Genomic DNA, 55,969 nt, shown 5'->3' on the forward strand with positions numbered 1-55,969 from the left:
GGTAGGCGAGCCCGGGGCTCGCCATGTCCACGCCCTCCAGCGAGTCCACGAAGCCGAAGATCTGCGGCCGCCTGGCGCCGAAGTGCTCGCCCATCTCCTTCACGAACGTGAGCACGCCGGGGCCCACCATGACGTGGTACAGCACCTCGGTGTCGGCCGGCACCCGCGGAAAGTACTTCGTGAACGAGGTCTCGGTGGGTGGGATCGGCACCAGCGCGCGGATGGTGCCGCCCTGCGCCGTCGCCACCTTGCTGAAGAAGTCGCGGTGGTCGTGGCCGAAGGCGTAATCGGGGAAGATCAGCGTCACCTTCTTCCCGAGGTTCTTGAGGATCCACGGCGCGACAGCGGTGACCTGGGCCCGGACATCGGTGATGCCCGGCTGGAAGACGTAGCGGTTGAGCTTGCCCGAGGCCACGTGATACCCCTCGCTCACCACGAGGTAGGGGATCCTGAGCTCCCCCGCCCGCGGTGCCGAGGCGATGACGACGTGGGAGAAGAGGGTGCCGAAGATCATGTCCACCTTGTGATGGGTGGCGAGCTTCTCGACCACCTCCGCCCCGCGCTTCGGGTCCGTCCCGTCATCCTCGGCGACGATCTCGATCTGGCGGCCGCCGATGCCGCCCTTCTCGTTGATGAGCTTCACCGCGGCGGTGGTCGCGCGCTCGTACCACCGGCCGTACACGGCGCCGATCCCGGTCCGGTGCACCTGGAAGCCGAGCCGCAGGGGGCCCTGCCCCGCCTGGGCCGCCGCGCGGCGCACGAGGGGCCCCGCCAGCGTCGCGCCCGCCGCCGCGGCTCCCGCGCCCTTCAGGACACTCCGCCTCGAGACGCTCCCCGCTCCGCCGATGGCTTCAATCATGGTCCGTCCCTCCGCTCCTCAAGGGTGTGCGCTGGCTCCCACGCCGGCCGGCCAGTCCGCATCATGCATGCACCCGCGGCCCCCATCCGGAAAGTCGGCAAGTCCTGTCGCGCCAGCCTCACTCACCCGGCCCATTCGTGACACGGCGGCGCCCCGGGGCGGGCCGCCGCGGCCTGACGCGGTCGGGAGCCGCGGGGTGCCCGCCCCCGAAGGCGTTGCGGCTTGACCCCGGGCGAAGGGCTGGCGCCGGACCCGTGGGGTGGCGGCGCGGTGCGCTCCGCGCCGTCTGGGGGCCCCGCCCGCCGCGTCATCCGGCGACTCGCCCGTCCGCGCATGAATCATCGCACTAATAGCATGGGCGGCCGTCCGGACTCAACCCGGGGGCCTATCCGGCCGTCGGCGCTGACAGGAGCCAGAGGCCGAGCATGGTTCCATGGATTCAGGACGACCCAGAGGTTGCCCAGCGCCGCATGCAGAAAGGTCAAACCTATCCACCAGACTGTCCAGACGAAGAGCGGGAGCGGGTTCTCCAGCGGGTCGCGGCTTCCCACGCGCCCCGCCGCGAGCAGCGCGATGACGACTCCGAGCGACAGGAGGCTCGCCGCGGCGGCGAGCGCACCGCCGCCGGGGAGGCGCCTGACCCCGACACGGATCCCGGTGGCCTCCAGGCGCGCGAAGAGCCGGGCGGGCACCAGCGCCACGAGCACGAAGGAGGCCACGACGACGAGGGCGCCGCCGACCACGTAGAGACGAGTCGGCAGCAGGAGGATCAGGGCCCCGGCGCCCACATGCGCGCCCGCGGCAATGGGCACCGCCGCGACGGCCATCCCAGCCACCGCGGGGTCAGGTCTTGCATTACGACATCGGAGCGGTTCCGGTGCTGCATGGCGAGAAGCGTCAGGCCCCTGGACATCGAGCTCCGCCGGGAGCCCAGCTGTGCCGGAGCCGGGGCGACGTGTTGGATTTCAAGACCTGACCCCAAGGCCCTTGTAGAGGTAGGTGAAGGGGCGCGGGCCCCGATTGTATCCCCGCTCGATCTCGGTGATGCGGAATCCGCCCGAGGCGATCAGGGTGTCCATGGGGCGGTTGAGATGGCATCCGCCTGCCAGTCGCTGCCAGACGGGGTCGAGGCGGTTCTGCCAGGCCAGCACTCCCGGGTCGGGCGACCGCCCGTGCTCGATGAAGATGAAGTGCCCCCCGGGCCTGAGGACCCGCCTCAGCTCCGCCAGCACCCGCGCGGGATCCGGGACCGAGCACAGCGTCCAGGTGCTCACTGCCGTGTCCACGCTCCCATCCGGGAGCGGGATGGCCTCCGCGGAGCCAGTGATGAGGTCCACGGGGAAGCGGACGTGCCGCAGTCTCCGGCGCGCCATCCGCGCGAGCTCCGGCGAGGGGTCGAGGCCGTAGAGCCGCGCGACGGCAGGCCCGTAGAGGGCGAAGTTGAGCCCGGAGCCCACGCCCACCTCGAGCACGGTGCCTTCGGCGCCGGGCACGAGCTTCTCGCGCTCCGCCATGACGTCTCGGCTTCGCATCGCGAGGTCGATGAGCCGGGGCAGCACGTGGCGCGCGTAGAGACCCACGGGCCCATGATACCCGCGCCCGGCCCTCGTGCTAGCATGAGTCTCCATGACGACACTATTCAGGCGACAGGGAGAGACCCAGCCGTGAGTACTCCACGCATCAACGTCGGCGTGCTTCTTCCGACTCGGGAGGCCGTCATGTCGGGGCGCCCGGAGGCCGCCCCGCTCCTCGAGATGGCCGAGCGGGCCGAGGCCGCCGGCTACGACTCCGTGTGGGTGGGCGACTCGCTCCTGGCGCGGCCGCGCTTCGAGCCGCTGACGCTCCTCGCAGCCACGGCAGCCCGCACGCGTCGCGTGACGCTCGGCACGGCCGTGCTCCTGCCCGCGCTGCGCCACCCGCTGCTGCTCGCCCATGCCGTCGCCTCGGTGGATCGCATCGCCGAGGGCCGGCTCGTTCTGGGCGTCGGCATCGCGCCGGACACCCCCGGGGTCCGCAAGGAGTTCGAGGCGGCGGGCGTACCGTTCAGGGAGCGCGTGGGACGGCTGGTCGAGACCATGGCGCTCTGCCGCCGGCTCTGGGCGCCGGAGGCCGCGGGGGGACCCGTGTCCTTCGAGGGCCGTTACTGGAAGCTCGCCGGCGCGCAGATCCTGCCGGCGCCCGCGCGGGCCGGCGGGCCCCCGATCTGGATGGGCGGCGAGGTGGAGGGGGCGCTGCGCCGGGCCGGACGTAGCGCCGACGGCTGGTTCCCCAACAGCCGCGCGCCACAAGTGTACCGCGACGGCTGGGCCACGGTCCTGCGCGAGGCCGGCCAGAGCGGCCGGCCTGCCTCCGCCATCGCGTCCGCGCTGTACACCACCATCAACATCGGGCCCGACACGAAGGCGGCCGAGGCCGAGATGCGCAGCTTCATCGAGGGCTATTACGGCGCGCCCTACGAGGTCATCGCGGCGCGCTGGGGCCACTACGCCGGCAGCCCCGAGGGCTGCCTCGAGTGGCTGGGCGCGTTCAGAGAGGCTGGCGCACGCCACATCGTGCTGCGCTTCGCGAGCGCCGACCAGGCCGCCCAGATGGAGCGCGCGACCCGGTTCCTGCTGCCCCGGCTCAGGGGATGAAGGTCCTCGGCATCATCCCGGCCCGCCTCCACTCGACCCGGCTGCCGCGCAAGGTGCTGCGCGAGATCGCCGGGCTACCCATGGTCGTCCAGGTCCATCGGAGCGCGCGGCGCTCGTCGCTGCTCTCGGACCTGCTCGTGGCGACGGACTCGGAGGAGGTGGCGGACGCGTGCCGGGCTCACGGCGTCCCGGCCGTCATGACCTCGCCCGATCACCCCTCGGGCACCGACCGGCTCTGGGAGGTGTCGCGCGCCCGGGCGGCGGAGGTCTATGTCAACATCCAGGGCGACGAGCCGCTGGTCACGCCCGGACACATCGAGCGGCTGGTCACCCCCTTCCTCGACGACCCCGACGTCCAGGTCACGACGCTCAAGATCCGCGCCACTCCCGAGGAGGTCGCGAGCCGCACGGCCAACAAGGTCGTGACGAGCGCCCGGGGCGACGCTCTCTACTTCTCGCGGCTGCCCATCCCCTGCGACCGGGAGGGCCGGGGCGGCGTCACGTACTGGAAGCACGTGGGGCTCTACGCCTACCGGCGCGCCGCGCTCGAGACCTTCCACGCGCTGCCGCCCTCGTCCCTCGAGCAGGCCGAGAAGCTCGAGCAGCTGCGTCTCCTCGAGCACGGGATCCCGATCCGCGTGGTGGAGACCGACGAGGAGACGATCGGCGTGGACACCGAGGAGGACCTTCGCGCCGCCGAGGCCCGGCTGGCGGCCCGCGTCCGGTGACCAATCGCTGGGCGATCCTGGCGCTCATCACGGGCGCGCAGACCATGGCCAATGTCGGCCCCCTCGGCATCCCCGCGATCGCGCCGCTGATCCGCGACAGCCTGGGGCTCAGCATGACGCAGGCGGGCTCCTTCCTCTCGGCCTACTATGTCGGCGCGGCGCTCATGTCGCTGCCCGCCGGCTGGATGGGGGACCGCTGGGGCGTGCTCTTCACCATGGCCGGGGGACAGGCCCTGATCGCGCTGGGGCTCTTCGCCGTCTCCGGGTCCGGTTCCTTCCCCGTCCTCATCGCCCTCATGATCCTGGCCGGCGCCGGCTACGGCATGCTCAACCCCACCACCGCCAAGGCCGTCATGTCGTGGTTCCCGCGCCGGCAGCGCGCCACCGTGGTGGGGCTCAAGCAGGTCGGGCTGCCGTTCGGCGGCGCGGTGGGCGCCCTCCTGATGCCGCCGCTGGCGCTCGGCCTGGGCTGGCGGCCGGCCGTGGCGCTGTCGGCCTCGCTGGTCGCGCTCCTGGCGGGGCTCACGTGGCTCGGCTACCGGGACCCACCGAGGAGCGAGCTGGAGGCCCCCGTCCGTCAGGAGGGCTCGCTGCGCGCCGTCCTCCGGAACCGCGATCTCTGGCTGGTCGCCACCGCCACCCTCGTCTTCGCGGGCATGCAGACGGTGTGGATGGCCTTCCTCGTGCTCTACCTCCAGGAGAAGGTGCGCGTGCCGCTGGTGACGGCGGCGCGCTACCTCGTGATGGCGCAGGTGACCGGCATGGCGGGGCGCGTGGCCTTCGGCCTGCTCTCCGACCGGCTCCTCGGCGGCCGCCGCCGCATCGTGCTCGTCATCGCGGGGATCGGCTCCACTGTCTGCTCCTTCGTCATGGCGACGACAGGCCCGGACACCGGCGGGTGGCTGCTGGCGCCCCTGGCCCTCTGTTTCGGCTTCTTCGGCATCGGCTGGAACGGCGTGCAGCACACCCTCATGGCGGAGCTGGCCGGCCCCCGCGCGGCCGGCACGGCCGTGGGGCTCGGGCTGGCCATCTCCTCCCTCGGCGTCTCGGTGTGGCCGCCGCTCTTCGGTCTCCTCGTCGAGCGCGTCGGCGACTTCACCGTGCCGTGGACCGCGCTCGGGCTCAGCATGGCCTTCGCCCTCTGCTTGCTCGTTCCCGTGCGGGAGGGGAGAATGGGCCTCGCATGATGCCTGCCTCGTCCTACCGCTGGGTGATCCTCGGCGCCGCCTTCCTCATCATCGCCATGTCCATCGGCACGCTGTTCACGCTGGCAGTGTTCCTCGAGCCGATGGAGAGGAGCCTCGGCTGGAGCCGGGCGAGCATCGGCGCCATCGGCTTCTTCAACTGGATCGTGATGGGCGCCGGCGGCTTCGTCGCGGGCTACTTCTCCGACCGCTTCGGCACCCGCATCGTCGTGCTCATCGGCAGCGGGCTCCTGGGGGCGGGGCTCCTGCTCTCGAGCCAGGTCTCGGCCGTGTGGCAGTTCTACCTGACCTTCGGGCTCATGGTGGGGGGCGGCGTGAGCGCCTTCTACGTGCCGCTCACCGTCACCGCCGTGAAGTGGTTCGGCGGGAGCCGCGGGATGGCGGCCGCCGTGGTCTCGGCGGGCAACGGCCTCGGCATCCTCGCGCTGTCGCCGCTCTCGCGCTGGCTCATCAACGAGTTCGAGTGGCGCACCGCCTTCGTCGTCCTCGGCGACCTCGCCTGGCTCATCGTCATTCCCGCCGCCCTCCTCCTCCGCACCCCCCCCACCCCCGCCGAGGACGACCGCGGCTGGGGGAGTGCGGGGGCCATGTCTGGGCCCCCGCAGATGGTAGAGAGTCAGGCCCGACACCTCGTGCCAAGTGAAGGCATGGCGGGGGCCATGTCTGGGCCCCCGCAGATGGTAGAGAGTCAGGCCCGACACCTCGTGCGAGGTGAAGGCATGGCGGGGACCATGTCCGGGCGGAACCTCGCTGTCACGCCCGGCATGGCCGCGCTGGGGGTCTGGCGCTCGTGGCCCTTCTGGGCCATCGCCCTCACCCACTTCGCCTGCTGCGCGGCCCACTCGGGCCCCCTCTTCCACATGGTCTCCCACGCGATCGACCTGGGGATCGGCAAGATGGCTGCCGCCGGCATCCTCGGGGCCTCCGGCTTCTCCTCCATCTTCGGCCGCATCGGCACCGGCATGGTGGCCGACCGGGTCGGCGCCAAGCCCACGCTCCTGGCCGCGCTGGCGCTGCAGGCCGTGATGATCTCGTCGTTCCTGCTGACTTCCGACCTCGGCGCGATGTATGGGCTGGCGCTGGTCTTCGGCGTGGCCTATGGCGGGGCCATGCCGCTCTACGCGCTGGTCACGCGCGAGTACTTCGGCGAGCGCGTCATGGGCACGGCCTACGGCGCCGTGTTCTTCATCTCCTGCATCGGGATGGGGATCGGCTCCTATGCGGGCGGCGCCATCCACGACGCGCTCGGGTCGTACACCTGGCTCTTCCTCGGCTCCTTCGCCATCGGGAGCATGGCCGTGGCGCTGGGCGTGACGCTGCGCCCGCCGGCGAGGCAGCCGGCCGGCGCCATGGTCGCCGTTGACACGCACTAGGTTCTTTGCTACAGAATCGGCACGCGCTACCCAGCCGGCCGATCACCCCTCGAGCCTGGTGACGTCCCTCACGAGGCGCAATCCTCGCGGACGGAGGCTGCCCGCCGCGGGGATCGGTCAGGCGGGACGCGGCCGGGCGGAACGCTCGCCACCTCACGACGGTTCACTCAGCCAAGGAGGACCAGCGCCATGGAGACATCCAGGCCGGAGGACAAGAGCTCGAGCCAGCCGCAGATGGCCCGCCGGACCTTCATCAGGACCGCCGGGGTGGCGGCCGCCGCCGCGGTCGGCATCGAGGGGATCCTGGCGGCGCGGCGGGCGCCCGCCTTCGCCCAGGGGACGAAGCTGCACATCGTCCGCTGGAACGACTTCATCCCCGAGGCGGACGTGTGGCTCAAGAAGGAAGGGATGCCCGCGGCCTCCAAGGCCCTGGGCGCCGAGGTGACGATCGAGACCATCGGCTTCAACGACCTCCAGCCGCGCATCACGGCGGCCGTGCAGTCGGGGTCGGGGGCCGACATCTTCATGCTCTACTACAACTGGCCGCACCTCTACGCCAATGCGCTGGTGGACGTCAGCGACGTGGCCGGCGAGGTGGCCAAGGCCCAGGGCGGCTTCTACGGCGTGTTCGAGCCGTCCATGAGGGTCGGGGGCAAGTGGCTCGGCATGCCCCACTCCATCGTGGGCAACACCATCGCCTACCGGAAGTCCTGGTTCAAGGAGGTCGGGTTCAGCGAGTTCCCCAAGACCTGGGAGGAGCTGCGCAAGGCCGCGGCCGCGCTCAAGAAGAAGGGCAAGCCGTATGGCCAGACGCTCGGCCACACCTTCGGGGATGCCCCCACCTGGGCCTATCCGCTCATGTGGTCGTTCGGCGGGGCCGAGACGGACAAGAGCGGCAAGAAGGTGGCGGTGAACTCCAAGGGCACGCTCGACTCGGTCAAGTACATGACGGCGCTGTGGAAGGAGGGCTGCGACGAGGGGGGGCTGGCCTGGGACGACTCCAACAACAACCGGGCCTTCCACGCGGGCGAGATCTGCGCCAGCCTCAATGGCGCCTCCATCTACATCGTGGCCAAGCGGCAGAAGGACAAGCTCAAGGACGAGAAGGGGGAGCCGCTCTATCTCGACATCGACCACGGCCTCTTCCCGCTGGCCGGGGGGGCGGGGCAGTTCCCGCTCTACTTCTCCAACGGCCACGGCATCATGAAGTACTCGAAGAACCAGAAGCTCGCCAAGGACCTCCTGCGCTGGATCCACAAGAAGGAGAACTTCGAGAAGTGGTTCGAGGTCTGCGAGGGGTACAGCGTGGCCCCCACCACCGACTGGGAGAAGCACGCCATGTGGGGGAAGATCGACAAGCCGCTGCAGATGTTCCGGACGGCCGCCCGCAACACGCGGATCTTCGGCTACGCCGGGCCCGCCACGGCCAAGTCCACCGAGGTGTACTCGAAGTACATCATCGTGGACATGTACGCCAACGCCGCCTCCGGGAAGATGAAGCCGGAGCAGGCCGTCAAGTGGGCCGAGACCGAGCTCAAGAAGATCTACGAGGCCTGACGCCGGAGGCGTAGGCCGGGACCCACGTGAAGCGGCCGATCGCGGGGGGCGCCGCCGGAGTCGAGGTGGCGCTCCCCCACCCGCGGGCGGCCGGGCCGGGCCCGATGGCCCGTCTCCTCGAGAGCGAGCGGCTCCTCGCCACCCTCCTGCTGACGCCGACCGTCCTCCTCCTCGGCGTCTTCATCGCCTACCCCAGCGTCGGCAACGCCGGCCAGTTCGTCGGCCTCAAGAACTTCGCCAAGGCGTGGGACGACTCGATCTTCCAGACCGCGTTCGCGAACACGTTCTTCTACACGTTCTGGGCCACCATCTTCAAGCTGGCCCTGGGGATGTGGGTGGCGCTGCTCCTCAACCGCGTCTTCCGGGGCATGCGCCTCGTGCGGGCCGCCATGCTGCTCCCCTTCATCATCCCCACGGTGCTCAGCACCTTCGCCTGGCGCTGGATGTTCGACCCGAGCTTCAGCGTGCTCAACTGGACGCTCTACAAGAGCGGCCTCATCGTGACCAAGCTTCCCTTCCTCTCTGACGGGACGTGGGCCCTCTGGTGCGCCATCGTGATCAACACCTGGCGCGGCATGCCCTTCTTCGCCATCACGCTCCTGGCCGGGCTGCAGACCATCAACCCCGACCTCCACGAGGCCGCCGCCCTCGACGGCGCCAATGGCTGGAAGCGCTTCTGGCACGTCACCTGGCCGCTGCTCAAGCCCGTCACCATCGTCGTGGTGGTGTTCTCCATCATCCAGACCTTCGCCGACTTCCAGCTGATCTACGTGCTCACCGGCGGCGGGCCGGCCAACTCCACCCACCTCCTGGCCACCTACGCCTATCAGCTCGGCGTGGCGACGGGGCTCCTGGGGGAGGGGGCGGCGGTGTCGCTCTTCATGTTCCCGGTCCTCTTCGCCGTGGTGTGCGTCCAGCTCTGGTACGTGCGCCGCATGGAGGGCGCCTAGTGCCCACCGGGGGCTGGACGAACGCGCACGGGGGCCCTGCGGCACGCCAGCCGGTGGGGGGGTCTGGGGGAGGAGCGGCGGCCATCGCTCCCCCCCAGGAGGGATAAATGGTCATCGAGCGGCGCTGGAAGCGGTGGGTGTTCTTCCGCATCCCGCTGGCGGCCTTCGTCGTGGGCACGCTCTTCCCCTTCTACTGGATGCTCGTCACCGCGATCCGCCCGGACCACGAGCTCTACCGGTCGTGGCGGGCGGTCAACAACGCCCCGTTCTGGACGCTCCAGCCCACCCTGGCCCATGTCCAGGACCTCCTGGCGCGGACCACGTTCCTGCACTGGCTCTGGAATACCTTCTTCATCGCCTGCGCCTCCACGGGCATCTCGCTCTTCTGCGGGCTCCTGGCGGGCTACGCCCTGGCCCGGCTCCGCTTCCCCATGGCCGGGCCACTCGGCACCGGGATCTTCGTGACCTACCTGGTGCCGCCGACCCTCCTCTTCATCCCGCTGGCGGACATCATCCGCAACTTCCAGCTCGGCAACACGCCGTGGGCCCTCATCCTCACCTACCCGACCTTCCTCATCCCCTTCTGCACCTGGCTCCTCATGGGGTACTTCAAGACCATCCCGAGGGAGCTCGAGGAGTGCGCGCGGATCGACGGGGCCACGCGCTTCGGGGCGATGGTCCGCATCGTCTTTCCCATCGCCCTCCCGGGCATCCTATCGGCGGGGATCTTCGCCTTCACGCTCTCCTGGAACGAGTTCATCTACGCCCTCATCTTCATCTCCTCGCCGGAGCGCAAGACCGTCCCCGTGGGCGTGGTCTCGGAGCTGATCCGCGGGGACATCTACTTCTGGGGGCAGCTCATGGCCGGGGCCCTGCTGGGGTCGGTGCCGGTGGCGCTGGTCTACTCGTTCTTCGTGGAGCACTACGTCGCCGGCCTCACCGGCTCGGTGAAGGGGTAGCCGGCCGGCCGAAGTGCGCCCTTGACATGTGGTTCTCGCCTTCCTAGAATCCCGCCACACCCGGTTTCCAGCCGCAGGTCCCACCCAACCCGTCCCCAGGGAGGTGCCAACATGACCACACGGACATGGCGAGGCTTCGGAACCGCGGCCGCCCTGCTGGCGGCCGCCATCATGGTGGGGGGCGCGCTTGCCCCGCCCCCTGCCACGGCCCAGCAGCCCGTCACCCTCAAGATGCAGGCCAGCTGGCCGGCCGCCCTGACCCTCTACGACAACTTCAAGATGTTCGCCGAGCGGGTCGAGAAGCTCTCCGCCGGGAAGCTCAAGATCGAGGCGCTCCCCGCCGGCGCCATCGTGCCCGCCTTCGAGGTGCTGGACGCGACCAACAAGAAGGTGATCGACGGCGCCCACACCTGGGCCGCCTACTGGACAGGCAAGCACTAGGCGGCCGTCCTGTTCACGGGCGGGCCGGGCGGCACCTTCGGCATGGATTTCATCGACGCCATGGGCTGGATGTTCGAGGGCGGCGGGCTGGAGCTCTACCAGCAGTTCTACAAGGACATCCTCAAGCTCAACGTGGTGGTGATCCCGATCCTCCCCGCCGGCCCCCAGGCGTTCGGCTGGTTCAAGCGGCCCATCAAGAACCTGGCCGACTTCAAGGGCATGAAGTGCCGCCAGACCGGCATCGCCGCCGAGGTCTTCACCGCGATGGGGATGAGCGTGGTGAACATGCCCGGCGGCGAGATCATCCCGGCGGCGCAGCGAGGGGTGATCGACTGCGCCGAGTGGGTGGGCGGCGTCGAGGACCTCAAGCTCGGCTTCCACAACGTGTGGAAGTACCACTACACGCCGGGCATGCACGAGAACGTCACGATCGGCGAGCTGCTCGTCAACAAGGACGTCTGGGACAGCCTCGGGGCGCAGAACCAGGAGATCGTCAAGTCCGCGGCGATGGAGACGTTCTTCCGCTGGTGGATGCGCTGGCAGCGGCAGAACGCCGACGCCATCAAGGAGCTGCAGGAGAAGCACAAGGTCCAGATCCTGAAGACCCCCGACGACATCCTGTACGCCTTCCTCAAGGCCTGGGACAAGGTCGCGGCGCAGGAGGCCGAGAAGGACCCCTTCTTCAAGAAGACGCTGGAGTCCCAGCGGAAGTACGCGTCCATCGTCGTCCCGGCCAAGCGCTTCATGTTCCCGACCTACAACTTCGCGGCCGACTACTACTGGCCGGTGAAGAAGTAGGACGGCCGGGCCCAAGGGCACGGAGGGGCTAGCCGGTCGCTAGCCCCTCCCTCCGTCCTCGCCTCCCCGCATCGACCCAGGAGGATCCGCAGCGTATGCCACAGCCCCCGCCCGGCCTGCTGAAGATCATCCGCGGCATCGACAGCTTCACCGAGTACTCCGGGAAGGCCGTCGCCTTCCTGATCTTCCCGCTGGTCTTCGGGCTCACCTGGGAGGCCATCTCGCGCTACCTCCTGAACGCGCCGACCATCTGGGCTTTCGACCTCTCGTACATGCTCTACGCGGCGTTCTTCATGCTGGGCGCCCACTTCGCGCTCCTCCGGGGCGCCCACATCAGGACCGACATGCTGTGGGAGAAGTTCTCGGACCGGACCAAGGGGCTCATCGACGCCAGCGCCTACGTGTTCTTCGTCTTCCCCGGCATGATCCTCCTCTTCTACGCCAGCGTGGACGAGGCCTGGCACGCCTTCACAATCTGGGAGCGCTCGGAGCAGACCGCCTGGCGCCCGATCATCTGGCCCTTCAAGGGTCTGGTGCCGCTGACCGCGGTCCTCATCCTGATCCAGGCGGTCTCGGAGCTGCTCAAGAGCCTCTACGCCGCCCGGACGGGCACGATGCTCTCCAAGCGGGAAGGCGTCGAGATATGACCGGCGGCGAGCTGCTCGGCATCATCATGCTGACGATCATGATCGGGGTGATCTTCATCGGCTTCCCGATCGCCTTCACCCTCCTGCTCCTGGCGCTCGCGTTCGGCTATTTCGGCCTCGGGGCCATCACCTTCGACCTGGCCTACTTCCAGGCCATCGGCCTCATGAAGGAGCAGATCTTCGCCGCCGTCCCGCTCTTCATCTTCATGGGCTACGTCGTCGAGCAGGCCGGGCTGATGGAGCGCCTGTTCCGCGCCGTCCGGGACGCCCTCGCGCCGCTCAAGGGCGCCCTCTACATCGCGGTCATCCTGACGGCCACGATCTTCGCCATGGCCACCGGCATCGTCGGGGCCGCCGTCACCGTGCTCGGCATCATGGCGGCGCCCATCATGATCAAGTCCGGCTACAGCCCCCGCCTGTCGGCGGGCGCCATCGCGGCCGGCGGCACCCTCGGCATCCTGATCCCGCCGAGCGTCATGCTGATCGTGATGGGGCCCGTCATCAACGTGTCGGTGGCCCAGCTCTACGCCGCCTCCTTCGGCCCGGGGTTCCTGCTGGCGTGCATGTACATCGCCTACTGCCTCCTCCGCAGCTTCCTGAACCCCAGGCTGGGCCCGCCGGTGCCTCTCGACGAGCGGCCCACATCGGCCGGGAAGGTGCTCTGGGAGCTGGTCGTGGGCGTCCTGCCGCTGGGCGCCCTGATCGCCTCCACGCTCGGCACGATCATGGCGGGGCTCGTCACCCCCACCGAGGCGGCGGCCATGGGGGCCTCGGGGGCGATCCTCCTGACCATCCTCTACGGCCGCTTCACGCTCAAGGGGCTCAAGCAGGCGGCCTACCAGACCTGCACGACCGCCAGCATGGTGCTCTTCCTGGCCGTGGCCTCCAATGTCTTCGGCGCCGTGTTCTCGCGGCTCGGGTCGGCCACCGTGGTCACCAACGCCATGATCCAGCTCCCGCTCCCCCCATTCGGGATGCTGCTCCTGGTGCAGCTCCTGATCTTTCTCCTCGGGTGGCCGTTCGAGTGGCCAGCTATCATCCTGGTCTTCCTGCCGATCTTCTGGCCGGTGATCGAGGCCCTGAAGTTCGATCCGGTGTGGGTGGGGGTGCTGATCGCCGTCAACCTCCAGACGGCCTTCCTGTCGCCGCCCGTCGCGATGTCGGCCTACTACCTCAAGTCGGTGGTGCCCCAGTGGGACCTGCGCACGATCTATGGCGGCATGGCCGATTTCATGATCATCCAGGTCATCGGGCTCGTCCTCGTGATGCTCTTCCCGCAGATCGCCCTCTGGTTCCCGGGCTGGCTCTTCGGCTAGCGCGGCGGGGATGGACTACAATATCTCCGGCCTCACCGCCGGGAGCACCAAGGGCTGAGGCGGACCCCGGGGGCCACGGAAGAGGGACTCATGGCACAGGTCGTGCTCAAGGATCTCAACAAGAAGTTCGACGAGGTCCACGCCGTCAAGGACGTGAACCTCACCATCCGCGACAAGGAGTTCATGGTCTTCGTCGGGCCCTCGGGCTGCGGCAAGACCACGACGCTCCGGATGGTGGCGGGCCTCGAGGAGATCACCTCGGGGGAGATCCAGATCGGCGACCGCGTCGTCAACGACCTGCCCCCCAAGGACCGGGACATCGCCATGGTGTTCCAGAACTACGCGCTCTACCCGCACATGAGCGTCTACGACAACATGGCCTTCGGGCTCAAGATGCGGAAGTTCCCCAAGGCCGAGATCGCCAAGCGCGTGCAGGACGCGGCGGAGATCCTCGGGATCCAGGAGCTCTTGAAGCGCAAGCCGCGGCAGCTCTCCGGCGGCCAGCGGCAGCGCGTGGCCGTCGGGCGGGCCATCGTGCGCCACCCGCAGGTGTTCCTCTTCGACGAGCCGCTGTCCAACCTGGACGCCAAGCTCCGCGTCCAGATGCGCGTGGAGCTCAAGCGGCTGCACGAGCGGCTCGAGACGACCGCCATCTACGTGACCCACGATCAGGTGGAGGCCATGACGCTCGGCAGCCGGGTGGTCGTCATGAAGGACGGCTGGGTCCAGCAGGTGGGCGAGCCCATGGAGATCTACACCAGGCCGCAGAACCGGTTCGTGGCGGGCTTCATCGGCTCGCCCGCGATGAACTTCATCCCCACGAGGATCGCCGAGGCCGGCGGCACGCTCTACGCCGAGGCCTCCGGGATCAAGGTGAAGGTGCCGCCGCACGTGGCCGGGAAGCTCGGCGCCTACACGGGCCGCGCCGTCACCCTCGGCGTCAGGCCCGAGGACCTCCGCGTCGGGACGAGCACCGAATCGTCGGACTTCGCCTTCGACGCCGTCGTGGACGTGGTGGAGCCGCTGGGGGCCGAGATCCTGCTCGACACCACGGCGGCCGCGCAGTCGGTGGTGGCGCGCGTGGAGCCGATGGTCCGGACGCGGCCGCACGAGAAGATCCGGCTCGCTCTCGTGCCCGAGCGCATCCACTTCTTCGATCCGCAGACCGAAGACGTCATCCGCTAGCGCCGTGCTGCTCCGCGCCCTCCCCCTCGCGCTCGCGGCGTGCCTGGGCGCGGCGGGCGCGCTGCCGGTCCGGGCCGCCGAGCCCCTCGCCATCGGGGAGATCAACCCGCGCACCGGCGCCCTGGCGCTCCAGGGGACGAGCGTCCACCAGGGCATCGCGCTGGCCGTGGAGGAGCAGAACGCGCGCGGCGGCATCGGCGGCCGCCCGCTGGCGCTCCTCTCCCGCGACGACGAGGGTCGGCCGGAGCGGGCCCTGGCCGCCGCCGAGGAGCTCGCGGGACGCCACCGGGTCGTGGCGTTGATCGGCGGCTACGTGGACAGCCTGGTGGGGCCCGTGGGGGAGGTGGCGGACCGGTCCCGGATCCCCTACCTCGCCACGGCCTCCCTCGACGAGCGGCTGACCCGGCGCGGCAACCGCCACTTCTTCCGCGTGTCGGGCCTCGAGGCTTATGTCCGGGTGACGACGGGCGTGGTCCAGGACGTCTTCAAGGCCGAGCGGGTGGCCATCCTCTACTCGCAGACGCCCGGCGCCTCGCAGCTCGCGCGTCGCCAGAAGGAGCTCTTCGAGCGGGCCGGGATCCGGGTCCCCGTCTTCGAGCCGTTCAGCCCCGGCCTCTCCGACTTCACTCCACTCCTGGCCCGGGTCCGCGACCAGCGGGCCGACGTCCTGCTGTCCGACACCTTCTTCGCCGATCACCTGCTGCTCGTGCGCCAGATGACCCGGGCCGGGATCCGGATCCGGGCCTTCGTGGGGGCCTTCGGCATGGAGTTCCCCGGGGTGATCCGCGAGCTGGGCCCGGCCAGCGAGGGGCTCTACGGGACCAGCTCGTGGCAGCCGGGAGTCATGCTCGGCGGCCGCGAGGCGGAGTCGCGCGCCTTCATCGAGGCCTACTCCAGGCGGTTCGGCGCCGCGCCCGTCCCGCTCAGCATGCACGGCTATGCCGCGGCCCGCGCGCTCCTCACGGCCCTGGAGGCGCTGGCGCGCGCGGGCAAGCCGATCACGGGAGAGACCGCCCGCGACGCGCTGGCCGCGGTGGATCTCGATACCCCGCTGGGCCGGATCAAGTTCGACGAGCGGGGCGAGCCCCTCTTCTACGAGCGGGTGATCGTCCAGATCCAGGGCGGCCGGCACGTCGTCGTCTACCCGCGGGAACGGGCCACCGCCCCCCCGATCCTGCCGGGGCGCTGACTGCCCTACTCCGAGAGGCACGCGACGGCAGGGGTCTCGCAGCCCGTGGTGAGGACCGGCGTGGCGGAGGCGCAGCCGTCCCGGCTCACGAGGACGGTGCCCGAGATGGAGCAGGCCAGCACGAGACCCGGCGCGGCCGCCGCCGTGGCCACCGACCAGATCGTGCTGTCGGCGCCGGGCACGCCCCCCGAGGGGCGCCAGGAGCGGCCGCCGTCGGCGGAGACCGCGATGCCTCCGCGCGTGCCCGGCAGGCCGTCGCCGAAGCCGCAGTAGAGCGTGGAGGGATCGTCGGGGCGGGAGGCCAGCGCGCGGCAGTAGTGATCCGCACACCGGAACGCGCCCTCGATCCACTGCGCGCTCCTCCACAGGGCGACGCCGCTCGGGGTAGCGGCCAGCAGCATCCCGCCCGAGGACCAGGCCAGCGCGTGGACGTCCAGCGAGGGGAGCTGCTCGTTGGCCACGCTCCACGTCCCGCCGCCGTCAACGCTGGCGAAGACTCCGCCGGCCTCGGCGCCCGCCCACAGCTCGCCCGGGACCCAGGGGTTCGGCAGGAGCGCGCTGAGGCGCCTCACCTGCGACTGCGGCAGGTCGGAGAGCAGGGCGAACGGCAGGGGCTCCCATCGGCAGCCGCCGTCATCGGAGCGGAAGAGCCCGAGGGGCCGCGTGCCGGCCAGCATGACGCCGTCCATCGCGGCGAGCGCCCACACCTGCGTGTCAGGCGCCGGCAGGGCGAGCTCGCTCCACGCACGCTCGCAGTAGCGGTAGACGCGCCCGTCGCCCCCCACGAGGAGTTCGCCGGGGGCAGCGCAGAGGGAGTACAGGCGCGCCGAGGCAGGGAGACACGGCTCCCTGGTCCACCTCGCGCCGAGGTCGTCGCTCCTGAAGAGTCCCTGCCCCACGGTCGCCACAAAGAGCCTCGGCATGGAGTTCGCCTCGGAGCCTCCTTGACCTCTGGTTTTCCAGACGCTACTATCTGGGGGCTTCGTTCCCATTCTACGATAGCCGAGGAGCTCCCACCCTGTCGCTGGCCTCGCTGCTCCAGGCCCTGGCCTCCGGTGCTCTGCTGGGATGCTTCTACGCGCTCATGGCGCTGGGCTTCTCCCTGATCCTCGGGGTGAGCCGCTCGCTGAACCTGGCGCACGGCGACCTGGTGGTCCTGGGCGGCTACGTGGGCTACGCGGTCTGGGCCGCGACGGGGCTTCATCCCATCCTGCTCCTGCCCGTGGCCGCGGCAGCGCTCTGCCCGGTGGCGCTCCTCTGGCAATGGCTTCTGCGCCGCGCGGACGAGCCGAGAGAGCTCACCAGCCTGGTGCTCACCTTCGGGCTGTCGCTGCTGGTCCAGACAGTCATGCGCGCCGCCTGGCGCGGCGAATACCGGCTGATCCCGGAGGGCAGTCTGGGCCCGAGCCTCCCCGTGGGAGCGCTGCAGCTCGGCGGGGGCCGGGTCCTTGCCGCCGCGGCGGCGCTGGCGGCGGTGGGACTGCTCTGGGTCGGCCTCACGCGCACGCGCTGGGGTCAGGCCGTCCGCGCCACGAGCGTCGATCCCCAGGCCGCCGCCCTCGTCGGCATCGACGTGGACCAGGCCCGGCGCGGCGCCTTCGTGCTGGCGCTCGGGCTCTCGGGCGCCACGGGAGTGCTCTTCGCGACGCTGCACTACCTCCATCCGGCCGCGGGCGTGGACCTGACGCTCATGGCCATCGTCCTCACCATCTGGGCGGGGGTAGGGCGGCTCAGGAGCGTGCTCGGAGCGGGCATCCTTCTGGGCATCATCGAGTCGCTCACCGTCGCCTCGTCGGGGCCCGGATGGCGCGAGCCTGTCGTGGCCCTCATGCTGCTGGGCTCGCTGCTGGCCAGATCGGGCGGCCTGGCCCGCGGGCTGGCGCCCTGATGCGCGCCGGGCTCGGGACGCTCCTGGGCGTCGCGCTGCTCGCGGCCCTGCCCCCGGCGCTCGGCTTCCATCCGTACTATCTCTTCCTGCTCTCCACCGCCTTTCTCTTCGCCGCCATGGCCTCGGCGTGGAACCTGCTGGCCTACGCGGGGCCGACCTCGCTGGGCCACGCCGCCTTCTTCGGGCTGGGCGCCTACGGCGCGGCGCTCGCCTCCCTCGGCGGGCTGTCGCCCTGGGGCGCCATCGCGCTCGGCGGGCTGGCGGGCGCCGCGGGGGCCGCGGTCGCGGGGCTCCTGTCCATCCGGCTGCGCGGCGCCTATCTCGCGCTGGGCACACTGGCCTTTGCGGAGCTGCTGAGAGGGCTGGCGCTCCACTGGACCGACATCACGGGGGGCGGCGCGGGGCTGGTCGGGATCCCCGCGCTGCCCGTCCTGCGCGGGTGGCCGCGCGTGCTCACCGAAGGGCGGGCGGGGGCCTATTACCTGGCGCTGGCCCTGCTCGGCGCGACGCTCGGGCTCTTCGCGCTGGTCCGAGGGAGCCGCGTGGGGCTCGCCTTCGCGGCCGTGCGCGAGGAGGAGGAGCGGGCGAGCGTGCTGGGCCTGCGCCCCCTCCCCTGGACGCTGCTCGCGTTCGCCCTCTCGGGCCTGCTCACCGCGCTCTGCGGCGGGCTCTACGCCCACACGGTGCGCGTGGTGGAGCCCGATCTCGTCTTCAACCGGCACTACTCCTTCCTGCCGCTGGTCATGGCGACTGTCGGCGGGCTCCACACGCTGCTGGGCCCTGCCGCGGCCGCCATGGCGCTCTACCTCGTGAGCGAGCTCGTGCTGCACCCGCTGCTGCCCTCCCTGCATCAGGCAGGCTATGCGCTGGCACTGATCGCGGTCGTCCTCTATCTCCCCGGAGGCCTCGGGGGCCCACGGGCGGGCGGGCAGCGTGCCCATCCTTGAGGGGCGGGGCCTGAGTGTGGCCTTCGGGGGGCTCTCCGCCCTCCGTGGCGTGGACGTCACCCTGGAGGAACATGAGGTGGTCGGGCTGCTGGGCCCCAACGGGTCGGGGAAGTCCACGCTCTTCGACGTGCTCGGCGGGCTCCGGCGCCCCACCTCGGGGGAGGTGTGGTTCCGCGGCGAGCGGATCACGGGCGGACCGCCCTGGGTGGCCGGGCGGCTCGGCATCGGCCGGACATTCCAGATCCCGCGCCCCTTCGCCGGGCTCACCGCCCGCGACAGCGTCCTGGTGGGCGTGACATTCCGCAGCCGGCAGCGCTACCGCCGGGCGGTCGACCGCCGCGCCGAGGCCGAGCGGCTGCTGGCGCTGGTGGGGCTCGGCGACAAGGCCGGCGCGCGCGCCGCGGCGCTCTCGCTGGGCGAGATGAAGCGCCTCGAGCTGGCCGTGGCCCTCTCGAGCCGCCCTGCGCTGCTCCTGCTGGACGAGCTGGCCTCGGGGCTGTCGCCGAGAGGGCGGGAGGAGGTGCTGCTCTTCTACGCCCGCCTGCGCGAGCGTGGCGTGACCATCTTCGCCGTGGAGCACTCCTTCGGCATCCTCGCGCGGGTCGCGGACCGGATGCTCGTGCTGGACCAGGGCCAGATCGTCGCCGATGGTGCTCCTGCGGCCGTGCTCGCCTCCCCGCGGGTCGCCGCCGCCTACCTGGGCGAGGAGGAGCCGTAGCGTGCCGGCTCCGCTCCTGCTGAGCGTCAGGAACGTCCACGCCGGCTACGGCGATCTCACCGTGCTACGCGGCGTGTCGCTCGAGGTGCGCGCGGGCGAGTTCGTCGCCCTCGTGGGCCCCAACGGCGCCGGGAAGTCCACCCTCCTGAAGGCGCTGGCCGGACTCCTGCCTGTCGCCAGCGGGGAGATCGCGCTTGACGGGGAAAGGATCGACGGGCTGGCTCCTTACGCCATCGCCGCGCGAGGGCTCACTCTGATCCCGGAGGGGCGGCGCCTCTTCGGCCCGCTCTCCGTCCGGGAGAACCTCGAGCTCGGCGCCTTCCTCCCGTCGGCGCGCGCGCGCCGTGAGGAGACGCTGCGAACCATCCTTCGCCTCTTCCCGATCCTGCAGGACAAGGGCAGCGCGCCGGCGCGCATCCTCTCCGGAGGGGAGCAGCAGATGCTGGCGCTGGCGCGCGGCCTCATGGCCCGGCCGCGTCTCCTGTGCCTCGACGATCCTTTCCTCGGGCTGGCGCGAAGCGTGACGGACCGCTTCTGCCAGGCCGTGCACGCCATCACCTCGGAGGGAATCACCATCCTGGCGGCCGGACAGCACGTGCGCCGGCTCCTGCGGCTGGCGACGCGCGGCTACCTGCTGGAGGCCGGGCAGGTGGCGCTCAGCGCGCCCGGCCCCGCGCTCCTGGACGATCCACGGCTCCGGCAGACGCTCCTCGAGCTCGGGACGGCCACCTGATGAGGCAAAGGTGGATGCTCGTCATCGCAGCCCCGGCGCTGCTGCTCCTGGCCGGGAGCCTCGCGGCCTCGCTCTTCCTGCCGCATCCGATCCCCCGGACGGCGACGCCCGCCCAGCGGCTCTACCTCACCTACTGCGCGAGCTGCCACGGCGCCGACGGCCGGGGTTCCTGGCGGGCGACTCTCCTGCTGATCCAGCCGGGGAACCTCGCCGATCCGCGCATCATCGACAACCTGTCCGACGAGTACCTCCACGAGCTGATCAGGCGCGGCGGCGCGGAGATCGGGAAGCCGGGGATGCCGGCCTTCGGATTCCACCTGTCGGAGGAACAAGTGCAGGAGCTTGTCCGCCAGCTGCGCACGCTCGGGCGGGGCTGAGCGTGGCTTTCCCTGGACAGCGCCGGAGCCCTTCTGCTAGAAGGGAAGTCTGATGCACTTCCCACGCATGCCGCTCGGGACGCGAGGTGGCCGCGGGTGGAGGCTCTCCACCTGTCTCGTGCTGGCCCTGGCCGCCGCCGGCGTGGCGCTGGCGGCCGCACCCGCCCATGCCCAGCAGTCCGAGGCCGACGTCCTGGTGGCGCAGGCCATCCTCGCCTACGACGACAGGCGATACGACGAGGCGCTCGCGAGCCTGCGGGAGGCGCTGGCCCAGGACCCCGGGAACCTGGAAGGGCTCTACTACACAGGCCTCGTCCTCATGGCCCAGCAGAAGCCCGCGGCGGCCATCGCGCCCCTCGAGACGGCGCGCGCCAAGGCGCCCGACGACCTCGCCGTGCTGTACCAGCTCGGGGTCGCCTACTTCGCTGCGAGGCAGTACGACCGGGCGGAGGACCCGCTCACTCGCGTGTTCGCGGCGGAGCCGCGGACCGACGGCGTCGGCTACTACGTTGGGTTCATCCGTTACCGCAACGGCAACTACCAGGGGGCGTTGGAGGCCCTGCGGGCCGGGGCCTCGGCCGATGCAGGGATCCAGCAACTCACGCGCTTCTATGCGGGGCTCGCGCTCGCCGGCCTCGGGCGCAGCGCCGAGGCCGCCACCGAGGTGGAGGCCGCGGTCAAGGTGCTGCCCGCCTCGCCGCTTACCGGGCCCGCCGAGCGCTTCCGCGACACCGTGCTGGCGGCCCGGGAGCGTGATCGGCGCTTCCGGGCCGAGCTGCGCGCCGGCTTCACCTACGACAGCAACGCGCCTGTGCAGCCGGAGCCGAGCCATGATCCGGACGCGGAGGCGGCGCGACGCCACCGGCGCGACACGGTCGGGGAGCTCTTCGGGCTGAGGCTCGAGTACGCCTGGCTCCGGAACGGACCCTGGGAGGCCACGGTTTCCTACTCCTTCTTCCAGACTGTGTACAACGACCTGCCGGGCTTCAACGTGCAGGACCACCTGGGCTCTCTCGCCGGCGTCTACCGGGCGGCGGTCGGGCCAATGCCCTACCAGCTGGGGCTTCAGTACGCCTACGACTACCTGACCCTCGACGACGACGAGTTCCTCCAGCGGCACACCGCGACCGCGAGCGCGTTGCTGGTGGAGGACGCCACCCACCTGAGCGCGCTGCAGCTACGCCTGCAGACCAAGGAGTTCTCCAACGACTCCAACGTCCTGCCGGAAGAGGTCCGCGACGCGAAGAACTGGATGGCCGGCGTGCTGCACGTCCTGCGCTTCGCGGGGGACCGGCACCTGGTCCGGCTCGGCTACCAGTTCGACGTGGAGGACGCCGACGGGCGGAACTTCAAGTACCAGGGGCACCGGCTCCTCGCTGGCGCCCAGTACACGCTGCCGTGGGGCCGGACGCGGCTCAGGTACGATGTCGACGTGCACTACCGGAACTACGCCCACGCGCACAGCATCCTGCCCCGCGTCAACCCGGCGACGCGCGAGCGGGTGGACACCGAGCAGGCCCACGTGGCCCGCGTGGAGCAACCGCTGCCGGCCGGCTTCACCCTGGCCGTCGAGTATCAGGGCATCGTGAGCCGCTCGAACCTGCCGCTCTTCTCCTTCAACCGGAACATCTTCTCGCTGATCGTCTCCTGGCAGTACTGAGGCCCGCCCCCCGCGGCGCGCTGGCCGGCCGGATCAGCAGTAGGGCCCCGAGCAGGAAGGGCCGCGCGGCTGCACCTGCGGGATGAGCGGGACCTGCTTCTGAAGGCTCTCGCTGCCTCCCAGGATCTGTCGTTCACCCACCCGATCCCCCCGGAGCTCGACGACGCCGGCGTCCATCGTGGCCTGCCCCTGCTGCTGGCCCGTGAGAGCGCGGCGGGCCGGGTCGGGGGTGGCCGTGTGCTGGGGGCGCGGTCTCAGGTTCGTCATGAGCCGCGCCGCCGCGTCCGGCGTCAGGGGACGCACCTGACCGAAGGTGTTGCCGATGATGCTCAGCGTCTCCATGGCCCCCACGCGCACGGGCAGGGCGCCCGCGATCCCGCGGAGCAGCACGTCGACGAAGCCGGAGAGGACGGACAGGTCCGACTGGACCACCGCCAGCGCCGGCGCCGCCTGGCTCGAGCGACGGAAGACCTCGGCAACCACGACGGTGCCCCGGACGGCGGCCACGGCGTTCGGCGTCCGGATCTCGAAGGCCTCGCCGGGGCGCACCCGCTGGCGGACCAGGCCGAAGGCGAGCTTGCCGGAGTCGAGGTCCACGGTGGAGCGGCCGAGCTCCTCCGTCACCGTCAGCACGGAGAGCTCGCGAACGGTCACGAGCGCCTTGCCGCCCAGGAGCACGCGGAGGAGCGCGTTCTCGGCCGTGCTGATCCGGTCCCGCGTGAAGACGTCGTCCCTGAACTTGAGCGGGACGGGAGCGGGAAGGACGGGCCGCGCCACGGTGGCCTGCCCCGAGAGCGTCGTCACCACTCCCACCCCCTGGGCCCACGCGGGATGCAGGGGAACGCCGAGCAGCAGCGTCGCCAGCAACACCGCGCGACCAGCCGGCGAGGTCATGAGCGGGCCTCCTCCAGAGGAAATGCGCCCCGCAGGCCGGAGCCAGGGCGACGCCCCGATTATGCTGGGGGCGGCCGCCGGAAGGCAAGCATCAGCTGCGCCGCGGCCTCACTGACAGCCGTCGAGGTCGCAGACACGGACGACGCGCTGCTGCCGCAGGAGGACGAAGCGCTCCCGGAGGAGGTGGTTGTCCTCCAGGGAGTACACCGGCCGCCCCGAGAGCAGCTCCCGCTGCACTGTCACGAGGATCTCGTCCAGCGCCGCGTCCCGGGCCGCCTCGGCCGGGAGCCCCTGGGCGCGCAGCCGCGATTGCCGCCCCAGGCCGTACAGCCCCCAGTCGAAGAGCTGGACGTCCGGGCGCCGCCCCTCCACCACCTGCAGATACGCCAGCGGGGTGAGGTGGACCCAGCCGCCCACGACAAAGGCATCCGCCGCCACCTCGCCCAGCACGGCCTCGGCGTAGCGCCGGACATTATCGTTGCCGCGCAGGTCCACCCGGGGGTAGTTCGTGACCACCAGGGCGGCGACGACGCCGGCCGCGACCATCGCCACGACCCACCGCGGGCGCGGCGCCCCGGTGCGGCCGGCCCAGGCGAGGACCCGCTCGAACCCCACCGCCATCCACACGCTCACCACGAGCAGCGGCACCAGGAACATCGTCTCCTTGTCCGGCACGCGGTACGAGACGTAGAAGACGGCCGTGCCTCCGCCCATCAGGCCCAGCGCCGCGGCGGCGGTCCGGTCCCGCCCCCACTGCGTCATGAGGCCCAGCGCGGCCAGCGCGGGCCCCGCACCGAGGAAGGCGCGCCACAGGAGGGCGCCGAGGCGGAGCACCTCGCCGGGGAGCTCCACCAGCCGGTAGCCGAACATCAGGTGGGAGAACATGGCGCCGCGCACCATCCAGGCGACCCCGTCCGCGGTGCGGAGATCCACGCCCAGTGTCTCGGCGTAGTTGAGCGCCGGCCCCGCCGCGTAGCGGAGGGGCAGGTAGAGGTAGGTCAGCGGGCCGATCGCCGCGGCGCCGCAGCCGAGCGCCAGGGCGACGGGCGGGATCCGGTGGCGCCCGCGCTCGCGCCAGAGGACGAAGACCAGCCCGGGGGCCAGCAGCAGCGCGGACATGTGGTTGGCGAGCGAGAGCCCGAAGACGAGCGCGAGGCCGACGAGGTGTCGCGGCCGGCCGCCCGCGCGCCACGCGAGCAAGAGCCAGAGCATGCCGGCGACGAGGAGGATGTGCAGGGTGTAGACCTCGGCGACAACGGCCTGGGACCAGAAGGGGAACGAGGCCCCGAGGGCGGCCGCGGCGGCCAGCGCCGCGCCTGGCGAGCCGGTCAGCGCCACCATCACCCTGCGGAGCAGGACCAGCGACAGCGCGGCGCAGAGCGCCGAGAAGAGATTGGCGCGGTAGGCCATGTCGCCCCACGGCACCAGCAGCATGAACGCCTTGGCGAGCAGGAGGTAGAGCGGGTAGCCGGTGGCGTGCACGATCCCCAGCACGTAGGCGCCGGCCGCCAGCTCCGCGCTGTCGAAGGTGTAGACGGTGGGCGCGAGCGTCCCGAGGTAGAGAGCGAGGCTCCCCGCCAGGAGCGCCACGTCGGAGATGGCGCCCCGGTGCCCCAGGGCCCGGAGCCGGGCCGCGAGCCCCCCGCCCCGGTTATTCACCGGAGCTTCCGGATCTCCACCACGAGCAGCCGGTCTGGCAGCTGGCGCACGGTGAGACGGATGCGGTCCCCCGGGAGGACCCCGGCCCGATCGAGGAGCTCCCGCGACTCGGCCATGAAGGTCATCGAGGTCATCTCGTCCATCAGCCCCGGCACGGCGTCGTGCTTGACCAGGATCATGGCCTCGCCCGAGCGGGCCTCGAGCACGCCGGTCACCCGGTAGAGTCCCTGCCCCGGGAACACCGCGCGGTAGCTGCCCCAGATGCCGGCCGCGAAGCCGGCGAGCAGCAGCAGGAAGAGCGCCGGGGCGGCCCAGCGTGAGGCCCGGGGCACTACCCGCGCTTGTCCCGCAGGACGCGCCGCAGGAGCTTGCCGGTGCCGGGGCCCGCCGGGCCCGGGGCGCGCGGAAGCGCCGGAACGAACTCCACCGCGCGCGGCAGCTTGTAGACGGCCAGCCGGTCCCGGCAGAACTCGATCAGCTCCCCCGCGAGGAGCTCGCCGGGGGACGCCCCCGGCTTGAGGACCACATACGCGCATGTGTTCTGGCCGCGGACGGCGTCGGGCACGCCGATCACGGCGCAGTCAGCCACGGCCGGGTGGCGAGAGAGGGCTTCCTCGATCTCCTCGGGGCCGATGCGGTAGCCGGAGGACTTGATGAGGTCGTCCTCGCGCGAGAGGAACCGGATGTAGCCATCCTCGTCCATCGTGACGAAGTCCCCGGCGCGGCACCAGCCGTTCCAGACGGCCTGCTCCTGCTTCTCCTGGTCCCGCCAGTACACGGTGCCCGTCGGCCCGCGGGCCATGAGTCGCCCGGGCTCGCCGGGCCGGCAGTCCGCGCCTTCCTCGCTCACCACGCGCAACTCGTATCCCGGCACCGCGGGGCCGATGGCCCCGGGCTTCACGCGCCGGGTGACGGCCGAGGAGATGAACACGTACATCATCTCGGTGGTGCCGAGCCCCTCGTAGATCTCGTGGCCGAACGTCTCCTTCCAGGCGCGGTAGGTCTCCGCGCCCAGGGACTCCCCCCCGCCGGTGCAGACGCGCACGGACGAGAGGTCGTACTTCTGCCGCGCCTCCGGCACCTGGAGCATCTTCCGGTAGGCCGTGGGCAGGATGGAGACGATGGTGATCCGGTGCTTCTGGATCTGCTCGAACATGCCCTCGGGCGTGAAGCGCGGCAGGAGCGACGCCGCGGCGCCGAAGCGGAAGGGGATCACCGCCTGGGTCGAGTAGCCGGCGGCGAGCGACAGGGGCGCGGGCCCGCCGATCACGTCGTCGGCGGTCACCCCCCAGCCGTGGCGGCCGAAGCCGTCCGGCACGCTGAGGGCCTCCTCCATGAAGTGGACCGTCCCCTTGGGCAGCCCCGTGGTCCCCGAGGTGAAGAGCAGGACGGAGACGGCCATGCGGTCGCGGCGCACGGGCTCGAGGCGCTCCGGGCCGCGCGCCACCAGCTCGCCATACGGGACGTAGCCCCTGGCCTTGAGGTCGGCCGCGTCCCCGCCGATCACGATGACGTGCTTCACCGTCTTGAGCTCGGCTCGCGCCGCCTCCACTTCGTCCAGGAGCGGAGCGGCAACGACCAGGGCCACGGCCTCCGTGAGCCCCGCCACGTGCGCGATCTCGGTCCGGGAGAACAGCGGCGACGTCGGCACGACCACGGCGCCGAGCTTGAGCACGGCGAAGTTTGCCACCAGCGCGGGCGGGATGGAGGGCGAGCGCAGCAGCACCCGGTCCTCCTCCTCGATTCCCAGGGCCCGGAGCGCGCCGCCGACCCTGTTGACGGAGGCCGCCAGCGCCCGGTACGTCATCGTCTGACCCTCGTAGAGGATCGCCGCGCGGTCGCCCCGCCCCTCCGCCACGTGGCGGTCCACCAGCTCCTCGGTCGAGTTGAGGAGCCGGGGGTACGTGGCGTGCTCGGGCAGCGTGTAGATGCGCTGCGGCCACAGCTCGCGGGGCGGCAGATACGACGCGGGGATCCGGCCCATGGCGCCCCTAGCGCGCCTCCAGCGAGTTCCGCCCGCTCCCCGCGGGCGCGAGGCGTGCTTGGATGTACGTTGAGCGCCCGCGCCGACCGAGAACGTGGTTCGGCGAGCCGCAGCCGGAGGCGAGACGAGCGGATATGGAGATCAGGCGAGCGTGAGCGAGCCAGGGCGAAGTCAGTTGGCCCGGCACTAGTCGAGGTCGCCCTTGCGCTGGATCTTCCCGCTGACATGCTCCCCCGTGATGACCCAGTCGCCGCCGCAGCCTTCCTCGAAGACGTCGGCCGCGCGGCGGTACGCGCTGCCGAAGGTGAGCACCAGGAGCCCGATGGTGCCGGCGGTGCCGAGGGTGCAGATGATCGCCTTGCCCGGCACGTAAAACACGTTCATCAGGGCGGCCCCCGTCTTCTGGGCGTCGCTGGGCTCGGCGCCGGCCGGCGCCTGCTGAGCCAGCGCGGGCCACGAGGCAAACGGCCCGGCCAGGAGAATGACGAAGGCCAGCCCGGCGGCCATCCAGCGGAGCGTCCTCGCATAGCGCCAAGTGTGCATGGTCGTGCCTCCTGTCTCCAGTGGCGTCATCGCCTAGATCGCGCCAGCGGCGCGCAGGGTCTGCAGGTCGCCCTTGCCCAGGCCCAGGTACTTGAGGTAGATGAGCTCGTTGTCCGCGCCCACCGGCCGGCAGGCCCACTTGATACGGGGCGGCGTCCGCGACAGCTTCCACGGCGGCGCCTGCAGGAGCAGCTCCCCGTAGTCGGGATCCTCCACCGTCCGGAGCACGCCGCGCTCTCTCCAGTGAGCCTCCCCGAGCACGTCCTGCGGCCGGTTGAGCCGCGCCGTGGCCACGGTCCCCGGGCCGCGCTTGTGGGTCATGTAGTCCTGGAAGCGGGTCAGGATCTCGTCCGCCGTCAGGTCGGCGGACCAGCGCTCCAGCTCCTGGTGGAGCTCCCGGGCCTTCAGGATCCGGTCGCGGGTGGTGGCGAAGCGCTCCTTCAGGTCGGGGCGCTCCATGATGTTGGTGAGGCCCGCGAAGTTGATGTCGGAGAAGCCCGCCACGAAGGCGTAGGAGTCGCGGGTCTTGACGAGCGTGTACGGGAAGACCTGGATGTGCAGGTCTCCCACTCGCTCGTGGATGCGCTGGTAGGCGTGGTACCAGAGCACGCCCACGTCGGAGAGGCGCATCTCGGCCTCCCCGGGGGCGAGGTCGATGAGCTGCCCCCGACCGCTCGCGACGCGCCAGTGCAGGGCCGCCAGCGCCGCCAGCACCCCGAAGGCCCCTCCCACGTACCAGGCCGCCCAGTTGCCCTGCCGGGTGGGTACCGAGGACTCGGCGGGCCCCGAGCCCTCGGCTTCCCCGGTCACGTAGGGCACGCCCGACATCGCCTGGTCGGTGATGTCGTAGTCCGGCATCGCCCGGGCCGCGCGCGGGCCGAACTGGCCGTGGGTGGAGACGGCGAGGTAGATCAGCCGGGGGTTCAGGACCGAGAGCTGGCGGTAGCCGACCCCCCAGGTGTCCATCTGGCCGGGCAGCTCGCTCTCGATCACGATGTCCATGTGGCGCGCCAGGCGGGCCAGCAGGAGCCGCCCCTGCTCGCTGCGGAGATCGAGCGTGATGTGCCGCTTGTTCCGCGCCTCCACGAGGTAGGCGAGCCCCGTGCCGCGGTGCTGCACCCCGCCCGGAGAGAAGAGGCGCGCCACGTCGCCCGCCGGCGGCTCCACGCGGATGACCTCGGCGCCGAACTCGGCCAGGATGGACGAGGCGAAGAGGGCGGCGAAGTTGCCGCTGGAGCAATCGAGGACACGGAGATCGTCGAGGGCCTCAGGCTTCTCGTGGGCGCGGGCGGGATCCGTGATCTCCCTGGCGAACTGGGGCCACGTCGTGGCGCGGGCGGCGTCGGTCATATCCGGGGCCCTCCCGTCCACTCGGCGGGCGGCCGGGCGCCGTTCCGGTCGGCCCACTGTCCGATGACCTTCCGTTCCTGGAGCGCCGCGATGGCTGACGGCGATAGCCCCAGCAGGCGGGTCAGCACGTCCTGATTGTGCCAGCCCACCGGCTTGGCCGCCCACTTGATCCGCGCCGGGGTCTCCGAGAGCTTGGCCGCCGGCCCCTGCTCCACCAGCTTGCCGTACAGCGGGTCCTCGTACTCCCAGACCGAGCCCCGGGCACGCAGGTGGTCATCCTCGAACTTGTCCCGGGCAGTGGCGACACGGACGGCGGCGAAGCCGTGCCGGGCCCCGGCGGCCTCCACCTCGGCGCGGGCGAGCTTGCCCGCCCAGCCGCGGATGCGGTCGAGCAGCGCCGTCATGTGCTCGGGCTTCTGCCGCTCGGGCAGCGTGGCGTAGCGCGGGTCGGCCGCCAGGCCGGGCTCGCCCATGGCCTGGCACAGTCCCTTGAACTCCGCATCACGCGCCGCCGCCACCGCCACGTACCCGTCGCGGGTGGAGAAGATGTCGGCCGGCACCAGCGCCTCGTCGCGGTTGCCCGCCGGCCCCCGATCCTGCCCGGTGAGACCGTGTCGCACCCAGGTCCAGTCCAGCGTCCGGATGAGCCCCTCGCTCTGCGCGAAGTCGACGAACTGCCCCTCGCCCGTCCGGTCCCGGTGATGGAGGGCGGCCAGCGCCGCCGTGGCGCCCATGAGCCCCCCGAACCAGTCGCCGATGAACATGCCGCAGAGGATGGGGGGGCGCCCGGGGAAGCCCGTGATGCCGATCATGCCGGAGACGGTCTGGGCCACGGCGTCGTAGGAGGCGCGCCCCTGGGAGAACGGGCCCCACTGGCCGAAGCCCGAATCGGCGACGTAGATGAGCCGCGGGTCGATCTCGCGCATCTGCCGGTAGCCCACCCCCCACTTGTCCAGCGTCCCCGCGCGGAAGTTCTCCACCAGGATGTCCGACTTGGCGGCGAGCTGCCTGAAGAGCGCCTTGCCCTCCTCCGCGTGCAGGTCGATGCCGATGTGGTACTTGGAGTGGTTCTCGGGGAAGAAGCCGATGGAGGCGTTCTGCCAGTACATGGCCTCCGGGGTCACGTAGCGCATGGTGTCGCCGCCAGGCGGCAGCTCCACCTTGACGACCTCCGCGCCCAGCTCGCCCAGGAAGTCGGCAGTGGTGGGGCCCAGGACCAGCGTCGTCAGCTCGAGCACCCGGATCCCGCGCAGGGCCTCGGGCTTGTCGAAGATCCTGGCGCGGTCGAAGAGGGCCGCCGTCCACTGGAAGTAATCCTGGGCCTGCCGTTCCGTCATCGGTGCTCCTCCCCTCGGCGTCCGGGATCTCTCGGTGGGTCGGGTCATGTCGGGCCCGACAGGCACGCGCAGGAGCCACTATAGCAGGGGAAATGCCGCGCTTTCAACGGTTTCGGGCCAGCCAAGATGCCCGGTTGCCGCTGCGGACCTTTTGGACTATGATCCCGCCACCACCGGGCCGGGACCCGAGCCCCCCGCGACGGCCCCGTGGGCCCGACCGGCAGCGCATGCTCGCACCGACAGGGAGGTGCCCCAATGACGCATCCCCGTAGACACCTGGTGTCCATCCTCGTGCTCGCGGCCTTCGCCTCCGCTCTCGCGTGGTTCCCCGCCGCCCCGGCCCTGGGGCAGGAGCGCACCGTCAAGATCGCCGGCCTGGGCGCCATGAGCGGCGTCATCCGCGGCTTCGGCATCAACTCCAAGGCCGTGTTCGACATGACCGTGGACGAGCTCAACAAGGCCGGAGGCATCAAGCTCGCCGACGGCAGCAAGGCCCGGATCGTCACCACGTTCGTCGACGAGCGGTGCAACGCCGAGGAGGGCATCTCGGTGGTCCGCAAGCTCGCCAGCGAGGACTGGCTGGTGGTCATCGGTCCGACCTGCTCCAACGTGGCGGAGCCACTCTTCGGGATCCTCCAGCAGAAGGTCGGGGCGGCGGGAGACTCGGGGCTGCAGTTCCCGATCTTCACGGACACCGCGATCAAGCCCGGCCTGGCCAAGATCTCGGAGTGGGCCTTCCGCAACGTGCCCCACGAGCCCACCATGTACAACCACCTCTTCAAGTGGCTCAAGGAGAAGCACCCCGACGTCAGGACCATGGCGGGGGGCGTGGAGAGCGACTTCGCCCACTCCAACTCCAACGCGGGCACCATGGAGGCCGCCGCCAAGGCCGCGGGCCTCGAGCTGCTGGGCTGGGAGAAGTGGCTCCTCACCGACACCGAGTTCTCGACCCAGGTGGGCAAGTGGCGGCGATCGAAGCCCGACCTGATCGCCATCTCCTCGCACCCCTTCACCCTCTGCGGCACGCTGCGCGAGATGAAGCGCCAGGGGGTCAAGCCGAAGGTGCTCGTGGGCCTCACCTCCTCGGCGACGCTGGAGACCATGGTGGGCTGCGGCCCCGAGGCCGAGGGGCTCATCATCCCCACGGGCTTCGCGCCTGTCACGCCGGAGGCGAAGCGGGTCGCCAAGGTCGTCACCGAGCGATACAAGGGCAACGTGGACATCCACTCGGCCGCGGTGTTCGAGAACCTGCAGGTCCTCAAGCGGGTCATCGAGACCTCCGGCGTCGAGGCCAAGCCCGGCACGGTGGCCCAGGACCGCCGCCGCATCCGCGATGGCCTCGCCAAGATCAAGGAGTTCGACGGGCTGCTCGGAAAGGTGAAGCGGCTGGATGACCGGGAGTCCCAGAAACCGTACGTCTTCGCCGTCGCGAAGACCTCGGACTGGGCCGTCCTCCACGACCCCAGGTAGGCAGCGAGACCCCGGCCGGCGGCGCACGCGCCCCTCCCCGCGCGGGTGAGGGGCGCGGCGCCGCCCCCCGCCGCCCCTCCATGACCGACCTCGCCCTGGACATCGTCCAGCAGATCCTCAACGGCTTCCTCTTCGGCTCGTCCTACGCGCTGGTCGGGATCGGCTTCACCATGATCTTCGGCGTCATGGACAAGCTCAACCTGGCCTTCGGCGTCACCGCGCTGGGGGGCGCCTACGTGGCGCTGGGCGTGTTCCACCTCAGCCGGGGCCCGTTCGTCCTCGTCTTCCTCACGGCCGTCGTCGCCAGCGGGCTCATCGGCCTCGTGGTGGAGGTGACGTGCTTCCGCTGGATGCCCCGCGACTATCCGCTCGCCCCGCTCATGGCGACGATGGGCATGCTCTTCTTCATCGACGAGGTGGTCTCCCACGCCACCCACGGCCGCCCCATGGCCTTTCCGGCGCCCATGGGGACCGCGATGCTGGAGGTGGGGCCATGGCTCCTGCGCGGCGATCTGGGCTTCATGTTCCTGGTGGCGCTGGCGGTCATGGGGCTCCTCTGGCTGCTCGTGTACCGGACGCGGCTGGGATTGGCCACGCGCGCGGTATCCCAGCAGCCGGTGGCGGCCCAGCTCTGCGGCATCGCGCTCCGGCGCGTGAACGCCTCGGTGTTCGTCCTGACCGGCATGATCGGGGGCGTGGCCGGGGCGCTCATCGGCTCGGCGGTGGGAAACCTCTCGCCGCTGCTCTCGCTCCCCCTCACCGTCAAGGGGCTCGTCACCGCGGTGCTCGGGGGGCTCGGCTCCATCCCCGGCGCCATCGTCGGGGGGCTCCTCCTCGGCGTCGTCGAGTACCAGGCGCTCTACTTCTTCGGCATCGGCTACCGGGACATGATCACCTACTTGATGCTCTTCGCCTTCCTGGTCTTCCGGCCGGGGGGCCTCCTCGGCCAGCGCGCGGGAGGCTGAGGGCGCCGTGGAGTTCTACCAGAGCCTGCTCACGCTCTTCGGCTTCCGCATCCTGCTGGGGCTCAGCGCCTACGTCGTGATCCTGACCGGCCAGATCTCCATGGCCCAGGCCGGCTTCTACGCCGCGGGGGCCTACGCGGCGGGCGCGGCCTCGGCCATGTGGGGGTGGCCGCTCCTGCCGTCCATCCTGCTCGGGGGGCTGGTGGGGGGCGTGCTCGGCTTCCTGGTGGGGTTCCCGGCGCTGCGGGTGCGAGGGCTCTTCCTCGTCATCGCCACCCTGGCCTTCACCGAGATCGTCCGCATGGCGTTCCTCAACCTCAAGTACACGATCCGGGTGGGGGAGCGCACCATCGGGCCGGCGGGCGCCGAGGGGTTCCGGGGTATCACCTACTACTACCAGCACGGCTGGGCCCCGTGGCACATCCTGCTCTTCACCTGGGCCTTCGTCCTCGCCGCGCTGCTGGCGTTCTGGGCCATTGACCGCTCGCGCGCGGGCGCCGTCCTGCGCGCCGTGGGCGAGGACGAGCTGGCCGCGGCCAGCGTCGGGATCAACCTCACCGGAGCGAAGGTCGCCGCCATGACCGCCGGCGGACTCGTGGCCGGCCTGGCAGGCGGGCTCTACGCCCACTACGCCACGTATGTCTCGCAGGAGGACTTCGGCGCCCTGCTGGCCGCCTTCGCCATCGCCTACCCGCTGGTGGGCGGGACCGGGAGCGTCCTGGGCCCCGTGGCGGGCGTGCTCTTCTTCTCCCTCCTCATCGACGGCCTGCGCTTCCTCGGCGACTGGCGCAACCTCCTCTTCGGCGCGCTGATCATCCTCATGATGAACCTGCGCCCCCACGGCATCGTCGACGTCGGCCTCGTCCGCCGGGCTGCCCGGCTCCTGCGTGCCCCGCGGCGCCCCGCCCATGCTGGCCCTTGAGCGGCTGAGCAAGAACTTCGGCGGCGTCCGCGCGGTCCAGGCCGTGGACCTTCGGGTGGAGCCACAGCAGATCCTCGGGCTCATCGGGCCCAACGGTTCGGGCAAGAGCACGGTGGTCAACCTGGTCACGGGCGTCTTCGCGCCCACCGAGGGGCGGATCCGGTTGCGGGACCGGGACATCGCCGGGTGGCCACCACATCGCGTGGTCGCCGCGGGCATCGCCCGGACCTTCCAGAACATCCGCCTCTTCGGCAACCTGACCGTGTGGCAGAACCTGTGGGTGGCTCAGAACGCCCACGCGCAGCGCGCCGGCGGGCTCCTCCGCCGCTGGCTGGGCGTGGATCGCTCCCGCATGAGGCAGATCGAGGCCACGCTGGACTTCTGCCGGCTCGGCGACAGGCGCGACGAGCTGGCGCGCAACCTCGCCTTCGGCGAGCAGCGCCGGCTCGAGCTGGCGCGCGCCCTGGCGGCGGAGCCGGATCTCCTCCTGCTCGACGAGCCCGCCGCGGGGATGAACGCCGCCGAGATCGACGACCTGCGGGAGCGGATCCTGGGGCTGAGACGGCGCGGCACGACGGTGGTCCTCATCGAGCACCACATGGAGCTGGTCATGGCGGTGGCGGACCGCGTGGCGGTGCTCAACTTCGGCGAGAAGATCGCCGAGGGCACGCCGGCCGTGGTCCAGGACGACGGACGGGTGCGCGAGGCCTACCTCGGCACGGGACGGACGGGCTGAGCCGTGCTCCAGACCCGAGACGTCGTCACCTCCTACGGCATGATCCGGGCGCTCAAGGGCGTGAGCCTCAGGGTGGCGCCGGGCGAGATCACGTGCATCCTCGGTCCCAACGGCGCGGGCAAGACGACGCTGCTCTACACCATCGCCGGCATCCTCCGCCCCCGCAGTGGCTCCATCACTTTCGAGGGGCGCGAGCTCGCCGGGCTGTCGGCCGACCGCGTCGTGACCCGCGGGATCTCGCTGGTGCCCGAGAATCGCCTGGTCTTTCCGCACATGACCGTCCGCGACAACCTGGTCGCCGGCGCCTACGGCCGGCTCCGGCGCGAGCGTGCCGCGGTGGGGGTGGATGTCGAGAGCATGTTCGCCCGCTTCCCCATCCTCGCCGCGCGCGCCCAGCAGCCGGCCGGGACGCTGTCCGGCGGCGAGCAGCAGATGCTGGCGGTGGCCCGCGCGCTCATGGCGCGCCCGCGCCTGCTCATGATGGACGAGCCCTCGCTGGGGCTGGCGCCAATGATCGTCGAGCAGATCTTCGAGATCGTCGAACGGCTCAACCGGGAGGGCATCACGGTCCTCCTGGTGGAGCAGAACGCGCGCATGGCGCTCGGCATCGCCCACCGCGCCTACCTCCTCGAGCAGGGGCGCATCGCGCTGTCCGGGACCGCCGCCGAGGTGGCGGCCGACGCAGCGGTGAGCCGGGCCTACCTCGGCATCACGGGGAGATAGTCCGCCGGTGGTCGCGGGGCTCCTGACCGCGCTCCAGGCGCTGGTGGACGGGGTCATGCTGGGCGCGACCTACTCTCTCCTGGGCCTCGGCTTCACGCTCGTCTTCGGCGTGCTCCGCCGCGTCAACCTCGCCTTCGGCGCCATCATCCTCGTGGGGATCTACGCCGGCAGCCACTGGCACCTCGCCTCGGGCTCGCGCGCGGGCGTCCTGGCGCTGACGGTGACCGGCGCCATCGCGGCCGGCTTCTACGTCGAGCGCTGCGCGCTCCGGCCGCTGGCGGCCCAGCCGGCCGTCTCCTCGATGATCGCCACCTTTGCGGTGTGGATGCAGCTGCAGGAGGCGGTCTCGCTCCTCTCGGTGAGCCGGACCCTGCCCTATCCCGGGCCGGCGTGGCTGCCCACCGTCGAGGCGGGCCCCCTGCTCCTCCGGGCCGACGGCCTCGTCATGTGGAGCGGGGCCATGGCCATCATGCTGGCCCTGTTCGCCCTGCTCCGCCGCACCCGGCTGGGTCGTGCCATGCGCGCCGTGGCGGACTCGGCAGAGGGGGCGGCCCTCATGGGTGTCAACGTGCGGGCCGTCGGCACCGCGGCCTTCGTCGTGGCCTCCGCAGTGGGAGGCGCGGCGGGCGCGCTCATCGCGGGCAGCCAGCAGCAGGTCACGCCCTACTTCGGCCTCTGGGCCACCGTGAAGGGACTGACCGCGATGCTCCTCGGCGGGGCGGGCTCGCTCCCCGGCGCTGTGCTGGGAGGCCTCGTGCTGGGCGTCGCCGAGACGGAGACCCTGGCCCTCCTCGGCGGCCAGTGGCGCGATCTCGCCACCTCCGCGCTGCTCTTCCTCGTGGTGGCGTGGCGGAGCCGTGTCGCCCGGGTCCCGGTGGCCGGAAGGCCGGGCGTTCGATCCGTCGCGGAGGAGACCCTCTGAGCGACTACGCCGTCTCGCTCCTCGCGCGGATCGGGATCGAGGCCTTCGTCGCGCTCTCGGCGTACGTCCTCCTCCTGGTCGGCAGGATCTCCTTCGGCCAGCAGGCCTTCTTCGTGATCGGCGCGTATGCCGGCGGCCTCGCCACCGCCGTCTGCGGGATGCCGATGCCGGCCGGGGTGGCCATCGGTGCCGCGGCCGGGGCGCTGGGCGGCGCGCTCCTGGCCGCACCCATGGCAGGCGCACGGGGGCTCGGCTTCGCGGCGGGAAGCCTCGCCTGGGGCGAGCTGGTCCGCGTGGCCCTGCTGGGCCTCCGCTTCCAGGTCCCGCTGGGAGGCGACCTGGTGGGGCCCGCGGGCCCCGACGGCTTCCGCGGCATCCGGGCGCTCTTCCTGAGCGGGCTCTCCCTGGGAGCGTACACGGCCGCCATCTGGGGGCTCCTGGCCGCCACGGCGCTGGCGCTGGCCTGGGTGATTCGCTCCCGGTGGGGCGAGGCGCTCCGCATGATCGGCGAGGACGAGAGCGCCGCCGCGGTGGTGGGCGTCCCGGTGCGCCGGGGGATCGCCTGGACGCTGGCGGCGGCCGGAGCGCTGGCGGGCCTCGGCGGGGCGCTCTTTGCCCACTACGCCACCTACGTCGAGCCCGGCCATGCCGACGTGATGCTGGGAGTCCACAGCCTCGCCTACGGGCTCATCGGCGGCCTCGGCACCCCCCTGGGCCCCATCCTCGGCGTGGCCATGGACGTGGGCCTGCTCGAGTCCTTCCGCTTCCTCTCCGGCTACAGGATGATCATCTTCGGCGGGCTCCTCATGGGCTTCCTCGCGCTGAGACCGCGGGGCCTGCTCGACGAGGTCACCGTGCACCGGTTCGCGGGCTGGCTCCGGAGAAGGCGACGGTGACCCTCGCCGTGGAAGGCCTCAGCGTCCGCTTCGGCGCCACCGCCGCCCTGAGCGGCGTCGGGCTCTCGCTCGACGCCCCGGTCCTCCTCGGCCTCGTGGGGCCCAATGGCGCCGGCAAGACCACCCTCCTGGACGCCATCGGTGGACTCGTGCGGCCCGAGGCGGGGCGGATCCATCTCGACGGCGTCGAGCTCACGGCCCTCCCCCCCGATGCCGTGGCCCGGCTGGGCGTGGCCCGCACCTTCCAGTCCCCGCGCATCTTCACACGCATGACCGTGGAGGAGAACGTGCGGGCCGGGCGCAGCGTGGACCCGGGGCCCTGGCTCGCGGCCACGGGCCTCGACAGGCGGCGGCACGAGCTGGCCGCTGCGCTGGGCCCCGCCGAGGCGGGCCGGCTCGAGCTGGCACGCGCCCTGGCGGGCGAGCCCCATCTCCTCCTGCTCGACGAGCCCTGCGGCGGGCTCAATGCCACCGAGACCGAGGCGATGGTCACGCTCCTCCAGCGCGCTGCCGCGCCCGGCCGCGCCGTCATCCTCGTCGAGCACAAGCTCGGCGTCATCGGTCGGCTCTGCAAGCGGGTCGCCGTGCTCCACCTGGGCGAGAAGATCTTCGACGGCCCGTCGGGAGGCCTGCACACCGACCCGCGGGTGCTGGAGGCCTATCTCGGGGGGAGGCGGGCCCCGTGAGGGCAAGGCTCCTCGTCCTGGCAATGCTGGCAACTGGCTGCGCCCCGCCGCCGCCCCAGTCCGTGGCCGTCTCCGTCTCCTGCGCCCCGGAAGGGCACGCCCTGCGGCAGGTCTGCATGCTCAGGATCACGGACCGCGCCACCGGGGCGCCCGTCCCGGGCGCCGCCGTGACGCTCTCCGCCGACATGCCCAGCATGCCGCTGGCCCACAGCGTCCCCGGCGTCCGGGCCGCTCCGGTGGCGGAACCGGGGATGTACCGGGGCGCCCTCGAGCTCGAGATGAAGGGTCGCTGGGTCGTGGCCGTGCGCATCGAGGCCCCGGTGAGCGATCAGGTCACCCACACCCTCGACATCGAGTAGGAGGCCGCTGAAAAAGGCCCATCCGCGGCGCTGGCGCGGGGAAGCGCTTGACGCGGAGCCTCTTTGGGCAGATCCTCTGGCGGGTCGAGGAGCGCGCCGGGACCGACGGGGCGGTCCACGAGGAAGCGAGACGACGAGCGGGCGTGAGGCTCGGGGCCGAGCGCTTTCCATAAGGAGGAACGGGCATGGCGACCAACCTGACTCCCTGGCAGACGGATCGGTGGTTCGTGAGCCCCTGGAACTTCGACCACGAGGTGATGCAGGGGACGCAGTTCCCGAAGCGGGTGAAGTTCCACGACGTGTGCCTGCGGGACGGCGAGCAGCAGGCCGGCGTGGAGTTCACCCCGGCCGAGAAGGTCCGCCTCGCCACGATGCTCGCCGAGGCGGGGGTGCACCGGATCGAGGCCGGCATGCCGGCCGTCTCCCCGGCGGATGCGCGAGCCATCAAGGAGATGGTGAAGCGGAAGCTGCCCGCCGAGATCTTCGCCTTCTCCCGCTGCATGAAGGAGGACGTGAAGCGGTCGGTGGACACCGGCGTGAAGGGCATTGTGATGGAGGTCCCTTCCAGCGAGCACATCATCCAGTACGCCTACAAGTGGACACTCGATCACGCGATCGAGACCAGCATCGAGGCCACACAGTACGCCAAGTCGCAGGGCCTCTACGTGGTGTTCTTCCCGATCGACGCCTCCCGGGCCGAGATGAGCTGGTACCTGAAGATCATCGAGCAGGTGGCCACCCAGGGGCACATGGACGCCCTCGCCCTGGTGGACACCTTCGGCGTGCTGTCGCCGCACGCCGTCCGCTACTTCGTGCGCCACACCCGCGAGCGGATCAAGAAGCCCCTGGAGACCCACTTCCACATGGACTTCGGCATGGGCGTGGCCAACACGCTGATCGCAGTGGCGGAGGGCGCGGAGATGATCCACTCCACCATCTCCGGCATCGGGGAGCGCGCGGGGAATGCGCCCACCGAGGACACACTCCTGGCGCTGCTCACCATGTACGGGGTCGACACGGGCATCAAGACCGAGCGCCTCACCAAGCTGTCGCGGTACGTGCGCAAGATTGCCGGGCTCGCGATGCCCTCGAACCGGCAGATCGTGGGGGACATGCTCTTCGACATCGAGTCCGGGATCATCGCCAGCTGGTACAGGAACGCGGGCAAGGAGCACTTCCTGGAAGTGTTCCCGTTCCACCCGAAGCTGGTGGGACAGCGGATGCCGCGCGTGGTGCTGGGAAAGAACAGCGGCCTGGATTCCATCCGGATGCACCTGGAGCGGATCCGCGTCAAGGCCACCGAGGACCAGGTCAACGACATCCTCGCGCGGGTCAAGACCGCCTCCCTGCAGAAGAAGGGCCTCCTCGACGACAGGGAGTTCCGCCGGATCGTGAAGCAGGTCGTGCGCCCATGAAGCTCGTGCGCTTCTCCCAGAATGGTCGTGCCCCCCGCCTCGGGTGCTTCATGGGCCCGGAGCGCGTCGCGGACCTGGCCGCGAGCTGCGCCGCCTACCTCGCCGACAAGGGCGTGGTCCGCGCCGGGGCCATCGCCGCGGCGCTGTTCCCGCAGAGCACGCGCGGCTTCCTCGAGGGCGGCGTGGCCACCCAGGAGATGCTCGCGCAGATGATCGACGCGACGCAGGCGGGACGCTTCGACCCGGTGTCCCACCCGGCCGGCTCGGTCCGCCTCCATGCGCCCATCGCGGACCCCGGCAAGTTCATCTGCATCGGCCTCAACTACAGGGACCACGCCGCCGAGGGGGGCAACCCCCTGCCCAAGCAGCCGCCGATCTTCCCCAAGTGGGCCAACGCCATCCTCGACCCGGGTGAGCCCATCCTGAGGCCGCGCGGCGAGACCAGGCTCGACTGGGAGGTGGAGCTGGGCGTCGTCATCGGGCGCACCGCCCGACACGTGCCGCGGGCGCAGGCCCTCGAGCACGTCTACGGCTACACCATCGTCAACGACGCGAGCGCGCGCGACTTCCAGTTCCACACGAGCCAGTGGGCCTCGGGCAAGATCGCCGACACGCTGGCGCCGGTGGGCCCGTACATCGCGGACCGCGCCGAGATCCCCGACCCGAACGTGCTCGAGCTCAAGACCTGGGTCAACGGCACCCTCATGCAGGACGGGACCACGCGGAACTTCATCTTCGACGTCGGCTACCTCATCGAGTACCTGTCGAGCATCATGACGCTGGACCCGGGAGACCTCATCGCCACGGGCACTCCCGCCGGGGTCGGCTTCTCGCGCAAGCCGCCCATCGTGCTCGCGCCCGGCGACACGGTGCGGCTCGAGATCACCGGGCTCGGCGTCCTCGAGAACCCGGTGAAGGACGCCTGAGCCGGGGCGCGCCATGGACCTCGACCTGCTGCGAACGCTCGTGGTGGGTCACTCCACGAAGATCGTGCTGTGCTCGCTGGACGGCCTGGGCGGCCTGCCCCGCCCCGGGACCACCCAGAGCGAGCTGGCGTCCGCGCGCCTCCCGAACCTCCACGCGCTGGCGGCGCGCTCGGCCTGCGGGCTGATCCGCCACGTGGGCCCGGGCATCACGCCCGGCAGCGGGCCCGGGCACCTCGGGCTCTTCGGCTACGATCCGCTGCGCTATCCCGTGGGCCGCGGCGTGCTCGAGGCGCTCGGCATCGACTTCGCGCTGCGCCCGGGCGACGTCGCGGCGCGGGGAAACTTCTGCAGCGTCGATGGCGGGGGCCGCATCACCGACCGCCGCGCCGGACGGATCCAGACCGAGGTGTGCGCGCGCCTCGTGGAGCGGCTACGCCAGATCCGTCTGAAGGGCGTCGAGGTGCTGGTGGAGCCGGTCAAGGAACACCGCTTCGTCCTCGTGCTGCGGGGACCGGGCCTCTCCGGCCGGCTCTCCGAGACCGACCCGCAGGGGCTCGGCGTCCCGGCGCTCGAGGCCCGCGCGCTCGGGCCCGAGGCCGAGAAGACCGCCGCCCTCGTGAACCGCTTCGTGGCGGCCGCGCGCCCGCTCCTGGCGGACGCGGCTCCGGCGAACATGCTGCTGCTGCGGGGCTTCGACAGCCAGCCCGCGCTGCCCCGCTTCCCCGAGGTCTTCGGCCTCAGGGCGGCCGCCGTCGCCGCCTACCCCATGTACCGGGGACTGGCGCGCCTCGTGGGGATGGAGGTGCTCGCGACGGGGAGCACCCTCGCCGACGAGGTCGCCACGCTACGGGAGCACTGGAGCGCTCACGACTTCTTCTTCCTGCACTACAAGGACACGGACAAGGCCGGCGAGGACGGCGACTTCGACGCCAAGGTCGCGGCGCTGGAGCGCTTCGACGCGCGCCTGCCCGACATCCTCGCGCTCGGGCCCGACGTGCTCGTGGTCTCCGGGGATCACGCGACCCCTTCCATTCTCAAGGGGCACGGCTGGCAGCCGGTGCCGACGCTCATCTGGAGCGAGTACTGCGGCGCCGACCCTGTCAGGCACTTCACCGAACGGGCCTGTGCGGCCGGGACCCTGGGGCTCCTGCCCGCGCAGGATCTCATGCCGCTTGTGATGGCCAACGCCCTCCGGCTCACGAAGTTCGGAGCCTGAACGCCCGGCGGCACGCCCATGCTGCGCCAGAGATCGGGTTCCAGCCTCTGCTACGCCTGCGGCAAGCTCAACCGGGTCGACGCGGCCGTGTGCTTCTACTGCGGCAGGAGGAACCCCGGGCTCTGGGGATTCGGCCCCTGGCTCGGGCGGCTCGCCGGCCGGCTGGACTTCGCTCGCATCGTCACCGTGGTCTGCGTCGCGGCGTATGCCGCCGCGATCCTGCTGGATCCGGCCGCCGCCCTGCGTCCCCGGGGCCTCTTCGATCTCCTGTCGCCGAGCGGGGCGGCGCTCCTGGCGCTGGGCATGACGGGGGCCTACCCCTGGCAGCTGGGGCACTGGTGGACACTGCTCACGGCCGCGTACCTGCACGGCAGCCTGCTGCACATCGCCTTCAACCTGCTCTGGATCCACCAGCTAGCCCCGGCCGTCGAGGAAGTGTACGGGCGCTCCCGCCTCGTCCTGATCTTCACGGGGGGCGGGGTGCTCGGCTTCGTGCTCTCCAACTGGGCCGGCGTGGGCACGACCATCGGCGCCTCGGGAGCGGTGTTCGGGCTGCTCGGCGCCATGGCGGCCTACGGCCGGAGCCGCGGGGGCCTCTTCGGGATGGCGGTGTTCCGCCAGTACTGGCAGTGGGCCGTGATCCTCTTCATCATGGGCTTCCTCATGCCCGGGGTGAACAACTTCGCCCATGCGGGAGGCTTCGTCGGCGGCTACCTGGCGGCCCTCGCCCTCGGCCACGGCGACGGGCGCGTGGAGCGGGGAATGCACGCCCTCGCGGCCGCCGCGGTCGTGGCCCTCACGGCGCTGGCCTTCGCCCTCGCAATCTGGACATCCCTCGGGGCATGACCCCGGGGGCCCGGAGGTGCTCTCGATGACAGCTGCGTACTCCACCACACGGCCCCGGCGCGGGGCCCCCGGCGCTCCATGACAGCCGCGGCGCTGCCCCTCGCGTGGGTCCTGCCCTTCGCCGGCATGCTCCTGGCCATCGCCATCTGTCCGCTCTGGGTGCCCCACTGGTGGGAGCACAACCGGAACAAGTTCCTCCTGTCCTGTGCCCTCGGCGCCCCCGTGCTCGTCCTGTACCTGACGCGGGAGCCTCATGCGCTGGTGGCCACGGCCGAGGAGTACGTGTCCTTCCTGATGCTGCTCGCGAGCCTCTACGTGATCACGGGAGGCATGCTGCTGCGGGGAGACCTCGAGGCGACCCCGCTCACCAACACGGCCTTCCTCGCGACGGGGGCAGTGCTGGCGTCGTTCATCGGGACCACGGGCGCCTCGATGGTGCTGATCCGGCCCCTGCTCCAGACCAACCGGGAGCGGAAGCGGGTCAGGCACACCGTGATCTTCTTCATCTTCCTCGTCTCCAACATCGGCGGCCTGCTCACGCCCCTCGGCGATCCCCCGCTCTTCCTGGGCTACCTGCGCGGAGTCCCGTTCACGTGGACGTTCCGGCTCTGGCTTCCCTGGCTCATCGCTGTCGGAGCCCTGCTGCTGACCTACTTCATCTGGGACTCGATCCAGCACGCGCGCGAGTCGCTGCCCGCCCTGAAGCGGGACCGCGCCGAGATCCAGCCGCTGCGCGTCCGGGGCGGGCTCAACGCGCTGCCGCTGGCCGGCGTGGTGCTGTCGGTGGCCTTCCTCCACTCCCCGTGGCGCGAGGTCGCGATGGTGGCCCTCGCCGGCCTCTCGCTGTGGCGGACGCCGCGGGAGGTCCACCGCGCCAACGGCTTCACGAGCTACCCCATCGTGGAGGTGGCGGTCCTGTTCTTCGGGATCTTCCTCACCATGATCCCGGCGCTGGAGCTGCTCCGCCTGCGCGGGGGCGAGCTCGGGGTGCGGGAGCCCTGGCAGTTCTTCTGGGTCAGCGGCGCCCTCTCGTCGTTCCTGGACAACGCGCCGACCTATCTGACGTTCCTCTCGCTGGCCCAGGGGCTCCACCTCGCCGACGAGGTCGTGGGGGTCACCCATGCCGTCCTGGCCGCCATCAGCGTGGGATGCGTGTTCATGGGGGCCAACTCCTATATCGGCAATGCGCCCAACTTCATGGTCAAGTCCGTCGCCGAGGAGGCCAAGGTCCGGATGCCCTCGTTCTTCGGCTACATGGCGTACAGCCTGGGCGTCCTCGGCCCCCTCTCTCTCGTGGTGACATTCCTTTTCCTGTGACCCCGATGCGGTACGTGCTTCTCTGTCCCGACCACCTTCTCGAGCCCCTGGCGGGTCATGCCGCCCTGCCGGGCGACTCCGCGGTCTACCTGGTCGCCAGGCGCGCGCTTCGCGCCCAGCTCGCCCGGCGCGGAACGGCCGCCACGGTCGGAAACCTGGGCGACACCGCCTTCCTCCGGCGGGCCCTGAGGGGCAGCCGGGGCCCCGCCGTCGTGGGGGCCCCGCCCGGCCGTCTCCCCCAGGTGCTGAGGGCCCTGCGGGAAGCCCTCGGGGATGTCCCGGTCCTGGCAGTGACCGGCGAGGCCCGGCCGCTGCCCGGGGCTACCGCCGTGCCGCTGGCCGCCTTCGGGGAGCAGGTGATCCGGCCGGCGGTGGAGCGGGCTCTCAGCCGCACGCGGGTGGAGCGCATCCGGCGGCACTTCGAGGGCGCCGAGCGGGTCCTCATCCTGATGCAGGACGATCCGGACCCGGACGCCATCGCCTCGGCGCTGGCCCTCAAGACCCTCCTGGGCCGCACCCGCACCTCGGCGCACCTCTGCACCTTCGGCAGCATCACGCGTCCCGAGAACCTGACCATGTGCAAGATCCTCGACATCGCGGTGGAGGAGATCAGCGCCCAGGCGCTGGATCAGTTCGACCGCGTGGCGATGGTCGACGTGCAGCCCTCCTTCCTCGAGGAGCGCTTCCACGGTGTGGACCTCGTCATCGACCACCACCCGGTGGAGCGTCCGATCAAGGCGCGCATCCGCGACGTGCGCCCGTCCTACGGCGCCACCTCCACGATCCTGGTGGAGTACCTGCGGGCCGCCGACGTGAAGGTGACCCAGCGGCTGGCCACCGCGCTCCTGTACGGGATCAAGTCGGATACGCTGGGGCTCGAGCGCGGCGGCTCGCGGGCGGATCTCGAGGCCTTCGCGTACCTGTACCTCCTGGCGAATCACAGCGCGCTCCGACGGATCGAACGGCCCGAGCTGTCGGACGCGGCACTGGATGTGCTGGCGCACGGGCTGGCCCGCCGCCGCGTCCTGGGCGGGGTGTTCTTCTCCCATCTGGGCACCGTCACCATGGCCGAGCTGATCCCGCAGCTCGCGGACTTCGGGCTCCAGGCCGAAGGGGTGGAGTGGTCGGTGGTCTCCGGCGTCGTCGGGGACCAGGTCCACATCTCCATCCGCAACGTGGGCTACGTGAAGAGCGCGGGAGAGGTGGCGCGGGCGGCGTTCGGTGACCTCGGCCCGGCCGGCGGCCACCGGACCATGGCCAAGGCGGTGGCCCCTCTCGCCAGCCTGACCGGGGGCGAGGAGGCCGGCGCCGGGCAGGGCTGCCCGGAGCAGATCGTCCACCGGGTCCTCCGTACCCTCGGCCGGACGGGCAGGAGGTGAGCATGGTCATCGCCTATGTCCTCGTGGCGCTGGTCGGAGGGGGCATCGCCGCCTTCGCGCTGCAGAACCTGGATCCCGTCGTGGTCCGCTTCCTGGTCTGGCGCATCGAGGGCATCCCGTTGGCGATGGTCATCCTGCTCTCCCTCGTCACCGGGATGCTCCTCGTGGCGGTGGCGGGCGCAGTGCCGTACGTCAAGCTCAGGCTCAGGGTGCGCCACCTCGAGAGCCGGGCCGCCCAGCTCGCCGCGGCCGGTGGGCGCCCCGAGACCGGCCCGATGTCTCGGTAGGCATCGACCCGTGGAATCCACCGAGCGGCTGAGCGAGACCATCCGGGACCTCCTGGAGGCTGGCCGCCACGAGCGGCTGGCGCAGATCCTCAAGGAATCCCACGCCGCCGACGTCGCCGCGGCGCTCCGGGACCTCCCCGTCCCGGACCAGGTCACACTCTTCCGGCTGGTGAACCGCGAGCAGGCGGGCGGCGTGCTGGCCGAGCTGGACGATCAGCCGCTGCTGGAGCTGGTCCGGGCCCTCGATGAGCTGGAGATCTCGGGCATCCTCGACCGCATGCAGCCGGACGACGCCGCCCAGGTCCTGGATGAACTGCCCGAGGAGCAGGCGGAGAAGGTCCTGGACCTCATGAAGGAGGAGCAGTCGGAGGAGGTCCAGGAACTCCTCGAGCACGGCGAGAAGACCGCCGGCCGCATCATGTCCCCCGACGTCCTTGCCGTCCACGACGGCGACACGGTGGGACAGGCCATCGAGCACGTGCGGCAAGCGCCCACGGCGGAGTCGGCCCACTACCTCTACGTGGTCGACGACCACGAGCACCTGGTGGGCGCCCTGCCCCTCCGTCGCCTCATCACGACCGACCCGGCCACGCCAGTGGGGCTCCTCTGCCAGGGCGAGGTGCTGAGCGTCACGCCCGAGATGGACCAGGAGGAGGTCGCCCGGCTCGTGGCCAAGTACGACATCGTGGCCGTCCCCGTGGTGGACCGCGACCACCGGCTCCTCGGCGTGATCACCGTGGACGACGTCATCGACGTCATCCGCGAGGAGGCCACCGAGGACATCCAGCGGCTGGGGGGGGCGGCCGGCGACGAGACGGTCTTCGACCCCGTCCGGGCGGTATTCGGCAAGCGGCTGCTGTGGCGGTTCATCAACCTCGGCACGGCGATCCTGGCGGCCTCCGTCATCGGCCTCTTCGAGGGGTCCATCCAGTCGCTCGCCACGCTCGCGATCTTCATGCCCATCGTGGCCTCCATGGGGGGCATCGGCACCACCCAGACGGCCACGGTCGTCGTGCGGGGGCTCGCGCTGGGCGACATGACAGCCGCCCACCTGTGGCGGGTCCTCCGGAAGGAGCTCCTGCTGGGGCTTGCCACGGGGCTGGCGAACGCGGTGGTCATGGGGGTCATCGCCTACCTCTGGAAGGGGCAGGCGCTGCTGGCCCTCATCATCGGCGCGGCGCTGGTCATCAACATGCTCGTGGCGGCGGCGGTGGGCGTGACGATCCCGCTGGCCCTCAAGGTGTTCCGCATCGACCCGGCCATCGCCTCGAGCGTCATCATCACGACCTTCACGGACGTCTGCGGCTTCTTCTCGTTCCTGGGCCTGGCGACTCTCCTCATCCGGTTCCTCCTTTAGTCGCGCGGCGCAACAAAGCACTTGGCAACGCCACGGCCGATGTGCTAATTGTTCACCCGCCGGACCGCAGCCTCCCCGGACAGCGGTGAGAGCGGAAGCGAGGAGGGCGTCAGGCGTGGACGGCGCTCTGGAGAAGAGGCAGGTCAAGCGGGCGTACAAGCTGTATGCCCCCGCCTACGACTTCGTATTCGACTGGATCTTCCACCCGGGCCGCGAAGCCGCCATCCGGCTCCTCGACGTGCGCCCGGGCCAGCACGTGCTCGAGGTCGGCATCGGCACCGGGCTGAACCTGCCCCTCTATTCCCCGCGGTGCCGGCTCACCGGCATCGACCTCTCCGAGGAGATGCTCCGCAAGGCGCACGAGAAGGTCGAGGAGCTGGGCGCCACCAACGTCACGCTGCGGGCCATGGACGCCACCGTCATGGAGTTCGCCGACGACGAGTTCGACTCGGCCGTGGCGACGTACACCATCAGCGCGGTGCCGGACCCGGTGGCCGTGCTGCGCGAGATGCGCCGCGTGGTCAAGCCCGAGGGCAACATCGTCGTCCTGAACCACTTCCGGAGCGAGCGTCCCGTGATGGGACGGCTGGAGGATCTCGTGGCTCCGGTCTGCACGCGTCTCGGCTGGAAGTCCAACCTTCCGCTCGAACCGCTCCTCCAGCGGGTGGGGCTCATCCCGGACATCTCCACCAAGGTCAACCTCTTCAACGGCTGGCGCCTCATCAAGTGCGTGAACCGGAAATAGGCTGAGCCCCTCGCGACCTGCCGTCGTGGCGCGGATCGCGCTGCTGCTCCTCGCGCTCCTCCTCGCCGCCCCCACGCTGCTCGGTGGCTGCCGCCTCGCCACCGCGACGCTCTTCCTCGTCGAGTTCCTCTCCGACGGGGGCTGGCCCCTCCTCAGCGCCGTGACGCGCCCCCCGGTGGTCCGCGCCCTCCCGGCCGCGGCCGGCGGTCGCCCGGTGCCCGTCGACCTGTTCACCCCCCGGCGCCTCTCCCGGCCCCCCGGGCTGGTGCTCGTGCACGGCCTTGCCGCCGCGGGCAAGGACGACGACCGGCTCCGCGGGGCGGCGGCGCTCCTGGCCCGGGCCGGCTGGGCCGTGGCGGTGCCCACGGTGGCCGGCCTCACGCGCTTGCGCCTCCGGCCCGACGATGCCGATGCCGTGACGGCGGCGGCGCGGGCCCTGCGCCGTGAGGGCGCGCCATCGGTCGCCCTCATGGCGGTCAGCGTCGGCGCAGGTCCAGCACTCCTGGCCGCGGGTGATCCCGCCCGCGCGCCCGCGCTCTCGGCCGTCCTCGCCCTCGGCGGCTACGCCTCGGCCCGGGAGCTGCTCCGCTACACGCTCACGGGCGGCTACGCCTTCGGGGCCGCGCGCGGGCGGGGGGCGCCCGACGAGGCGGCCATCGCTCAGTTCGCGGCCGCGAACGGGGAGCTGATGGACGAGGCGGGGCGGCGGCTCGTGGCGAACCGCGACCCGGCGCGGGTGGATGCCCTCCTCGCGGCGCTGCCTCCCGCCTCGCAGCGCCTGCTCGCCGCGCTCTCGCCGGAAGCGAGCGTGGGCCGCATCCGCGCGCCGCTCTTCCTCGTCCACGGCACGGAGGATCCGGCGGTGCCTTACTCGGAGACGCTGCGGCTCGCGCGCGCGGCCAGGCTCTCGGGCCGCCCGGCGCGCGTGACCATCGTCGGCGCCGTGGGCCACGTGGAGCCGGGGACCGGAGTGCGCTGGCGGGACCTGGCGCGGCTGTGGGGAACCTTCTACGCCTTCGCGGTCACTTCGGCCGGCCCAGCCCCATGAGCGTCATGGCATCGCGCACCGGCTCGTAGTCCTGGTCGGCAGCCTCGGTGAAACCGTCGATGTCGTAGAGCTGCTTCAGCAGCGCCGCGTGCTCGGGGCCCTTGATGGCCAGGAGCGCGCGCCTGATCCGGGCCACGGCCTCCGGCGGCAGCCCGGGGCGCGCGCAGATCCCGGCTTCGGGGATCTCCGGCGTCTCGGCCACGAACGCGAGCTGGGCGATGAGGGCGGGGTCCTTCAGGTGCAGCTCCGGCGCCTTGTCGAAGGAGACGGCCGCATCGACCCGCCCCGTGAGCAGCGAGCGCAGCGCCGCCTCGTGGGTCCCCGCGAACAGCGCCTCCTTGAAGAAGGACTTCGGGTCGCGGTCCTTGACGAGCCCCTTCTTGACGAGCAGCACCATGGGGTAGATGAAGCCGGAGCTCGAGGCCGGGTCCACGAAGGCCACCGTCTTGCCCCGCAGCTCCTCGAGGCGCTTGAGGCCGGCGCTCTTCCGCACGTAGAACCTGGCGGTATAGGCCACCTTCCCCTGCCAGATGTCGCGCACCAGGATCTGGCAGCCCGCCTCGCGGCTGGCCAGCACGTAGCCCACCGGGTGCACGAAGGCGAGGTCCACGCGCCGGCTCCGGAGCGCCTCCACCACCCCCGCGTAGTCCGAGGCCACCTGGGCGCGCACGGGCACCCCCGAGAGGCGTGTCAGCGTCTTGGCGAAGGCCTCCCCGGCCTCCTGCAGGGCGGACGGATCGCGCGAGGGCGTGAGCGCGATGATGAGCGGCTGCTCCGCCGCCCCCGCCGTCCCCCAGGGTGCGGCCATGGCCGCGACCATGCCCGCCACCAGGACCCCGAGCCCGCGCCAGGTCATTCGGCGAACCCGACGCCGGCGGCGCCCTGGAGCGGCTCGGCGTCGTCGTCGCGCCGGATGCCCCAGGCCGCGAGCCGGGCGAGGAGCGTGTTGCGGTGCACGCCCAGGCTGCGGGCGGCTCGGCTCTGGTTCCAGCCCTCCCGCTCCAGCGCGCGCAGGATATAGGCCTGCTCGAAGCGATCGCGCGCCTCCTTGAGCGTGAGCGCAGCGGCCGCGGCCTCTCCCGCGCCCCGGGCGGCCCCGTCGTGGAGCGCCAGGTCCAGCGGCAGGTCGTCGAGCCGGATGACGGGGCGCGAGGCCAGCGCCACGCTCCGCTCGATCACGTTCTCCAGCTCTCGTACGTTGCCGGGCCAGTCGTAGGTCTGCAGGGCCGGCAGCGCCCCGCGCGAGATGCCGCGCACGTCCTTCTTGAACTCCCGGGAGTACTTCCGGACGAAGTGGTCGGCCAGGACGCCGATGTCCTCCTTCCGCTCCCGGAGCGGTGGCACGGACAGCGGCACCACGTTCAGCCGGTAGTAGAGGTCCTCGCGGAACTCGCGGGCCCGGATGCGCTGCCTGAGGTCCACGTTGGTGGCGGCGATGATCCGTGCGTCCACCGGGATCGTGCGGGTGCCGCCGAGGCGTTCGATCTCCCGCTCCTGGAGCGCCCGCAGGAGCTTGGCCTGCAGCTCCACGCGCAGGCTTCCCACCTCGTCCAGGAAGAGCGTGCCGCCGTGGGCCAGCTCGAACCGCCCCAGCTTGCGCGCGTGCGCCCCGGTGAAGGCCCCCTTCTCGTGACCGAAGAGCTCGGACTCCAGCAGGGTGTCCGGGATGGCCGCCAGGTTGACGGCGACGAAAGGCTGGTCCCGGCGGGGGCTCTGCCGGTGGATGGCGCGGGCCACCAGCTCCTTGCCGGTGCCGCTCTCGGCCGTGATCAGCACGGTGGCGTGGGTCTGGGCGACCTGGGCGATGGCCTCGTAGAGCCGCACCATCGAGGGATGCCGCCCGACCAGGGCGTCGAAACCGAGGGTCCGGTCCAACTCGGCCCGCAGGTAGCACACCTCGCGCTCGAGCACCCGCTGCTGGGCCGCCTGCCGGACCAGCAGCAGGATCTCGTCCACGTCGAAGGGCTTGACGAGGTACTCGTAGGCGCCGGCCTTGATGCAGTCGACCGCCGTGCGGACATCCGGCACCGCCGTCATGAGGATGACGGGGATGGAGTCGTCGAGCGCGAGGATGCGCGGCAGGACGGCGGGCCCGCTCTCGCCCGGCAGCCTCACGTCGAGGAGCACCACGTCCACCCGACGCGACTTGAGGATCTGGAGCCCCGCGGCGCCGTCCTCGGCCTCGAGGACCTCGCACTCGTACTTGAGGATCTCGGCGAGCGACTCGCGCACGCCCGGGTCGTCGTCGACGACGAGCACGACGGGAAGCGGCTTGTAGACCGCCGACGGGTCGGGTGTGGAGGTCACGGGGACTCGGAGCTACTGCCGCTCGGGGGCCTTGAGGACGACGTACTCGTAGGCCCCGCCACCCCGCTGGACGTAGACGGGGACCACCTCCCCGGGCTTGACCGAGGCCATGATCCGGCGGAAGCTCACCAGGTCGGCCACCGTCTGGCGATTCACCTCGAGGATCGCGTCCCCTTGTCGGATGCCGGCCGCCGCGCCCGAGCTGCCGGGCACCACCTCCGTCACCACCACGCCCGCCCTCGCCGACAGGCGGAAGCGCTCTGCCGCCTCGGGGGTCAGGGACTCGACGGTGAGCCCGAGGCTCTCCTCCTTCTGCAGCGCGGCGACAGGGATCTCCTCGCCCGGCTGCTCGCCGATCTTCACGCTGAGCCGCGCCGGCCTGCGGTCGCGGATCACGGCCAGCGCCGCGGGATATCCGGGGGCCACCGCGGCGACGCGCTTCTGGAGGTCGGTGATGTCCTTGATGGCGGCGCCCGCGAACTCGACGATGACGTCGCCGGGCTTCATGCCGCCCGCCTCGGCGGGGCTCCCCACCATCACGTCCGAGACGAGGACCCCGTGGGCTGCGGACAGGCCGAACCCCGCGGCCAGGTCGTCGGTGAGGTCCTGGATGACGATGCCGAGCCACCCGCGGACCACCCGCCCCCTGGCGATGAGCTGCGCCATGACATCACGGGCCATGTTGACGGGGATCGAGAAGCCGATCCCCTGCCCGGTGGCGACGATGGCGGTGTTGATGCCGATCACCCGCCCTTGCAGGTTGAGCAGCGGCCCGCCGGAGTTCCCGGGATTGATGGAGGCGTCGGTCTGGATGAAGGCTTCGTAGGTGGCCACGCCGACCCGCGTGCGCCCGGTGGCCGAGATGATGCCCACCGTCACCGTCCGGTCGAGCCCGAAGGGGTTGCCGATGGCGATGGCCCACTGCCCGACGCGCAGGGCGTCGGAATCGCCCAGCGCCGCCACGGGCAGCGAGGCGGGCGGCGCCTCGATCTTGAGCACTGCGAGGTCGCTCTTCGGGTCCCGCCCCACGAGCGTCGCCTTGAACTTGCGATCGTCGGAGAGGCGCACCTCGATCTCCGCGGCGTTCTCCACGACGTGGTTATTGGTCAGGATGTAGCCCTGCCGATCCACGATGACGCCGGAGCCCGCGGCGCGTCCCTCGTCCCGGGGTCCCCGGCGACGGAAGTAGCGGTCGAAGAACTCGGGCCCGAAGTACTCCTTGAAGCGCTGCTCGACGTCGGGCCCCTCGCCGCTCTCGGAGGGCGCCGCCTTCCTGGGCTTCACGCTCACGTTGACCACGGAGGGCATGACGCGGTCGGCGACCGAGACGAAGGCGCGCTCCAGCGCCTGCAGCACGCGCTCGGGCTCGGCCGCCGCCGGCCCCTTCGGCGGGGGCCCCGTCTGGGCCGACACCGTCACCGCCGACAGCAGGGCGGCGGCGAGAAGGAGGACGGGGTGCAGCAGCGCGCTCCGACGCAGGCTCATGGCTCTCTCTCCGGCGGCCATCTTACTCCGGGGGCGTCGGCATCGCCAGCGTCCCGCTGAGTGTCACCTCCAGGATACGTCGGGTGTCCGGTGTCACGGGCGCCGCTCGGCCGCGCCGCAACCCCGCCACCCACAGGATCTCGCCTCCGGTCTCGAGCAGCGGGATCCGGTCGCGCTCCCAGCGCGGGATTCCCGCCTCCATGAGGAAGGCCTTCAGCCGGCGCTGGCCGGGTCCGCCGAAGGGCGCGAAGCGGTCGCCGGGCCGGCGCCCGCGGACGGTGAGGTCGGCGGGCAGGCGGTCGGCGTCGAACACCACCGTGCGCGGGCCGGGCGGTGGCAGCCACCCGGGCGGCCGGCTGAGACTGCGGGCCTCGAGCGAGAGCCCCACCTCGGGGAGCGCGATGGCCCCGGGCAGCCGCCAGGAGCGCGCGACCAGGCTCGCGCCGCCGGGGAGCCCGATGCGCAGCCAGCCGCCGCTGCGCTCCAGGGCCATCGCTCCCAGGCGGACCTGACGGCCCGGCGCGGCGGGGTCCAGCAGCTGACGGAGCGCGCGGTGCGCATGGGCGCGGAGCGGCGTGGCCACGCCCAGCCGCAGGAGCGCGCCGCGCAGGACCCCGGCGGCCACCTCCCCGGGCAGCGCCGCCAGGGCCGCGGCCGGCAGCAGGAGCCCCGACTCGCGCGCCTCGGCGAGTCGCCCGAGCTCCGCGGCGGCCCGCGCGTCGAGCCCCGAGACAACCTCGCGGGCGACGGCGGCGCCACGACAGAGGGCGCGGATCACGTCGGCGTCATAGGCCTCGGCGAGAAACGGGAGCACCTCGTGCCGGATGCGGTTGCGGAGGAAGCGCGGATCGCGGTTGCTCCTGTCCTCGACCCAGGGGATGTCGTGGGCGCGCAGGTGGGCCTCGATGGTCCGCCGCGGCGTCTCGAGCAGCGGCCTGATGTACGGACCCCGCCTGGCGGGAATGCCGGCCAGCCCCCGCGGTCCGGCGCCCTCGAGGAGGCGCATGCAGACGGTCTCGGCCTGATCGTCGGCGGTGTGGCCGGTGGCCACCCGGGAGGCGCCGAGGGTGGCCGCCCGCGCGGCGAAGGCCGCGTAGCGGGCGCGCCGCGCCGCCGCTTCGAGCCCTTCGCGCCTCGCGCCGCGGTCGTCGGGCGCGGCCACGCTGACGCGCGCGACGTGGGCGGGGACACCCCACCGGCCGCAGAGATCGAGCACGAAGCCCGCCTCCTCGTCGGCCTCGGGGCGGAGGCCGTGGTGCACGTGAAGGGCGTGGAGCGTCAGCCGGAGCGGTGGCGCCAGCAGGTGGAGGAGGTGGAGCAGGGCCACCGAGTCGGCGCCGCCGGACACGGCCACGAGCACGGTCTCGCCGCCCGCGACCAGGGCATGGCGCCGGATGGTGGCGAGAGCGCCGTCGGCGAGGCTCCCCCGGGCCGTCAGCGGCTGCGGCACTGGCGCCCCGGCTCAGGCATCGGCGGGCCACCCGCCGGGCGGGGCCGGGGGCGCGCTCCCCGGAACCGTGGCTTCTGCGTGCTGCCAGAGCGGAAAACCGTCCTGTCGTGGCCCGTCATGGGAGGGCGCAACGTGTTGCGAGGGAGCGTGTTCCGGGGAGCGCGCCCCCGGCCCCGCCCTCCGCAGGGACCGGATCTTTCAGGAGCGGCGGTTGGGCGCCCGTTGCCATGGGCAGTCCGCGTCAGTGTCGATGGTCACACTCGGACTGGAGGCCCACCCAGACCCCGCCGTCCTCGAAGTACTCCTTCTTCCAGACCGGCACCGTCTCCTTCAGCGTGTCGATGGCGAAGTGGCAGGCCTCGAAGGCCTCGCGCCGGTGCGCCGAGGAGACCGCGATGAGGACGCTCGACTCGCCGATCTCGAGCCGGCCCACGCGGTGCGCGAGGGCCACCTTGCGCACGCCTGGGAAGCGGGCACGCACCGCGGCGGCGATCTCCCGCATCTTGGCGACAGCCATGGGGGCATGGGCCTCGTACTCGAGGAACTTGACCCGCCGGCCACCCGTCTCCTCGCGCACCACGCCCGAGAAGAGCACAATGGCGCCGGCGCCCGGATCCTCCACCGCGCGGACCAGCGCCGGCTCGGAGAGGGGCGCGGCGGTGACCTCCACGAGATCCGCCGGGGGCGTCGCTCCGGCGGCCCCGCCGCTCACGGGCGGGAAGAGACAGAGCTCGTCCCCGGCCTTGAGGGCGTGCTCGGGGGCGACGTAGTCATTGCCCACGGCGAAGAGCGTGAAGGGGCGATACACCGCGAGCGCCGGGAAGCGGCTCGTCACCGCCTCCCAGGCGGCCTCCACGGTGCCACCCTCGGGGAGATCCAGCTCGACGCGGGCGTGGCCCGCCGCCTCGCGGTAGCGGGCGAACAGCCGCACCAGCACCTTCATGAGCCCGCCCGGCCGGGCGCCTAGAACTGGTGGGAGGCGCCGCAGCCGCAGGACGACTTCACGTTGGGATTGTTGATGGCGAAGCCGGCGCCAAGCATGTTGTTGTCCACGTAGTCGATCTCGCTCCCCGCGAGGTAGGGGGCGCTCTTGCTGTCCACGAGGACGCGGACCCCGTGGGACTCGATGACGCTGTCGTCGGCGGCGGGCGTGTCGTCCCAGCCGAGCTCGTACGACATGCCCGAGCAGCCGCCGCCCACCACGCGGATGCGCAGCCCCCACTCGGGCTTGCCCTCCTCGATGCGCAGATCGGTGATCTTCTTCGCCGCCGTCTCAGTCAGACTGACCATTCACGCCTCCTGGGAGTCGCAGGGGTGACCGGGCTCGCGACACCGCAGTCATTATACCAGAGGCCCCCGGAGCGCCATGTCCGAGGCCCCCGGGGAGCCTCAGAGCACGCCCCCGGCAGGCAGGAGCGTGATCTCCTCCAGCGCCGCCGTGGGCGCTTGCGCGGCCATCAGGAGGGCCGCCTCGGCCACCTGCTCGGGGCGGAGCATCCGGGCCCGATCCGGGGGGCTCGGCACCGCGTCCCAGAGGGCGGTGTCCACGGCCCCGGCGGAGAGCACCCCGACGCGCACGCCATGGGGGCGGAGCTCCTCGGCCAGGACCCGGGCCAGCCCCAGGAGGCCGTACTTCGAGGCCGTGTAGGCCGCCGAGCCGGGTAGCGTGCGGCTCGTCACCACGGAGCCGATGAGGATGATCGTCCCGCTCCGCTGCTGCACCATGGCGGGCAGCACCGCGCGGCAGCAGAGGAAGGGAGCGCGCAGGTTCACCGCCATCATCTCATCCCAGTCGGCGGTCGCCGTCTCGGCCAGCGGGCCGAAGGCAGCCGCCCCCGCAGCGGCCACCAGGAGATCGATGCGCCCGCAGGCCTGCAGCGCGCCCCGCACGAGCGCGGCGACGGCCGGCTCCTGCCGCACATCCGTCGGGATCGCGACGGCCCGGCCGCCGGCGCCCTCGATCTCGCGCGCCACCGCGTCGAGCTCGTGCGCCGTGCGCGCCGCCAGCACCACGGCCGCGCCCTCACGGGCGAAGCCGCAGGCGACGGCGCGGCCGATGCCGCGGCCGGCGCCCGTGACCAGCGCGACCCGCCCGCCGAGCTTCACGGGCGGCCCCGCGAGCCCCGACCCATCACACCATGGGCCCGCCGCGCGACTTGATCAGCTCCATGAACTCGGCGCGCGTCTCGGGGCGGGCCCTGAACGCGCCGAGCATGGCGGAGGTCACCGCCTTCGAGTTCTGCTTCTCCACCCCGCGCATGAGCATGCACATGTGGAGCGCCTCGATCACCACCGCCACCCCGCGGGGCCGGAGCACCTCGTCGATGGTCTGCGCGATCTGTGTCGTGAGCCGCTCCTGGACCTGGAGCCGCCGGCTGAACATCTCCACGAGCCGCGGCATCTTCGACAGCCCGACGATCTTCTTCGACGGCATGTACGCGATGTGGCACTTGCCGAAAAATGGAAGGAGATGATGCTCACAATTATGCGTCAGGTGGCCGCCGATCAGGAAGGTCGGATACGGGGCGCAGGTGATGCTGTACACCGCATGCGGCTTCCTGGCGGTGGGAAGATGCCGCACG

57 protein-coding genes (1 of these 57 cut by a window edge) are annotated in these 55,969 nt (G+C 71.6%); 38 read left to right on the forward strand and 19 right to left on the reverse strand.

From position 1 onward, the window contains the following. The 3 genes from HYV93_04070 to HYV93_04080 form a co-directional block, all read right to left on the reverse strand. A partial coding sequence (locus HYV93_04070; GenBank protein ID MBI2525139.1) for an ABC transporter substrate-binding protein occupies positions 1–859 on the reverse strand: 859 nt, incomplete at its 3' end. Between the two features lie 338 nt (positions 860–1,197). Then, on the reverse strand, positions 1,198–1,686 hold the full coding sequence (locus HYV93_04075; protein ID MBI2525140.1) for a hypothetical protein: 489 nt from the start codon (positions 1,684–1,686) through the stop codon (positions 1,198–1,200). A 138-nt stretch (positions 1,687–1,824) separates the two neighbouring features. Beyond that, on the reverse strand, positions 1,825–2,439 hold the full coding sequence (locus HYV93_04080; GenBank protein ID MBI2525141.1) for a class I SAM-dependent methyltransferase: 615 nt from the start codon (positions 2,437–2,439) through the stop codon (positions 1,825–1,827). 84 nt (positions 2,440–2,523) lie between these two features. On the opposite strand from HYV93_04080, the gene HYV93_04085 reads away from it, so the two are divergent. The 13 genes from HYV93_04085 to HYV93_04145 all read left to right on the forward strand — a co-directional run bounded on the left by HYV93_04085 (position 2,524) and on the right by HYV93_04145 (position 15,840). Continuing rightward, positions 2,524–3,492 (forward strand): LLM class flavin-dependent oxidoreductase, encoded by a 969-nt coding sequence (locus HYV93_04085; GenBank protein ID MBI2525142.1) that lies wholly within the window; start codon positions 2,524–2,526, stop codon positions 3,490–3,492. Beyond that, a complete protein-coding gene (kdsB, locus tag HYV93_04090; protein MBI2525143.1) occupies positions 3,489–4,220 on the forward strand; it encodes a 3-deoxy-manno-octulosonate cytidylyltransferase in 732 nt (243 codons plus the stop codon). Before HYV93_04085 ends, kdsB begins: the two co-directional genes overlap by 4 nt. Then, a complete protein-coding gene (locus HYV93_04095) occupies positions 4,217–5,407 on the forward strand; it encodes an MFS transporter (GenBank protein MBI2525144.1) in 1,191 nt (396 codons plus the stop codon). The genes kdsB and HYV93_04095 overlap by 4 nt, the downstream gene beginning before the upstream one ends. After that, entirely contained in the window at positions 5,404–6,798 is a 1,395-nt protein-coding gene (locus HYV93_04100; protein MBI2525145.1) for an MFS transporter, read from the forward strand. The genes HYV93_04095 and HYV93_04100 overlap by 4 nt, the downstream gene beginning before the upstream one ends. 189 nt (positions 6,799–6,987) lie before the next feature. Next, the gene (locus HYV93_04105) at positions 6,988–8,355 is read left to right on the forward strand and encodes an extracellular solute-binding protein (GenBank protein ID MBI2525146.1); all 1,368 of its coding nucleotides are present in this window, start codon (positions 6,988–6,990) and stop codon (positions 8,353–8,355) included. Positions 8,356–8,459: 104 nt separating this feature from the next. Continuing rightward, complete coding sequence (locus HYV93_04110; protein MBI2525147.1) at positions 8,460–9,305, forward strand: sugar ABC transporter permease; 846 nt, start codon at positions 8,460–8,462, stop codon at positions 9,303–9,305. A 107-nt stretch (positions 9,306–9,412) separates the two neighbouring features. After that, positions 9,413–10,264, forward strand: a complete 852-nt coding sequence (locus HYV93_04115; GenBank protein ID MBI2525148.1) for a carbohydrate ABC transporter permease — start codon at positions 9,413–9,415, stop codon at positions 10,262–10,264. Between the two features lie 111 nt (positions 10,265–10,375). Further along, on the forward strand, positions 10,376–10,705 hold the full coding sequence (locus HYV93_04120) for a hypothetical protein (protein ID MBI2525149.1): 330 nt from the start codon (positions 10,376–10,378) through the stop codon (positions 10,703–10,705). A 42-nt stretch (positions 10,706–10,747) separates the two neighbouring features. Beyond that, the gene (gene dctP, locus HYV93_04125) at positions 10,748–11,503 is read left to right on the forward strand and encodes a TRAP transporter substrate-binding protein DctP (GenBank protein MBI2525150.1); all 756 of its coding nucleotides are present in this window, start codon (positions 10,748–10,750) and stop codon (positions 11,501–11,503) included. Positions 11,504–11,598: 95 nt separating this feature from the next. Continuing rightward, complete coding sequence (locus HYV93_04130) at positions 11,599–12,150, forward strand: TRAP transporter small permease subunit (GenBank protein MBI2525151.1); 552 nt, start codon at positions 11,599–11,601, stop codon at positions 12,148–12,150. Beyond that, on the forward strand, positions 12,147–13,466 hold the full coding sequence (locus HYV93_04135) for a TRAP transporter large permease subunit (GenBank protein MBI2525152.1): 1,320 nt from the start codon (positions 12,147–12,149) through the stop codon (positions 13,464–13,466). Before HYV93_04130 ends, HYV93_04135 begins: the two co-directional genes overlap by 4 nt. A 90-nt stretch (positions 13,467–13,556) precedes the next feature. Next, on the forward strand, positions 13,557–14,651 hold the full coding sequence (gene ugpC, locus HYV93_04140; GenBank protein ID MBI2525153.1) for a sn-glycerol-3-phosphate ABC transporter ATP-binding protein UgpC: 1,095 nt from the start codon (positions 13,557–13,559) through the stop codon (positions 14,649–14,651). Between the two features lie 4 nt (positions 14,652–14,655). Then, complete coding sequence (locus tag HYV93_04145) at positions 14,656–15,840, forward strand: ABC transporter substrate-binding protein (GenBank protein ID MBI2525154.1); 1,185 nt, start codon at positions 14,656–14,658, stop codon at positions 15,838–15,840. 5 nt (positions 15,841–15,845) lie between these two features. Here HYV93_04145 and HYV93_04150 read toward each other — a convergent pair whose 3' ends face one another. Beyond that, the gene (locus HYV93_04150) at positions 15,846–16,763 is read right to left on the reverse strand and encodes a hypothetical protein (protein MBI2525155.1); all 918 of its coding nucleotides are present in this window, start codon (positions 16,761–16,763) and stop codon (positions 15,846–15,848) included. Between the two features lie 161 nt (positions 16,764–16,924). Here HYV93_04150 and HYV93_04155 point away from each other — a divergent pair, with 161 nt between their 5' ends. Genes HYV93_04155 through HYV93_04180 form a run of 6 tightly spaced genes read left to right on the forward strand, consistent with a single transcriptional unit; the run spans position 16,925 to position 22,163 of the window. Next, complete coding sequence (locus HYV93_04155; GenBank protein MBI2525156.1) at positions 16,925–17,728, forward strand: branched-chain amino acid ABC transporter permease; 804 nt, start codon at positions 16,925–16,927, stop codon at positions 17,726–17,728. Beyond that, positions 17,728–18,675 carry a branched-chain amino acid ABC transporter permease gene (locus HYV93_04160; protein ID MBI2525157.1) on the forward strand — a complete coding sequence of 316 codons (948 nt, stop codon included), beginning with the start codon at positions 17,728–17,730 and terminating at the stop codon, positions 18,673–18,675. The genes HYV93_04155 and HYV93_04160 overlap by 1 nt, the downstream gene beginning before the upstream one ends. After that, on the forward strand, positions 18,662–19,393 hold the full coding sequence (locus HYV93_04165; protein MBI2525158.1) for an ABC transporter ATP-binding protein: 732 nt from the start codon (positions 18,662–18,664) through the stop codon (positions 19,391–19,393). The genes HYV93_04160 and HYV93_04165 overlap by 14 nt, the downstream gene beginning before the upstream one ends. 16 nt (positions 19,394–19,409) lie before the next feature. Further along, positions 19,410–20,126 carry an ABC transporter ATP-binding protein gene (locus HYV93_04170; protein MBI2525159.1) on the forward strand — a complete coding sequence of 239 codons (717 nt, stop codon included), beginning with the start codon at positions 19,410–19,412 and terminating at the stop codon, positions 20,124–20,126. Positions 20,127–20,140: 14 nt separating this feature from the next. Next, on the forward strand, positions 20,141–20,503 hold the full coding sequence (locus HYV93_04175; GenBank protein ID MBI2525160.1) for a cytochrome c: 363 nt from the start codon (positions 20,141–20,143) through the stop codon (positions 20,501–20,503). Between the two features lie 52 nt (positions 20,504–20,555). After that, positions 20,556–22,163 carry a tetratricopeptide repeat protein gene (locus HYV93_04180; protein MBI2525161.1) on the forward strand — a complete coding sequence of 536 codons (1,608 nt, stop codon included), beginning with the start codon at positions 20,556–20,558 and terminating at the stop codon, positions 22,161–22,163. A 33-nt stretch (positions 22,164–22,196) separates the two neighbouring features. On the opposite strand, the gene HYV93_04185 is transcribed toward HYV93_04180, so the two are convergent. The 7 genes from HYV93_04185 to HYV93_04215 all read right to left on the reverse strand — a co-directional run bounded on the left by HYV93_04185 (position 22,197) and on the right by HYV93_04215 (position 29,930). Beyond that, positions 22,197–23,057 carry a FecR domain-containing protein gene (locus HYV93_04185; GenBank protein ID MBI2525162.1) on the reverse strand — a complete coding sequence of 287 codons (861 nt, stop codon included), beginning with the start codon at positions 23,055–23,057 and terminating at the stop codon, positions 22,197–22,199. A gap of 108 nt (positions 23,058–23,165) precedes the next feature. After that, on the reverse strand, positions 23,166–24,716 hold the full coding sequence (locus HYV93_04190) for a DUF2723 domain-containing protein (protein ID MBI2525163.1): 1,551 nt from the start codon (positions 24,714–24,716) through the stop codon (positions 23,166–23,168). Next, positions 24,713–25,048: a copper-binding protein gene (locus tag HYV93_04195; GenBank protein MBI2525164.1), complete on the reverse strand. Its 336-nt coding sequence runs from the start codon at positions 25,046–25,048 to the stop codon at positions 24,713–24,715. Before HYV93_04195 ends, HYV93_04190 begins: the two co-directional genes overlap by 4 nt. After that, positions 25,048–26,700, reverse strand: coding sequence for an acyl-CoA synthetase (locus tag HYV93_04200; protein ID MBI2525165.1), 1,653 nt, complete (start codon positions 26,698–26,700; stop codon positions 25,048–25,050). Before HYV93_04200 ends, HYV93_04195 begins: the two co-directional genes overlap by 1 nt. Positions 26,701–26,886: 186 nt before the next feature. Then, positions 26,887–27,243, reverse strand: a complete 357-nt coding sequence (locus tag HYV93_04205; GenBank protein ID MBI2525166.1) for a hypothetical protein — start codon at positions 27,241–27,243, stop codon at positions 26,887–26,889. Positions 27,244–27,276: 33 nt separating this feature from the next. Beyond that, positions 27,277–28,593 carry a CoA transferase gene (locus HYV93_04210; GenBank protein ID MBI2525167.1) on the reverse strand — a complete coding sequence of 439 codons (1,317 nt, stop codon included), beginning with the start codon at positions 28,591–28,593 and terminating at the stop codon, positions 27,277–27,279. Next, complete coding sequence (locus HYV93_04215; GenBank protein MBI2525168.1) at positions 28,590–29,930, reverse strand: CoA transferase; 1,341 nt, start codon at positions 29,928–29,930, stop codon at positions 28,590–28,592. The genes HYV93_04210 and HYV93_04215 overlap by 4 nt, the downstream gene beginning before the upstream one ends. A gap of 255 nt (positions 29,931–30,185) precedes the next feature. On the opposite strand from HYV93_04215, the gene HYV93_04220 reads away from it, so the two are divergent. From HYV93_04220 to HYV93_04310, 19 genes are all read left to right on the forward strand, one after another. Then, positions 30,186–31,400 carry an ABC transporter substrate-binding protein gene (locus HYV93_04220; GenBank protein MBI2525169.1) on the forward strand — a complete coding sequence of 405 codons (1,215 nt, stop codon included), beginning with the start codon at positions 30,186–30,188 and terminating at the stop codon, positions 31,398–31,400. An 80-nt stretch (positions 31,401–31,480) separates the two neighbouring features. Further along, the gene (locus HYV93_04225) at positions 31,481–32,365 is read left to right on the forward strand and encodes a branched-chain amino acid ABC transporter permease (GenBank protein MBI2525170.1); all 885 of its coding nucleotides are present in this window, start codon (positions 31,481–31,483) and stop codon (positions 32,363–32,365) included. A gap of 7 nt (positions 32,366–32,372) precedes the next feature. Beyond that, complete coding sequence (locus HYV93_04230; protein MBI2525171.1) at positions 32,373–33,287, forward strand: branched-chain amino acid ABC transporter permease; 915 nt, start codon at positions 32,373–32,375, stop codon at positions 33,285–33,287. After that, on the forward strand, positions 33,274–34,023 hold the full coding sequence (locus HYV93_04235) for an ABC transporter ATP-binding protein (protein ID MBI2525172.1): 750 nt from the start codon (positions 33,274–33,276) through the stop codon (positions 34,021–34,023). Before HYV93_04230 ends, HYV93_04235 begins: the two co-directional genes overlap by 14 nt. Positions 34,024–34,062: 39 nt before the next feature. Continuing rightward, positions 34,063–34,746 (forward strand): ABC transporter ATP-binding protein, encoded by a 684-nt coding sequence (locus tag HYV93_04240; GenBank protein ID MBI2525173.1) that lies wholly within the window; start codon positions 34,063–34,065, stop codon positions 34,744–34,746. Between the two features lie 7 nt (positions 34,747–34,753). Then, positions 34,754–35,668, forward strand: coding sequence for a branched-chain amino acid ABC transporter permease (locus HYV93_04245; GenBank protein ID MBI2525174.1), 915 nt, complete (start codon positions 34,754–34,756; stop codon positions 35,666–35,668). Beyond that, complete coding sequence (locus HYV93_04250) at positions 35,593–36,564, forward strand: branched-chain amino acid ABC transporter permease (GenBank protein MBI2525175.1); 972 nt, start codon at positions 35,593–35,595, stop codon at positions 36,562–36,564. Before HYV93_04245 ends, HYV93_04250 begins: the two co-directional genes overlap by 76 nt. Further along, a complete protein-coding gene (locus HYV93_04255; protein MBI2525176.1) occupies positions 36,561–37,250 on the forward strand; it encodes an ATP-binding cassette domain-containing protein in 690 nt (229 codons plus the stop codon). Before HYV93_04250 ends, HYV93_04255 begins: the two co-directional genes overlap by 4 nt. Further along, positions 37,247–37,609: a FixH family protein gene (locus HYV93_04260; GenBank protein MBI2525177.1), complete on the forward strand. Its 363-nt coding sequence runs from the start codon at positions 37,247–37,249 to the stop codon at positions 37,607–37,609. Before HYV93_04255 ends, HYV93_04260 begins: the two co-directional genes overlap by 4 nt. Before the next feature lie 185 nt (positions 37,610–37,794). Continuing rightward, positions 37,795–39,024 carry a pyruvate carboxyltransferase gene (locus tag HYV93_04265; protein MBI2525178.1) on the forward strand — a complete coding sequence of 410 codons (1,230 nt, stop codon included), beginning with the start codon at positions 37,795–37,797 and terminating at the stop codon, positions 39,022–39,024. Beyond that, the gene (locus HYV93_04270) at positions 39,021–39,950 is read left to right on the forward strand and encodes a fumarylacetoacetate hydrolase family protein (protein ID MBI2525179.1); all 930 of its coding nucleotides are present in this window, start codon (positions 39,021–39,023) and stop codon (positions 39,948–39,950) included. Before HYV93_04265 ends, HYV93_04270 begins: the two co-directional genes overlap by 4 nt. A 13-nt stretch (positions 39,951–39,963) precedes the next feature. Further along, complete coding sequence (locus tag HYV93_04275) at positions 39,964–41,166, forward strand: 2,3-bisphosphoglycerate-independent phosphoglycerate mutase (protein ID MBI2525180.1); 1,203 nt, start codon at positions 39,964–39,966, stop codon at positions 41,164–41,166. 18 nt (positions 41,167–41,184) lie between these two features. After that, positions 41,185–42,012 (forward strand): rhomboid family intramembrane serine protease, encoded by an 828-nt coding sequence (locus HYV93_04280; protein MBI2525181.1) that lies wholly within the window; start codon positions 41,185–41,187, stop codon positions 42,010–42,012. A 78-nt stretch (positions 42,013–42,090) separates the two neighbouring features. Beyond that, the gene (locus HYV93_04285; protein ID MBI2525182.1) at positions 42,091–43,329 is read left to right on the forward strand and encodes a sodium:proton antiporter; all 1,239 of its coding nucleotides are present in this window, start codon (positions 42,091–42,093) and stop codon (positions 43,327–43,329) included. A 5-nt stretch (positions 43,330–43,334) separates the two neighbouring features. Continuing rightward, positions 43,335–44,708 (forward strand): bifunctional oligoribonuclease/PAP phosphatase NrnA, encoded by a 1,374-nt coding sequence (locus HYV93_04290; protein ID MBI2525183.1) that lies wholly within the window; start codon positions 43,335–43,337, stop codon positions 44,706–44,708. A 2-nt stretch (positions 44,709–44,710) separates the two neighbouring features. After that, positions 44,711–44,995: a LapA family protein gene (locus tag HYV93_04295; protein ID MBI2525184.1), complete on the forward strand. Its 285-nt coding sequence runs from the start codon at positions 44,711–44,713 to the stop codon at positions 44,993–44,995. Positions 44,996–45,005: 10 nt separating this feature from the next. Then, positions 45,006–46,352, forward strand: coding sequence for a magnesium transporter (gene mgtE, locus HYV93_04300; GenBank protein MBI2525185.1), 1,347 nt, complete (start codon positions 45,006–45,008; stop codon positions 46,350–46,352). Positions 46,353–46,467: 115 nt separating this feature from the next. Further along, positions 46,468–47,097, forward strand: a complete 630-nt coding sequence (locus tag HYV93_04305) for a methyltransferase domain-containing protein (GenBank protein MBI2525186.1) — start codon at positions 46,468–46,470, stop codon at positions 47,095–47,097. Between the two features lie 25 nt (positions 47,098–47,122). Continuing rightward, positions 47,123–48,145, forward strand: coding sequence for a prolyl oligopeptidase family serine peptidase (locus HYV93_04310; GenBank protein ID MBI2525187.1), 1,023 nt, complete (start codon positions 47,123–47,125; stop codon positions 48,143–48,145). On the opposite strand, the gene HYV93_04315 is transcribed toward HYV93_04310, so the two are convergent. The 8 genes from HYV93_04315 to folE form a co-directional block, all read right to left on the reverse strand. Continuing rightward, the gene (locus HYV93_04315) at positions 48,120–49,001 is read right to left on the reverse strand and encodes a phosphate/phosphite/phosphonate ABC transporter substrate-binding protein (protein MBI2525188.1); all 882 of its coding nucleotides are present in this window, start codon (positions 48,999–49,001) and stop codon (positions 48,120–48,122) included. The genes HYV93_04310 and HYV93_04315 overlap by 26 nt on opposite strands. After that, positions 48,998–50,452: a sigma-54-dependent Fis family transcriptional regulator gene (locus HYV93_04320; protein MBI2525189.1), complete on the reverse strand. Its 1,455-nt coding sequence runs from the start codon at positions 50,450–50,452 to the stop codon at positions 48,998–49,000. The genes HYV93_04315 and HYV93_04320 overlap by 4 nt, the downstream gene beginning before the upstream one ends. 12 nt (positions 50,453–50,464) lie before the next feature. Beyond that, the gene (locus HYV93_04325; protein MBI2525190.1) at positions 50,465–51,937 is read right to left on the reverse strand and encodes a DegQ family serine endoprotease; all 1,473 of its coding nucleotides are present in this window, start codon (positions 51,935–51,937) and stop codon (positions 50,465–50,467) included. 22 nt (positions 51,938–51,959) lie between these two features. Beyond that, entirely contained in the window at positions 51,960–53,387 is a 1,428-nt protein-coding gene (gene tilS / locus HYV93_04330; protein MBI2525191.1) for a tRNA lysidine(34) synthetase TilS, read from the reverse strand. Between the two features lie 241 nt (positions 53,388–53,628). Next, positions 53,629–54,330: a molybdenum cofactor biosynthesis protein MoaE gene (locus HYV93_04335; protein MBI2525192.1), complete on the reverse strand. Its 702-nt coding sequence runs from the start codon at positions 54,328–54,330 to the stop codon at positions 53,629–53,631. 20 nt (positions 54,331–54,350) lie between these two features. Then, a complete protein-coding gene (locus tag HYV93_04340) occupies positions 54,351–54,677 on the reverse strand; it encodes an iron-sulfur cluster assembly accessory protein (GenBank protein ID MBI2525193.1) in 327 nt (108 codons plus the stop codon). A gap of 99 nt (positions 54,678–54,776) precedes the next feature. Continuing rightward, positions 54,777–55,493, reverse strand: a complete 717-nt coding sequence (locus HYV93_04345) for an SDR family NAD(P)-dependent oxidoreductase (protein ID MBI2525194.1) — start codon at positions 55,491–55,493, stop codon at positions 54,777–54,779. A gap of 25 nt (positions 55,494–55,518) precedes the next feature. Further along, positions 55,519–55,969: the 3' portion of a GTP cyclohydrolase I FolE gene (gene folE / locus HYV93_04350; GenBank protein ID MBI2525195.1), read on the reverse strand. 272 nt of this gene lie beyond the right edge of the window; 451 of the gene's 723 nt are visible here — the last part of the coding sequence; its start codon lies beyond the right edge, outside the window — the gene reads right to left on this strand; its stop codon occupies positions 55,519–55,521.

It is taken from the genome of Candidatus Rokuibacteriota bacterium, assembly GCA_016188005.1.
Taxonomy (GTDB): Bacteria; Methylomirabilota; Methylomirabilia; order Rokubacteriales; family CSP1-6; genus UBA12499.

Bases quoted from the DNA above. Each gene is read 5' to 3' on its own strand.
- HYV93_04270 (MBI2525179.1), top strand. From the start codon at position 39,021: ATGAAGCTCGTGCGCTTCTCCCAGAATGGTCGTGCCCCCCGCCTCGGG.
- dctP (MBI2525150.1), top strand. From the start codon at position 10,748: ATGGATTTCATCGACGCCATGGGCTGGATGTTCGAGGGCGGCGGGCTG.
- HYV93_04135 (MBI2525152.1), top strand. From the start codon at position 12,147: ATGACCGGCGGCGAGCTGCTCGGCATCATCATGCTGACGATCATGATC.
- HYV93_04175 (MBI2525160.1), top strand. From the start codon at position 20,141: ATGCTCGTCATCGCAGCCCCGGCGCTGCTGCTCCTGGCCGGGAGCCTC.
- HYV93_04150 (MBI2525155.1), bottom strand. From the start codon at position 16,763: ATGCCGAGGCTCTTTGTGGCGACCGTGGGGCAGGGACTCTTCAGGAGC.
- HYV93_04215 (MBI2525168.1), bottom strand. From the start codon at position 29,930: ATGACGGAACGGCAGGCCCAGGATTACTTCCAGTGGACGGCGGCCCTC.
- HYV93_04110 (MBI2525147.1), top strand. From the start codon at position 8,460: ATGGCCCGTCTCCTCGAGAGCGAGCGGCTCCTCGCCACCCTCCTGCTG.
- HYV93_04205 (MBI2525166.1), bottom strand. From the start codon at position 27,243: ATGCACACTTGGCGCTATGCGAGGACGCTCCGCTGGATGGCCGCCGGG.
- HYV93_04220 (MBI2525169.1), top strand. From the start codon at position 30,186: ATGACGCATCCCCGTAGACACCTGGTGTCCATCCTCGTGCTCGCGGCC.
- HYV93_04210 (MBI2525167.1), bottom strand. From the start codon at position 28,593: ATGACCGACGCCGCCCGCGCCACGACGTGGCCCCAGTTCGCCAGGGAG.
- HYV93_04275 (MBI2525180.1), top strand. From the start codon at position 39,964: ATGGACCTCGACCTGCTGCGAACGCTCGTGGTGGGTCACTCCACGAAG.
- HYV93_04340 (MBI2525193.1), bottom strand. From the start codon at position 54,677: ATGGTCAGTCTGACTGAGACGGCGGCGAAGAAGATCACCGATCTGCGC.
- HYV93_04130 (MBI2525151.1), top strand. From the start codon at position 11,599: ATGCCACAGCCCCCGCCCGGCCTGCTGAAGATCATCCGCGGCATCGAC.
- HYV93_04235 (MBI2525172.1), top strand. From the start codon at position 33,274: ATGCTGGCCCTTGAGCGGCTGAGCAAGAACTTCGGCGGCGTCCGCGCG.
- HYV93_04185 (MBI2525162.1), bottom strand. From the start codon at position 23,057: ATGACCTCGCCGGCTGGTCGCGCGGTGTTGCTGGCGACGCTGCTGCTC.
- HYV93_04335 (MBI2525192.1), bottom strand. From the start codon at position 54,330: ATGAAGGTGCTGGTGCGGCTGTTCGCCCGCTACCGCGAGGCGGCGGGC.
- HYV93_04120 (MBI2525149.1), top strand. From the start codon at position 10,376: ATGACCACACGGACATGGCGAGGCTTCGGAACCGCGGCCGCCCTGCTG.
- HYV93_04075 (MBI2525140.1), bottom strand. From the start codon at position 1,686: ATGGCCGTCGCGGCGGTGCCCATTGCCGCGGGCGCGCATGTGGGCGCC.
- HYV93_04180 (MBI2525161.1), top strand. From the start codon at position 20,556: ATGCACTTCCCACGCATGCCGCTCGGGACGCGAGGTGGCCGCGGGTGG.
- HYV93_04100 (MBI2525145.1), top strand. From the start codon at position 5,404: ATGATGCCTGCCTCGTCCTACCGCTGGGTGATCCTCGGCGCCGCCTTC.
- HYV93_04325 (MBI2525190.1), bottom strand. From the start codon at position 51,937: ATGAGCCTGCGTCGGAGCGCGCTGCTGCACCCCGTCCTCCTTCTCGCC.
- ugpC (MBI2525153.1), top strand. From the start codon at position 13,557: ATGGCACAGGTCGTGCTCAAGGATCTCAACAAGAAGTTCGACGAGGTC.
- HYV93_04115 (MBI2525148.1), top strand. From the start codon at position 9,413: ATGGTCATCGAGCGGCGCTGGAAGCGGTGGGTGTTCTTCCGCATCCCG.
- HYV93_04155 (MBI2525156.1), top strand. From the start codon at position 16,925: ATGGCGCTGGGCTTCTCCCTGATCCTCGGGGTGAGCCGCTCGCTGAAC.
- HYV93_04160 (MBI2525157.1), top strand. From the start codon at position 17,728: ATGCGCGCCGGGCTCGGGACGCTCCTGGGCGTCGCGCTGCTCGCGGCC.
- HYV93_04240 (MBI2525173.1), top strand. From the start codon at position 34,063: ATGATCCGGGCGCTCAAGGGCGTGAGCCTCAGGGTGGCGCCGGGCGAG.
- HYV93_04285 (MBI2525182.1), top strand. From the start codon at position 42,091: ATGACAGCCGCGGCGCTGCCCCTCGCGTGGGTCCTGCCCTTCGCCGGC.
- HYV93_04280 (MBI2525181.1), top strand. From the start codon at position 41,185: ATGCTGCGCCAGAGATCGGGTTCCAGCCTCTGCTACGCCTGCGGCAAG.
- HYV93_04105 (MBI2525146.1), top strand. From the start codon at position 6,988: ATGGAGACATCCAGGCCGGAGGACAAGAGCTCGAGCCAGCCGCAGATG.
- HYV93_04315 (MBI2525188.1), bottom strand. From the start codon at position 49,001: ATGACCTGGCGCGGGCTCGGGGTCCTGGTGGCGGGCATGGTCGCGGCC.
- kdsB (MBI2525143.1), top strand. From the start codon at position 3,489: ATGAAGGTCCTCGGCATCATCCCGGCCCGCCTCCACTCGACCCGGCTG.
- HYV93_04295 (MBI2525184.1), top strand. From the start codon at position 44,711: ATGGTCATCGCCTATGTCCTCGTGGCGCTGGTCGGAGGGGGCATCGCC.
- HYV93_04265 (MBI2525178.1), top strand. From the start codon at position 37,795: ATGGCGACCAACCTGACTCCCTGGCAGACGGATCGGTGGTTCGTGAGC.
- HYV93_04225 (MBI2525170.1), top strand. From the start codon at position 31,481: ATGACCGACCTCGCCCTGGACATCGTCCAGCAGATCCTCAACGGCTTC.
- HYV93_04200 (MBI2525165.1), bottom strand. From the start codon at position 26,700: ATGGGCCGGATCCCCGCGTCGTATCTGCCGCCCCGCGAGCTGTGGCCG.
- HYV93_04290 (MBI2525183.1), top strand. From the start codon at position 43,335: ATGCGGTACGTGCTTCTCTGTCCCGACCACCTTCTCGAGCCCCTGGCG.